This window comes from Pedobacter sp. GW456-11-11-14-TSB4, assembly GCF_059424425.1.
The window spans coordinates 288358-346028 of record NZ_JBWKZK010000004.1; the positions used below are offsets into that span (position 1 = coordinate 288358).

At 34.3% G+C, this 57671-nt stretch carries 48 protein-coding genes (2 of these 48 only partly in view); 19 read left to right on the top strand and 29 right to left on the bottom strand.

Annotated features, from left to right (window positions below):
- On the top strand, positions 1-1594 hold the 3' portion of the coding sequence (locus AC07XU_RS15140; protein ID WP_494944481.1) for a RagB/SusD family nutrient uptake outer membrane protein. The gene continues 119 nt to the left of window position 1, outside the view; the window shows 1594 of its 1713 coding nt (coding positions 120-1713); its start codon lies beyond the left edge, outside the window; it ends in the stop codon at positions 1592-1594.
- Positions 1595-1605: 11 nt separating this feature from the next.
- On the opposite strand, the gene AC07XU_RS15145 is transcribed toward AC07XU_RS15140, so the two are convergent.
- Positions 1606-2598: an ABC transporter ATP-binding protein gene (locus tag AC07XU_RS15145; protein ID WP_494944482.1), complete on the bottom strand. Its 993-nt coding sequence runs from the start codon at positions 2596-2598 to the stop codon at positions 1606-1608.
- Between the two features lie 113 nt (positions 2599-2711).
- Here AC07XU_RS15145 and AC07XU_RS15150 point away from each other — a divergent pair, with 113 nt between their 5' ends.
- Positions 2712-2984: a DUF6364 family protein gene (locus tag AC07XU_RS15150; RefSeq protein WP_494944483.1), complete on the top strand. Its 273-nt coding sequence runs from the start codon at positions 2712-2714 to the stop codon at positions 2982-2984.
- Positions 2977-3390 carry a PIN domain-containing protein gene (locus AC07XU_RS15155; protein ID WP_494944484.1) on the top strand — a complete coding sequence of 138 codons (414 nt, stop codon included), beginning with the start codon at positions 2977-2979 and terminating at the stop codon, positions 3388-3390. The genes AC07XU_RS15150 and AC07XU_RS15155 overlap by 8 nt, the downstream gene beginning before the upstream one ends.
- Positions 3391-3483: 93 nt before the next feature.
- Here AC07XU_RS15155 and AC07XU_RS15160 read toward each other — a convergent pair whose 3' ends face one another.
- The 15 genes from AC07XU_RS15160 to hemA all read right to left on the bottom strand — a co-directional run bounded on the left by AC07XU_RS15160 (position 3484) and on the right by hemA (position 17779).
- Positions 3484-4287, bottom strand: a complete 804-nt coding sequence (locus tag AC07XU_RS15160; protein ID WP_494944485.1) for an outer membrane beta-barrel protein — start codon at positions 4285-4287, stop codon at positions 3484-3486.
- A gap of 102 nt (positions 4288-4389) precedes the next feature.
- Positions 4390-5124: a hypothetical protein gene (locus AC07XU_RS15165; protein WP_494944486.1), complete on the bottom strand. Its 735-nt coding sequence runs from the start codon at positions 5122-5124 to the stop codon at positions 4390-4392.
- The gene (locus AC07XU_RS15170; protein ID WP_494944487.1) at positions 5114-5683 is read right to left on the bottom strand and encodes an RNA polymerase sigma factor; all 570 of its coding nucleotides are present in this window, start codon (positions 5681-5683) and stop codon (positions 5114-5116) included. Before AC07XU_RS15170 ends, AC07XU_RS15165 begins: the two co-directional genes overlap by 11 nt.
- A gap of 464 nt (positions 5684-6147) precedes the next feature.
- Positions 6148-7275, bottom strand: coding sequence for a lipid A deacylase (locus AC07XU_RS15175; RefSeq protein ID WP_494944488.1), 1128 nt, complete (start codon positions 7273-7275; stop codon positions 6148-6150).
- Positions 7276-7357: 82 nt separating this feature from the next.
- Positions 7358-7900 (bottom strand): CopD family protein, encoded by a 543-nt coding sequence (locus tag AC07XU_RS15180; RefSeq protein WP_494944489.1) that lies wholly within the window; start codon positions 7898-7900, stop codon positions 7358-7360.
- Positions 7900-8655, bottom strand: a complete 756-nt coding sequence (locus AC07XU_RS15185) for an ATPase (RefSeq protein WP_494944612.1) — start codon at positions 8653-8655, stop codon at positions 7900-7902. Before AC07XU_RS15185 ends, AC07XU_RS15180 begins: the two co-directional genes overlap by 1 nt.
- Positions 8646-8879 (bottom strand): hypothetical protein, encoded by a 234-nt coding sequence (locus tag AC07XU_RS15190; protein WP_494944490.1) that lies wholly within the window; start codon positions 8877-8879, stop codon positions 8646-8648. The genes AC07XU_RS15185 and AC07XU_RS15190 overlap by 10 nt, the downstream gene beginning before the upstream one ends.
- A gap of 42 nt (positions 8880-8921) precedes the next feature.
- Positions 8922-9947 (bottom strand): uroporphyrinogen decarboxylase, encoded by a 1026-nt coding sequence (gene hemE, locus AC07XU_RS15195; protein ID WP_494944491.1) that lies wholly within the window; start codon positions 9945-9947, stop codon positions 8922-8924.
- Positions 9937-10473: a hypothetical protein gene (locus AC07XU_RS15200; RefSeq protein ID WP_494944492.1), complete on the bottom strand. Its 537-nt coding sequence runs from the start codon at positions 10471-10473 to the stop codon at positions 9937-9939. The genes hemE and AC07XU_RS15200 overlap by 11 nt, the downstream gene beginning before the upstream one ends.
- The gene (locus AC07XU_RS15205; protein ID WP_136878070.1) at positions 10473-11180 is read right to left on the bottom strand and encodes a response regulator transcription factor; all 708 of its coding nucleotides are present in this window, start codon (positions 11178-11180) and stop codon (positions 10473-10475) included. The genes AC07XU_RS15200 and AC07XU_RS15205 overlap by 1 nt, the downstream gene beginning before the upstream one ends.
- A 1-nt stretch (position 11181) precedes the next feature.
- Positions 11182-12048 carry a sensor histidine kinase gene (locus AC07XU_RS15210; protein ID WP_494944493.1) on the bottom strand — a complete coding sequence of 289 codons (867 nt, stop codon included), beginning with the start codon at positions 12046-12048 and terminating at the stop codon, positions 11182-11184.
- 87 nt (positions 12049-12135) lie between these two features.
- The gene (gene hemL, locus AC07XU_RS15215) at positions 12136-13506 is read right to left on the bottom strand and encodes a glutamate-1-semialdehyde 2,1-aminomutase (RefSeq protein ID WP_494944494.1); all 1371 of its coding nucleotides are present in this window, start codon (positions 13504-13506) and stop codon (positions 12136-12138) included.
- Between the two features lie 99 nt (positions 13507-13605).
- Entirely contained in the window at positions 13606-14571 is a 966-nt protein-coding gene (gene hemB / locus AC07XU_RS15220) for a porphobilinogen synthase (protein WP_494944495.1), read from the bottom strand.
- Between the two features lie 235 nt (positions 14572-14806).
- A complete protein-coding gene (gene hemC / locus AC07XU_RS15225; RefSeq protein WP_494944496.1) occupies positions 14807-16378 on the bottom strand; it encodes a hydroxymethylbilane synthase in 1572 nt (523 codons plus the stop codon).
- A 174-nt stretch (positions 16379-16552) separates the two neighbouring features.
- The gene (hemA, locus tag AC07XU_RS15230; protein ID WP_494944497.1) at positions 16553-17779 is read right to left on the bottom strand and encodes a glutamyl-tRNA reductase; all 1227 of its coding nucleotides are present in this window, start codon (positions 17777-17779) and stop codon (positions 16553-16555) included.
- Positions 17780-17954: 175 nt separating this feature from the next.
- On the opposite strand from hemA, the gene AC07XU_RS15235 reads away from it, so the two are divergent.
- From AC07XU_RS15235 to AC07XU_RS15250, 4 genes are all read left to right on the top strand, one after another.
- Positions 17955-18779 (top strand): alpha/beta hydrolase family protein, encoded by an 825-nt coding sequence (locus AC07XU_RS15235; RefSeq protein WP_494944498.1) that lies wholly within the window; start codon positions 17955-17957, stop codon positions 18777-18779.
- A gap of 112 nt (positions 18780-18891) precedes the next feature.
- On the top strand, positions 18892-19434 hold the full coding sequence (locus AC07XU_RS15240) for a GNAT family N-acetyltransferase (protein ID WP_494944499.1): 543 nt from the start codon (positions 18892-18894) through the stop codon (positions 19432-19434).
- Between the two features lie 36 nt (positions 19435-19470).
- The gene (locus AC07XU_RS15245; protein ID WP_494944500.1) at positions 19471-19803 is read left to right on the top strand and encodes a cupin domain-containing protein; all 333 of its coding nucleotides are present in this window, start codon (positions 19471-19473) and stop codon (positions 19801-19803) included.
- Between the two features lie 96 nt (positions 19804-19899).
- Positions 19900-20319, top strand: a complete 420-nt coding sequence (locus AC07XU_RS15250) for a secondary thiamine-phosphate synthase enzyme YjbQ (protein WP_494944501.1) — start codon at positions 19900-19902, stop codon at positions 20317-20319.
- A gap of 172 nt (positions 20320-20491) precedes the next feature.
- On the opposite strand, the gene ispG is transcribed toward AC07XU_RS15250, so the two are convergent.
- The 5 genes from ispG to AC07XU_RS15275 form a co-directional block, all read right to left on the bottom strand.
- Positions 20492-22495 carry a (E)-4-hydroxy-3-methylbut-2-enyl-diphosphate synthase gene (gene ispG / locus AC07XU_RS15255; protein WP_494944502.1) on the bottom strand — a complete coding sequence of 668 codons (2004 nt, stop codon included), beginning with the start codon at positions 22493-22495 and terminating at the stop codon, positions 20492-20494.
- Between the two features lie 104 nt (positions 22496-22599).
- A complete protein-coding gene (locus AC07XU_RS15260; RefSeq protein ID WP_494944503.1) occupies positions 22600-23202 on the bottom strand; it encodes an RDD family protein in 603 nt (200 codons plus the stop codon).
- Positions 23203-23290: 88 nt separating this feature from the next.
- Positions 23291-24241: a toast rack family protein gene (locus AC07XU_RS15265; RefSeq protein ID WP_494944504.1), complete on the bottom strand. Its 951-nt coding sequence runs from the start codon at positions 24239-24241 to the stop codon at positions 23291-23293.
- Positions 24242-24275: 34 nt separating this feature from the next.
- Positions 24276-24923: a PspC domain-containing protein gene (locus AC07XU_RS15270; RefSeq protein WP_494944505.1), complete on the bottom strand. Its 648-nt coding sequence runs from the start codon at positions 24921-24923 to the stop codon at positions 24276-24278.
- 27 nt (positions 24924-24950) lie between these two features.
- Positions 24951-25640, bottom strand: a complete 690-nt coding sequence (locus AC07XU_RS15275) for an SDR family oxidoreductase (RefSeq protein ID WP_494944506.1) — start codon at positions 25638-25640, stop codon at positions 24951-24953.
- 143 nt (positions 25641-25783) lie between these two features.
- On the opposite strand from AC07XU_RS15275, the gene AC07XU_RS15280 reads away from it, so the two are divergent.
- The 5 genes from AC07XU_RS15280 (at position 25784) to AC07XU_RS15300 (ending at position 30862) form a co-directional block, all read left to right on the top strand.
- The gene (locus AC07XU_RS15280) at positions 25784-26518 is read left to right on the top strand and encodes an MlaE family ABC transporter permease (RefSeq protein ID WP_494944507.1); all 735 of its coding nucleotides are present in this window, start codon (positions 25784-25786) and stop codon (positions 26516-26518) included.
- Positions 26515-27267 carry an ABC transporter ATP-binding protein gene (locus tag AC07XU_RS15285; protein ID WP_494944508.1) on the top strand — a complete coding sequence of 251 codons (753 nt, stop codon included), beginning with the start codon at positions 26515-26517 and terminating at the stop codon, positions 27265-27267. Before AC07XU_RS15280 ends, AC07XU_RS15285 begins: the two co-directional genes overlap by 4 nt.
- Positions 27268-27358: 91 nt before the next feature.
- Positions 27359-28243, top strand: a complete 885-nt coding sequence (locus tag AC07XU_RS15290) for an RsmD family RNA methyltransferase (RefSeq protein WP_494944509.1) — start codon at positions 27359-27361, stop codon at positions 28241-28243.
- A 122-nt stretch (positions 28244-28365) separates the two neighbouring features.
- Positions 28366-29400, top strand: coding sequence for a hypothetical protein (locus tag AC07XU_RS15295; RefSeq protein ID WP_494944510.1), 1035 nt, complete (start codon positions 28366-28368; stop codon positions 29398-29400).
- Positions 29401-29482: 82 nt separating this feature from the next.
- On the top strand, positions 29483-30862 hold the full coding sequence (locus tag AC07XU_RS15300) for a thioredoxin family protein (RefSeq protein ID WP_494944511.1): 1380 nt from the start codon (positions 29483-29485) through the stop codon (positions 30860-30862).
- Between the two features lie 4 nt (positions 30863-30866).
- On the opposite strand, the gene AC07XU_RS15305 is transcribed toward AC07XU_RS15300, so the two are convergent.
- The 4 genes from AC07XU_RS15305 to AC07XU_RS15320 form a co-directional block, all read right to left on the bottom strand.
- On the bottom strand, positions 30867-31952 hold the full coding sequence (locus tag AC07XU_RS15305) for an acyl-CoA dehydrogenase family protein (protein WP_494944512.1): 1086 nt from the start codon (positions 31950-31952) through the stop codon (positions 30867-30869).
- Between the two features lie 99 nt (positions 31953-32051).
- A complete protein-coding gene (pnuC, locus tag AC07XU_RS15310) occupies positions 32052-32675 on the bottom strand; it encodes a nicotinamide riboside transporter PnuC (protein ID WP_494944513.1) in 624 nt (207 codons plus the stop codon).
- Positions 32676-33050: 375 nt separating this feature from the next.
- The gene (locus tag AC07XU_RS15315) at positions 33051-36014 is read right to left on the bottom strand and encodes a DNA gyrase/topoisomerase IV subunit A (protein ID WP_494944514.1); all 2964 of its coding nucleotides are present in this window, start codon (positions 36012-36014) and stop codon (positions 33051-33053) included.
- 443 nt (positions 36015-36457) lie between these two features.
- A complete protein-coding gene (locus AC07XU_RS15320; RefSeq protein WP_494944515.1) occupies positions 36458-36946 on the bottom strand; it encodes a cytidine deaminase in 489 nt (162 codons plus the stop codon).
- A gap of 154 nt (positions 36947-37100) precedes the next feature.
- Here AC07XU_RS15320 and AC07XU_RS15325 point away from each other — a divergent pair, with 154 nt between their 5' ends.
- From AC07XU_RS15325 to AC07XU_RS15335, 3 genes are read left to right on the top strand one after another with little or no spacing between them, the layout of a single operon-like run.
- Complete coding sequence (locus AC07XU_RS15325) at positions 37101-42089, top strand: translocation/assembly module TamB domain-containing protein (protein WP_494944516.1); 4989 nt, start codon at positions 37101-37103, stop codon at positions 42087-42089.
- Entirely contained in the window at positions 42073-44391 is a 2319-nt protein-coding gene (gene tamL, locus AC07XU_RS15330; RefSeq protein ID WP_494944517.1) for a translocation and assembly module lipoprotein TamL, read from the top strand. The genes AC07XU_RS15325 and tamL overlap by 17 nt, the downstream gene beginning before the upstream one ends.
- A 4-nt stretch (positions 44392-44395) precedes the next feature.
- Complete coding sequence (locus tag AC07XU_RS15335; protein WP_494944518.1) at positions 44396-45397, top strand: YihY/virulence factor BrkB family protein; 1002 nt, start codon at positions 44396-44398, stop codon at positions 45395-45397.
- Here the strand turns inward: AC07XU_RS15335 and AC07XU_RS15340 are convergent.
- Both AC07XU_RS15340 and AC07XU_RS15345 read right to left on the bottom strand, forming a co-directional pair.
- Complete coding sequence (locus tag AC07XU_RS15340; protein ID WP_494944519.1) at positions 45394-47547, bottom strand: ATP-binding protein; 2154 nt, start codon at positions 47545-47547, stop codon at positions 45394-45396. The two genes, AC07XU_RS15335 and AC07XU_RS15340, sit on opposite strands and share 4 nt — an antisense overlap.
- Before the next feature lie 119 nt (positions 47548-47666).
- Positions 47667-49556, bottom strand: a complete 1890-nt coding sequence (locus AC07XU_RS15345; RefSeq protein WP_494944520.1) for a DNA topoisomerase IV subunit B — start codon at positions 49554-49556, stop codon at positions 47667-47669.
- A gap of 266 nt (positions 49557-49822) precedes the next feature.
- Between AC07XU_RS15345 and AC07XU_RS15350 the strand changes: the two genes are divergently transcribed.
- The 4 genes from AC07XU_RS15350 (at position 49823) to AC07XU_RS15365 (ending at position 55419) form a co-directional block, all read left to right on the top strand.
- On the top strand, positions 49823-51175 hold the full coding sequence (locus tag AC07XU_RS15350; protein ID WP_494944521.1) for an APC family permease: 1353 nt from the start codon (positions 49823-49825) through the stop codon (positions 51173-51175).
- A gap of 3 nt (positions 51176-51178) precedes the next feature.
- Positions 51179-52339: a trans-sulfuration enzyme family protein gene (locus AC07XU_RS15355; protein WP_494944522.1), complete on the top strand. Its 1161-nt coding sequence runs from the start codon at positions 51179-51181 to the stop codon at positions 52337-52339.
- Complete coding sequence (locus AC07XU_RS15360) at positions 52340-53677, top strand: MFS transporter (RefSeq protein ID WP_494944523.1); 1338 nt, start codon at positions 52340-52342, stop codon at positions 53675-53677. It begins immediately after the preceding gene.
- A 383-nt stretch (positions 53678-54060) separates the two neighbouring features.
- Entirely contained in the window at positions 54061-55419 is a 1359-nt protein-coding gene (locus tag AC07XU_RS15365) for a DEAD/DEAH box helicase (RefSeq protein WP_494944524.1), read from the top strand.
- Between the two features lie 410 nt (positions 55420-55829).
- Here AC07XU_RS15365 and AC07XU_RS15370 read toward each other — a convergent pair whose 3' ends face one another.
- Both AC07XU_RS15370 and AC07XU_RS15375 read right to left on the bottom strand, forming a co-directional pair.
- Positions 55830-57068, bottom strand: coding sequence for a class I SAM-dependent methyltransferase (locus AC07XU_RS15370; RefSeq protein WP_494944525.1), 1239 nt, complete (start codon positions 57066-57068; stop codon positions 55830-55832).
- A gap of 3 nt (positions 57069-57071) precedes the next feature.
- Positions 57072-57671, bottom strand: the 3' portion of a protein-coding gene (locus AC07XU_RS15375; RefSeq protein ID WP_494944526.1) for a DUF1365 domain-containing protein. Its footprint extends 249 nt past the window's final position; 600 of the gene's 849 nt are visible here — the last part of the coding sequence; its start codon lies off the right edge, out of view — the gene reads right to left on this strand; it ends in the stop codon at positions 57072-57074.

The window sequence follows — 57671 nt, forward strand, 5'->3', positions numbered from 1 at the left end:
TGATGGTTTATTGAATGGTGTTTATGCACAACTTAAGGCATGGTCTGATCCAATGCATCGTTTAGGCGAATATGCAGGAGACAATATTATGATCAGAGGATCATCTACGGATGCGTTTTATGAGTTTATTTCCTTTGCTAGAACCCCAAACAACGGTAGATTATCTACATTTTGGGATAGTGGTTACAAGGCCATTGCTCAAGCTTCAAATATTATTAAGTTGATACCTCAAGGCAAAAATGCTGCATTGGATAGTAAACTTGGTGAGTGCTATTACGTACGCGGAATGATGTATTTTTATTTGGTTCGTGCTTATGGTCGGCCGTATTATCAAAGTCCAGAAACGAATTTAGGTGTGCCTATTGTTAACGGAACTCCGGATGATGTAATCAATGCAAATTTACCTGATAGAGCAACAGTTAAGGCCACTTATGATCAAGTTATCTCAGATTTAAAAAAGGCAGAAGAAATGATTACAGCAAACAAAGGTGCATCTTTTGCATCTAAAGAGGCTGCACAGGCTATGCTTTCGAGGGTTTATTTGTACATGAGTGGAACTTATGAAAATCCAAATCAAACTTTTGCTCAGCTAGCAGTAGATTATGCGAATAAAGTGATCACCGGATCTACAAAATTTAGTCTATTGCCAAGGGCCGATTTCATGAAATACAACACTTTTACGCCTGAAAATAACAAGGAAACAATTTTTGCGATTAAACGTGTGGCAACTGAGTTTTCTGGATTTGATCATTATTATGGCATTGGTGGTATGTATGCTAACATCGGCGGACAAGGTTGGGGAGAAATGTATGCAAGTGCAAAATACATCAGCCTATTAAATGAGACAGGTAGAAACGATTGGCGACCAGAGAAATACAAAATAGTAGATGCCAGAGCTGCTTTTATAGAACCTACCTATTCAAAAAATGCAGCTGGAGCTTACACCGAAGTATTTAGATTTATTAAAGATGATACTGGTAACGTGTTAAACTATGTTCAGGCAACAGTAACTAGAAATGGTAATACAATTACTTGTAAAGAAGGCACAGACACCTATACACTTACACCTGTTGATGTAGCTCAGGAAATTTATACCATCAACTACAAAAATGGCAAAACTTACACTGGTGTAATCGACAATTTTATTACTCTAAACCGTGTTTACCCTCAATTCTATATCACTAAGGCTTCACGAGAAGGAGAAAATTCTCATTTACATTCGCCAGTAATTAGCAGATTGGGAGAAGTATACTTAAATAGAGCCGAGGCTTATGCAAAATTACAGAGATATACAGAAGCACTTACCGATTTAAATACCATAAGAACCCGCTCTATCGTTAACGGAGGATATTCTTCCTTAAATGCTACAAATGCATCAGAATTAATTGATAAAGAAAGACAATTGGAATTGGCTTATCAAGCAGAACGTAGCTTTGATGTTTTCCGTAATGGTAAGCCTTTAAACAGATTATATCCTGGACCACACAATCAGAATACAAGTATTGCAGCGAATGATTTTAGAGTAGTTTTCTACATCCCGCAGAGTGCTATCAATTCATATCCTGGAAAACTAACGCAAAACCCTACCAATTAACAACAATTAGATTAAAACTCCAAAAAACGGCCAATGTTCGCTTGAACGTGGTCGTTTTTTTTATGCTCGCCACTGTTTAATTGCAATGCCCTAATTTTAACACCATTGCGTTCTAGCAAAAGTTCATCGTAAAAACCTTTAAAGTAAACATCCTCAACTTCAAATCTACGGCTGTTCCAAGTGCTTTTCAGTTCAACCCATTCTGGATAAAATACGATGTTATTTTTGTTGCTTTTGATCCCAATATTTTCAGCGTCTTTGGCATCAAGTACAACCGCATTACCTAAAATTTTAGCCGTGTAAATATCAGAAGGGTGTTTGTAAATCGCCGCCGGACTATCATTCTGCAAAAGTTTACCTTGCTTTAAAATCAACAGCTGGTCTGCCAAAAATAAACCATCCGTTGGATCATGAGAAACCAAAATAATAGTTAAACCAGTTTCTTTTGCCAATCGCTTAATATCGGCACGTAATTGGTTTTTTAATAATGAATCAACCTGACTAAATGGTTCGTCTAACAATAAAACTTTGGTATTGCTTATTAACGCTTTCGCAATAGCTACGCGTTGTTGCTCGCCTCCACTAAGCTCAATTATTTTTTTTTCCTTAAGCTTAGTGATGTGCAAACGATCCATCATCTCTAAAGTTTTTTCTTGCTTAGCTTTGATATCTGTGTTTGATAACATCGAGGCAATATTATCGTACACCTTGGCGTAAATATTCAGCGAGAAATCCTGCGTCACCATTTTCATTTCGGCATTGCCAGGTATCAATTGCTCATCTGGTCCTTTAACTTTTTTGCCATTCAGCAAAACTTCACCTTCATCGGCCTTAATTAAACCATAAATGCATTTCAACAAAGTTGACTTTCCACTCCCACTTTCGCCAATTATAGCTACAATATCGCCTTGTTTAATAGAAAAACTAATATTTGAAATACCTGAAACCTGAGTTTGTTGGTATTGTTTGGTTAAATTATTTACGGAGATGATTTGAGAATTCACATTGTAAAGATATATAAAAAGGTTGAAGGCTGAAGATAGAAGATTGATTGACAACTACACGTGTAAAATTAATAAAATTTGCACGTGTGATTTTTTATGATTAATTTTATATCATGAATACAAAACTCACCTTAACTATTGATAAAGCTGTAATAGAACAAGCAAAAGCTTATGCCAATAAGCAAGGCAGCAGTTTATCATCAATGATAGAAAATTATTTGAAACTGGTTACTAGAAACGAAGAAAAAATTGTAGCAAAAAAGGAATTAAGCCCAATTGTGAAATCATTAATTGGATCTCTTAAAATGCCAGTAGATTTTGATTACAAAGAAGAAGTGAAAAAAATGAGAGATGAAAAATACCAGAAATATATAGATAATGAATAATATCTTAATTGACTCTGATGTGATTTTGGACTCGCTTTTGGATAGGCAACCTTTTACCGCTGATTCTGCAGAAATTTTATCACTTTGTGAAAACAAACAAATAAATGGCTATGTAACTGGATTAATGATTGCAAACATTTACTATTTGTTAAGAAAAGAACACAGCGCTAGGCAAATACTAGAAACTATTAAACAATTACTTACTTTTTTAGATGTCTTAGTTATCGACAAAAGTATTATTCTTCAATCAATAGATTCAGAATTTGGAGATTTTGAAGATGCTTTACAAAATTATTCTGCGGAAAATTATGGCTTAATTGATACCATAATCACAAGAAACATTAAAGATTATAAAAAAAGTAACCTAAGCATATTAACTCCAAAAATGTTTCTTAAAACACTATAAACAAAAAATCCTGCAAATTTACATTTGCAGGATCAGGTTTTATTGGTGTGTTTGGTTTACTAGTTTAATTATTATTTGAAAACTGGAAACTGATTAATTTAACCCTAACGTTATACCGAATGCCATGTTTTTCAATCCTTTTTGTGGTGCACTGTCAAACATATCGCTTGCATAATATTTAGCAAAAATAGCAGCACTGCCGTAGCCTAATCTTACTGTTCCACCATATCTAAAAGGTGCAAAGTTGTAATCATCTTTAATTTTAACTTTTCCGTATTCATCGCTAATCTGTTTTACTTTACCATTAATTAAAAAAGCAATCTCTGGTCCGGCTACAAAATAAAATCTATTTCCTTTTCTATTCTCTTTGCTTCTTAACTCAAAGTTTAATGGTAAGTGTACGTAACTGCTAGAGAAACGGTTTTTGCTATATAAAACTTCTGGCGTTTCGGTGGTGTAAGTTAATACCGGACTATCCTTAGCAATGGTGATGTTTTTCTTCAAACGGATCAATGTCCAATCGAAACCACCGGCAACATAAATTTTAAAATTAGAGTTAAATCTATAACCAATCTGCAAAACATCGAATGAAACGTGACTAGTTTTACCTGCTTTATAATCTAAAAATTCGTTTGCTGGTGATAAAGAAAAACTACCATTATCAATTAATTTAGAAAAACCTAAATCAAAACGTGTAAAGGTAATTCCACCTACAAAACGACCTTTGCTTTCGTCTATTTTGCCTGTACTATCTCTTTTTTCGCCCATTGTAATACCAACTCCATAGTTAATATCAAATTTTTTGCGTTTAACACTATCTTGTTGTGCACTTGCGCTTAAAGCTGCCAGAAAAGTAAGTCCGCTTACTAAAACTGTGGTTAAAATTGAACGTTTCATTTGTTTGTGTTTGTTTGGTTTATATAATTTTGTTATTTTCTTAGTTCGATTCTTCGACTACGCTCAGGATGACGATATCTTTTTAATCCTAAAATCCTGCTCCTATTTATCTTTTTTGTTAAACTTTAAAAACCCTATGTTTATGCCTACAATAGATGAGTTATCATCATCATCGGTATTAAATCTCAGTAATTTTTTTTCTCTCTTATCAACTTTATCAACTACAAAGTTTACTAAATCACCAACATTTCTAATTCCCTTTCTCTCTACACCACTCTCAATAATTGCATTCTCGTTTAAATCTTCTTGAGGTAAAACCTGAGCATAAACAATTGGAGTTTCTACAGAGGTTTCTTTTATTGGCGCAATATCTATAGGTTTAACTTCTTGTTGTTTAATAGGTAGATGACCGTTTGCCAACATTGGTTGCATTTGTTCGTTATTATTTTTCAAAATTTCACTAACATCCTTATTATCAGCGTTATTAATTAAAGAAACTTTTCTAGAAGCAACGTTACTTTCATTAGCTACATAAGTTTTAGCAGGCGGATTTGCCGATGTATTTAATTCATTTTCAACTACAGGCTCAACATCAGTTGTAGTAAAATCCGCAATTGTAGCTGTACCCCGTAACTGAATTTTTTCTGTTTTTTGAAAAACCAACATCGCCGTAAAAACAACAGCAATACTTGCAGCCGCCATCCAATAAATTGGAAATGTGCGTTTACGTTTTGGTTCTAATTTTTGCTCAATATTAGCCCACAAATTTGTTGACGGTTCAAGTTCAGCATCGCTAAATTTATCCCTAAATAACTGATCAAATTCTTTATCCGGCATGTGTTGCATAACCAAAGCCCTCCATTTTAATAATTTCTTGTTGCAATATTGCTCTCGCCCTACTTAATTGCGATTTGCTAGCACCTTCAGATATCCCCAAAGTTTCTGCAATCTCTTTGTGCGAGTAACCTTCTATAATATACATGTTAAAAACCATACGGTAACCGTCTGCTAATTTTTGTATTACCTTCAATAAATCTTGCATACCTAAACTACTGTAATCATAATTTGCCGATGGCTGCTCATAAGCATCCTCAATTGGCACTACATTTAGCATTCGTAAATTCTTTCTGTAGCTTTCAATTGCAGTATTTACCATAATTCTACGTATCCATCCTTCAAAAGATCCATCTCCACGGTACTCTTTTACTTTTTGAAAAATTTTAACATAACCCATTTGTAATACATCTTCAGCTTCCATACGGTCTTTTGCGTAGCGCATACAAACCGCTAACATTTTCGATGCAGTTAGCTTATAAAGCATTTCCTGCATCTTCCTGTCGCCCGCCTTGCAGCCATCTAAGCAATCATTTATCGTATATGTTCTAGTCACCTTCATTGTCTGTTTGTATAGGGTAGATGAACCCTAGCGGTAAAAGGTTGCATGGAGTTGCAAATAAATTTATTTTTTTAGATTTCACAGATTTTAGGATGATTTAAAAGATGTAAAAATACAATATTAAGGCAGTTCGTTAAATAGCTTAATGCTTTTTCAATTCTTAATATTTAAAATCTTTTGAAAATGAGTGTCAGTTTTTCATAGCTGCTTTAGTCCCGCTTTTCACTTCAATCTTTTTTTGTAAACTTCAACCTCTGCGGGCAAGGGCTCAGTGTGACACAAAAAAAGATTTACGTTATAATCGGGTTTATTTAACAAAATGCTGTGTTTCATCGGCTGGTTTTTGACCTTACTAAACTTAAGATCATTCAAAATACAAAAGATTTATGCATTGTAAATTCGCTCCTCAAATTCACATCTTTTCAACTTCCCAACTCCCCTACTTTTCCGACTTCCCAACTCCCCTACTTCTTCTTAAAAATTCTAAAACTCTGTTTATAAGTTAAAAAAAGCGAATGGTTAAACTGTAAGTTTTTATCAGCTTGGTCTAAATCTACATGTGGCTCAAAGCGAACATCTAAATATAAATTTGTGATCAGTTGTTTTTGGTAAACATACCTCAAAGCCAATAAACTTCTGCTATTTTGCGTAAAACCACCATCTAACAAATTTTCAGAAACCGATTGATAAAGTGGCATTCCTTTGATTGTGATAAATTTATTGCCTTTCCAATAAGACGCAACTAAACTACCCCATTTAGTTTCCATACCGGCATTTAGCCATAAGCCAAAACCACCATTGTAAGCTCTAACTTTGCTAGGCGAAAAATCCTTATAAACCGCTATATAGTTATCTGTAAAAACTTCTTTTACGTAATATCCAACCTTTTTATGTAGTTTAAATCCGGTGGCACCGTTAAATAAAGTTGATAGCGGAATATCTTTCAAAACGTCAATTTGTCCTCCTTGGTGGTAAGCCAAAAACTGCGCAGGAATTGTCAATCTCCAATTTTCTGTTTTAATCAAATCAGTTTCTGTAATTAAACCACCAACAATTTCTTCTTTTGCTGCATCACCTCGGTAAATCATTTTTTGCCAAGCAATCCAACTGTCCAACCTAAACTTTTCCTTCTCTACCAATAACTGAGTTCCATACTCAATTGGAGTGGTAATTTTTCTCTCAAAATTATAAATCGGCTCAATATAATTGTGCTGTATATTTCCTTCTAAGCTTCCAAAAATTAAGGTTAAGTCTTTTTTGTGGTATTTTAAACTAAACAAAGGTTTAGCATCATAAATACCGTTATCCCCAAAATCTTTGCGTAAATAGGCGCCAGCAGTAATCGCTAAATTTGGATGAGCATAATATACCAATTGCGGTTCTAATTGTGTGCCGTATAAAGTATAACCGTCATGAAATTTGTTTGAGTATTCGTAATTTCTAACGTAGTTAAAATTGTAGAAATTAAAATGGAGTTCTTTTTCTAAACTATCTGCAGGACGAATGCGATTAAAAATTGCTTCGTTATTAAATTGGGCTTTGGCAGCAATTGATAGTAAAAAGAGGAAAGCTATAAGTAGATTTTTTTTCATTTGATAATTTTTAGATTTGCCAGTCTGAGCTTTGCATAAAACACTTTTGAACTAAGCACATGATGGTATCTCATCTTTTTTATTATGGCTTCTCCCTGTAGTACTTGTAAATTTTAACGGCAAACATAATAATTAGCGCAATACCCATTATGCCAACTAAACCGTAAATCCAATTTGCAGCATCTTTAAGTATCACTGCAAAAACAATGGCGATCATAAAAACGGTAGCTAATTCTCTGAATAATCTTAATTTAAAACTGTTCATCTTAAAAATGCCGTTTTTTAACTGCTTAACAACCTTCTGACAAATGAAATGATAAATCAGCAATGCTACAACGAAAGCCAGTTTCACATGCATCCAATCGGCTTGTAGCAAACCAGGGTTTAAATAAAGCATTGAAATGCCAGCAAAAAGAGAAATGAGCATAGCTGGTGTAGCTATAATTTTCCATAGCGTAGCTTCCATTTTAACAAATTGTGTTGTTAATATAGATTTTTCGGGTTCTGGCTTATCCTGAGCTTCAGTATGGTAAATAAAAAGGCTTAAAATATAGAATAAACCTGCCATCCAACTGATAACAAATACAATATGAATCGCTAAGAAGTACCTGTAATATTCGTACATTATTTAATCTTATCTAAAATATACTTGTCTACCCAATTTGGATAATTTAACTGTTCAAATTCTGCGAAGCCGTCTTTTATATTTCCTAAAAATTTATGCTTTATCCCAGAATTATCCCAAAGATACGTTTCATCAACTTTTTTAATCATATCCATTAGCAATTCCATTGTTAAAAAATATCTTTTTTCAACCTTTTCACCTTCAACTGCGTGTCCGCCCTTTTTAATTCTATCTTTTACTCGCTCCAAATTCATAATGGGAGTTTCAGTTCCAATGAAATATAGATAGACTTTATAATTATTTGATTTGGCTAGTTCTATGAGTTCTAGCTTTGATGGGTGTGAGAATACTGTCTCAAAAGAAAATGATTTTTTAGCTTTAATTAGTTGATGTCGTATAAAATCAGCAATAATTGCAAAATGGTATGAATTAAAGGCAGTATCGATTTCTGAATTTGCTTTAACAATTACATTTTCTATAATTTTTAAATCCCAGGTATCTTGATTGAAAGCAGCCTTCTTATAAAGCCCACTTGCTAAATAAAATTCACGAAATAATTCATCATTGCTAGAAAAATCAAAGTCAGATAAATTTATAAAATTATTCTTTTTGTATGCCTCTTCTAGATAATCAGCATTAACAAAAAGCTTGGTAGAAAAGTAAATTGATTTAATGGAATCAAATAAGGTTGTTTTACCTGATCCATTTGGCCCAGCAAATATCCTTAATTTAGGTTTTTTTGGCATTAAAACAATTTAATCCTTTTATTCTTTAATCGTTTTTTTTTGAATACACCATCGGCTATCTTAACGATTTTGCCATCATTAAAAGTTCTGTAAACCCCATCTTCTTTAACCTCTGTTCTTCCTATATTCAACGCATCCACAACACGAATTACATCATCCATTTTTTTATTAATGGCGTTTATAATTTTTTGCATTGGCAATTTATCTTCGTCTTCAAGAGATTTAACAGTCATAAAATTCTTTTTAACTAAAGCTAATATACGAAAATCGTTCTATTAATACCTAAACTCCTTTACCACCTCAATCGCATATTTTACATTATCAAAAGGAATATCTGGCATAATACCATGGCCTAAGTTAAAAATAAAGCCTTCGGTACCACGCATTCTTTCAAATAATTGATGAATATGTTTTTTGATTACGGGCTGATCTGCATACAAAATATGAGGATCTAAATTACCTTGAACAGCTATCCCGGCAGGTAAAGCATTTTTGATGTTTAATAAATCTGCATTCCAATCAACCGAAATCACATCTGGTTTAGCTTCTGCCATAATCGGTGCAAAAACAGAACTTCCTTTACAAAAAGAAATCACAGGAACATTTGTTCTATTTAAGCCTGCAATAATTTGTTGGTTATATTGGTGAGAAAATTCTTGATAATCATTCCAAGATAAAGCCAAAGCCCAGCTATCAAATAACTGAACGGCATTAACACCTGCTGCAATTTGTAGGTTTAAGTAATCTGTAGTAACCTTTGCAATTTTAGCCAATAAACGGTGAGCTAACTCAGGATGATTGTGCATTAACAACTTGGTTAACTTAAAATCTTTACTAGATCCACCTTCAACCAAATAACTCATTACCGTAAATGGTGCACCAGCAAAACCAATTAACGGAATGCTGCCATTTAAACGTTGCTGAATAACTTTTATCGCATCAGCAACATACTGCAATCTATCTACTACATCAACTTCTAATTGATCTATATCTGCAGCAGTACGAACCGGATTTGCAAATTTAGGACCAACACCTTGCGTAAAGCTTAAATCTCCACCCATTGCTTCGCCAGTTACCAAAATATCGCAAAATAAAATTGCAGCATCTATACCTAAAAGGTCAACAGGTAACATGGTAACATCTGCAGCAATCTCAGGATTTTTGCACATTTCTAAAAACGAGTATTTGTTTTTAATTTCCCAATATTGTGGCATAAAGCGACCAGCTTGGCGCATCATCCATACTGGTGGTCTTTCTGTTGATTTTGAATTTGCAGCGTCTAAAAATAAGTTATTGTTCATCGTTTACATCGGCTATTGCATTAGCCTCTTTCTCTATAATTTTAATAATTTCTGTAGCTCTTGAAGTTGTAGCTAGATTTTTTGCCTTTTCGGCATATGTTAAAGCTCTGTTTTTGTCTTTTTTTCTAAGTGCCAAATTTGCTAGATGTATTAATACAAATGCTGTATCATTTTTACCACCTAATGGATATCTACTTGCCAATTGAAAATGAAATTCTGCAACATCATAATCTTCTCTTTGCAAAGCAATGTTGGCTTTCATAAATTCATAATAGCCTCGCCTGTTTTTGGCCAAGCGTTCTGGATTTTCTACTTCTTCTAGAATTTTATCAGCACGTTCGTAGTCTGCATTTTTGAAATATTTAGAAGCTAACAGCACAGAACTGTGCTTAACATGGCTCCACCATACAAATGCAAATAAAAGAAAAGATACCGAAGCTAACTGGTATTGCGCAATATAAACACAAATTACTGTGCATAATACGGCAAGCCCAGCTAACGCATATCTACCCTTATTGCTATACATTAATGCGAACTATCTGTAAATTTATAACCCACCCCCCTAATTGAGTGAAAATACACTGGGTTTTTCTGATCTGGTTCGAAATATTTACGGAACGTTAAAATAAAATTATCAATTGTTCTGGTTGATGGATAAACATCATAATTCCAAACGGTTTCTAAAATCTGCTCACGAGAAACAGCTTCGTTTTTACGCTCAATTAATAATTTCAATAGCATTGTTTCCTTTTTAGTTAAAGGAACAACAGTACCATCATCTTGTTTCAATTCAAAAGAGTTGAAATAGATTGTTTTATCACCGATTTTGTAAGAATTTAATTCTTTTAAATCATCTGGTTTTAAACTGCGTTTTACTAAAATACCAACTCTAAGAATTAACTCTTCTAGGTTAAATGGTTTAACCAAGTAATCATCAGCTCCTTTTTTAAGACCCATAACTCGGTCTTCATTAGTGTTTTTTGCAGTTAAAAACAAAATTGGAACTTCTGTATTTTCTAAACGGATAGTTTCACACACTTGGAAACCATCCATTTCTGGCAACATCACGTCAAGAATAATAAGGTTGAAACGTTCTTCCTTAAAAACTTTTAATGCAGTTTTGCCGTCTTTAACAGCATGTACTTTATAGCCTTCTAACTCTAGGTTTAATTTGATCGCGTCTAGTAGATGATCCTCATCTTCTACCAATAGTATTCTTAATTTCTGTTGCATATCAGTTAAATGTTACTTCAAAAATTGCACCTTGCGGTGTATTATCTTTTACGCTTATATCAGCGTCGTGGTTTTGTAATACCTCTTTAACAATAAACAAGCCAAGTCCGGTACCTTTAGATTTTCGCACATTTTCATCTCCAACACGATAAAATTTGTCAAAAATCAGCATCTTTTCATCATCAGGAATGCCGGGACCTTTATCAGAAACCGTTAAAAGCGGTTTACCGCCATTTTGACATAGTTGAACTGCAACTTCGGCACAAGGACCAGAATATTTTACAGCATTTTCTACCAAGTTAGTTACTACAGATGACAATGCAAACTTATCGCCCATAATCATAATCCCGTCCTCAATATTTGCTTTTATATTTTGTTCGTACCCACATGAATGTACTTGCAAACGATCGGTTATTTTTGTTACTAAATCCGAAAAATCAAACTCCTCTTTCGGAAACGAATAGGTTCTACTTTCTATCTTGGTGGCCAATAACATGTTCTCTACTAAATCATCTAATCGTTCAATATCTTTAAGCGAATTTTTTAAAAGCTTAGCCTGTTGCTCTTTGTCTAAAGTTCGTTTTACTATGGTTTCTATAGAAAGTTTAATTGCTGCCAATGGCGATTTTAACTCATGAGTAACCGACAATAAAAAATTCTGTTGTTGCTCATGTAATTTATCTTCCTTTTTTATAGATGCGTGAATAAAATAAGCTCCAACACATAACAAAAATAAGAATACTGCACCCTCACCCATTACCATTGCCATACGTTGTGGTTGTAGTTGGATCATCACTGTTCCCCACCAAAACATCTCTAGCATGGCATAAAGTAAAAGGAAGTAGAATATTAGTATTGACTTTTTCATATTATTATTTCCCGTTTTTTCTAAGTACGACTGAGAAATCTAACTTACAGATTTCTCTCTTCACAATTGCTCACTCGAAATGATCCGTTACTTTTTACTAAAAACTAAATCCAAAGCATCAAAAATAGCTCTCTTAGCTTTTTCTAATTCTATTTTTGTGTGGGCAGCAGATACAAAACCTACTTCATAACCCGAAGGACCTAGATAAATTCCTCTATTTAATAATTCGCGGTGCATAATTTTAAATTTCTCCATACTATTCGGATCAATATCATCGGCCGTTTTAACATCCTTATCAGTAAAGGCAAACCAAAAAATAGAACCTACCGTAAATACTTTAAATTTATAATTTCTTGCTGTTGCAAAACGTTGTATGCTATCTACAAAATCCTTAGTTTTTTGGTTTAAGTCTTTATAAAAACCTGATTTTAAAAGTTCTGTTAAAGTAGCAATACCTGCAGCCATAGCTACCGGATTACCCGAAAGTGTTCCTGCTTGGTAAACACCGCCATCAGGCGATACATGCGCCATAATATCTGCAGAAGCACCATACATCCCTACTGGTAAACCGCCACCTATAATTTTGCCGTAAGTTACAATATCCGGCTTAATGCCGTAATGTGCCGCAGCACCTTCAAAACCGACCCTAAAACCTGTAATCACTTCATCAAAAATTAATAAAGCATTATTTTCTGTACAGGCTTTTCTTAAAAATTCAATATAAGTTTGGTCTTGTAAAATTAAACCGTTATTTGCCGGAATACCTTCTATAACTACTGCGGCAACTTGACCTTTAAATTGTTCGAAAGCTTTGGTAATTGCATCTGTGTCATTTAGCGGAATAACAATGGTTTCTTCGGCAAAGGATTTAGGCACACCCGCGGAAGATGTTTCTCCAAATGTTACCAACCCTGAACCAGCTTTTACCAAAAGCGAATCACTATGTCCATGGTAACAACCTTCAAATTTGATAATTTTATCTTTACCCGTATAACCACGAGCCAAGCGTATGGCCGACATCACAGCTTCTGTTCCTGAGCTCGTAAAACGGATTTTTTCTACAAAACGGTTGTTCTTAATAATCAGCTCTGCTAACTCATTTTCTAATGCAGTTGGTGCGCCAAAGCTCATGCCATTTTGCATTACTTCAATTACTTTTTCTCTAATTTTTGCGTTGTTATGCCCTAAAATTAGCGGACCCCAACTTGCGCAAAAATCTATAAATTGATTACCATCGGCATCCCAAATATAGCATCCATCCCCTTTTTGTATAAACAGTGGCGTTCCGTAAACAGATTTAAAAGCCCTCACCGGAGAGTTTACTCCACCCGGAAAATAGGTTTTAGATTTTGCGTACAACTCTGCCGATTTTTCTCTACTAATATCAGGTTTACTACCTGTATTTACCGGCATCTCTTCTTCGTTTCCTGAGAATATCTTTTTTAACTGTTCTAACATTTTTATTAAGGTAAAAGCTGAAGGACCAAAGCTGAAAGACCCAGACTAAGCGTTATAAAATGAGCTTTAGTCTTTTTGCTTTAAGCTTTCAGCTTAAAATTACATCCAATTATTCTCTACTATATCTCTAATATGGTAAGTGGTAATAATACTCGCTCCTGCTCTAGCAAAAGCATGCATTGTTTCCATCACTACTTTTTGTTCATCTATCCAGCCTTTTTGTGCAGCTGCTTTAATCATCGAGTACTCGCCAGATACATTGTAACAAGCAATTGGTAAATCGCTATTTTGTTTCAATTTGCTAATGATATCTAAATAAGCCAAGGCAGGCTTTACCATCAGCACATCTGCGCCTTCGCTTTCATCCAACAAGGCTTCTCTAACAGCTTCGGTTCCATTTCTAAAATCCATTTGGTAAGCTTTTCTATCGCCTTTGTTTGGCGCACAATCTGCTGCTTCTCTAAACGGACCATAATAGGCCGATGCGAATTTGGTTGCATGGCTCATAATCGCAGTATTTGCAAAACCATTTTGCTCTAAGCTACTTCTAATTGCCGCAACTCTGCCATCCATCATATCAGATGGCGCTAACATATCAGCACCTGCTGCTGCATGTGTTAAGGCCATTTTGGCAATCAAATCAACCGATAAATCATTTTGGATGTAATCATCTTTCATGATACCGCAATGCCCATGTGTAGTGTAAGAACAAACACATACATCCGTAACTACATATAAATCGTCGCCAAAGTTTTGTTTTAATTGTTTAACCGCAACTGGCACCAAAGAATGTGGATCGTAAGCAGATTTAGCATCAGCACTTTTCTCATCGCCCACACCAAAAAGCATAATTTTGTTTAGGCCTAATTTTAAACCTTTTTCTACATCTTTTAACAAAGTATCTGTAGAAAAATGGTTAATTCCAGGCATGGCATCAATGGCTTTCGTAACTCCGTTACCAGGCACTACAAAATAAGGATAAATAAACATATCCTTAGACAATCGCGTTTCGGCAATTAACTCTCTAACAACTGGATTTTTTCTTAACCTACGTGGTCTGAACATAAATTTACTGTTGACATTTATTACGCTACAAACGTATTTATTTTTACAAGGAGTATCATAACCTAAATCTCATTTTTTTGAAAAGCAAATGCAGTGGTTCTTTTGTTTGGATAGTCCTGCTATTCGTTACTCCCGATGAAAAATCGGGATTCACTGCTATCAGGTTTATTAAATAAAATTCTGTACTAAAAATCTAAAAACACCCCATCCGCCGCGGCGGGAGGCTGGGAGGGGATTAAATCCCAAAAACCGCTTCTGCTAAACCAATTTCATCTGGCGAATATGGCAGTGAATACTTAACTCCCATTTCATCAAATTTTTTGCCAGTAGAATTTCCAATGGCAATTACTTTTTGTTCTGGGTCTAATAAGTTTTCAGCAAAGTAAGCATCTACATTACTCGGACTAGTAAAGATTAAAACCTCAGCTGTAGTACCATCAATATCATCGGCAACAACAGTTTCATAGATCGGTAAATCTATAATCTTTGTATCAGCGCCTAAAGATTTTTGGATGGTTAAAAGCGAATCTTGTGCTCTTGGAAACATTACCGTTTCTCCTGCAACTAGTTTTGCAAACTCTTCTGCAACTTCAACAATATCTCCACTTTCGCCAACAAAATCGGCCAAATGACCAAACTTTCTAAGCGTAGCTTCAGAACCGCGACCAACAACTCCAAATTTTACTTTTTTGCTCAGACTAGGATTTAACTTAAAAAAATATTCTACTCCGTTTCTACTGCTAAAAAAGATCCAATCAATATTTTTTAAATAAAAAGGATCTAAAATATTCACGATCGGGAAAGTACGGATCAATGAACGCCCATCAATTTCAATATTGTGTTTAGTTAAAGCTTTTCTAAAGTAGCTATGTTCGCCAATTTCTCTAGAAATGAAAACTTTAGCTGGCATTTTTCTTTCTTTATCAAACTTCGCTACAATTTTTTCGGCTAAACCTTCTGTAGTTTCAGCTCTTATAAAAAGTCTATCCGGAAAGTCATTATCCGTTTCAGCTTTCGAGGTCCAAACTTCAAACAAGCCATCTTCCTTTTTGCAATAACAGCCCAAAGGCATATGGCAACCACCTTCGAAAAGGTTTAAAACTTTACGCTCAACAGCAATCTGTTCGGCCGTTTCGGTATCGTTAATTTGTTGTAAAGCAGTAAAAAGTTCATTGTCATTTTCACGAATTTGAATAGCCAAAGCACCTTGAGCTGGCGCCGGAACCAATTCTGTTGTATCTACAACTTCTACGTGAAACTCGCTTAAATCTATATTTAATCTATTTACACCAGCTTTCGCTAATAAAATAGCATCGTAATCTTCATTGCGTAACTTTTGTATACGTGTTGGCACGTTACCGCGTAAATCTTCAATATTCAAATCAGACCTTAAAGCCAACATTTGTGCCTTACGTCTATTTGACGATGTACCTACAATTGCACCGGTTTTTAGCGATAACTTCTGGGTTACATCTACCGTATCTTTTAAAACTAGTAATAATTCTGATGGGTCTTCACGTTCTGTAACCGCAGCAATAATTAATCCTGGCGGATTAGTTGTAGGCAAATCTTTATGTGAGTGAACAGCGATATCAATTGTACCACCTAAAAGTTCTTCTTCTAATTCTTTAGTGAAAAAACCCTTACCTTCTAATTTATCTAAACGAAGATTTAATATTTTATCGCCCTGCGTTTTAATAATTTTTAGCTCTGCCTCAATTCCGATGCTTGCTAATCTATCTTTAGTATGGTTTGCCTGCCATAAGGCTAAATCACTTCCACGGGTACCGATAATTACTTTCTTCACTTTTTTATAAGATTTTCTGCTAAATTAAGAATTTTGAATGATTGATTAGAATTGAAATGTTGGGTGGTTGAAATGTTGTAATGTTGTCTTATTATACCTAAGACCTCAAAGAAAAAACGAGAGTTATAAGGTTATTCTATTGCAAACAATCTCAAATCTCAATTCTCCTAACTATTAACTGTTTTTAACCAAAATTTCTTTTGCCATCACCATTGGAATTTTAATGTATTTCTTTTCCATGTAATCCATTACTTTTTCCAATACCGCCCTCGAATTATCATCAAGTGTATTGATTTCCTCGGCAAAAACAGCATTAATTGCTTTATGTTTAATGTCTTTTATTTTTTGAGGCACATCGCTCATCGCAATTTCAATTTTACGTTGGCGTAAAACAGCATCAAACTCACTAATATTTGCTTCGATAATTTGTTCTGCGTTAATCAATTCATCATAACGCTCTTGAATATTTTTACGAGCTATTTCTTTTAACGATTCAACCTCAATGTAATGTAATGGGAAATTTTTAACTACTTCTGGTGCAATATCGTTTGGAATGGCTAAATCAACAATTACCTTTTTACCAGTTTCGCCGTTAAGTAACTTATTGTAAATTTCTTCGGTAATAATTGGCTCAGTAGATCCTGTACAGGTTATAATTACGTCAAATCCTTTACTATAATTTTCTAATTCAGTTAAGGGATAAGCCGTACCATTTAAATCTTTTGCCAAACTTTCGGCATTTTCTACCGTTCTATTGAAAATAGAAAAGTTGGCATATTTGTGCTTTTTAAGATATTGAGCTATGTTTTTATTCGTTTCGCCAGCGCCAATAATTAACAAACGAGAATTGGCACATACATTTAGTTCACGCAATTTGCGATAAGCTAATGAAACGATAGATACAGGATTTTTTGAAATATTGGTATGTGTATAAACCTCCTTAGCAGTTTTAACTACCCGGTTCATGATCATTCTCATATAATCGCCGGTAAAACCAGCAACCCTGCATGCTTCATAAGCTTTACGAACTTGTGCTAAAATTTCTTTTTCGCCAACAACTAAACTCTCTAAAGAGCAAGATGTGCGCAATAAATGGTTAAAAGCTTGCGTTTTTTCGTAAACAGAAACATTTGCAATAAACTGCTCCATGTATTGTTCGGGCAAGCCCATATCCAAAACATGTAAAAAACGACTGATGAATTCTTTATCTAATGCTGCTGTTGAAGTAAAAATAAATTCTACGCGATTACAAGTACCAACATAAAATATCTCTCTAATATTTAGTTCTGATTGGATATTCCTCAACCTATCATCCAGCGTATGCTCACATATCACCAATTTACCTAAAGCTTTTAGGTCAATTTGCTTGTGTGTAAATGCAATAATCTTTAAATATTCCAAAATAGGGTTAGCCTGTTATTTTTAGCAAAACAAAAGTAAAAACGTTAAGTGGTAAATCTGTCATTGAGCTGTAATTTAGCCCTAATTTAGAAAGATTTTAAATTACCTGAATTTAGGTAAACCATCCCAAAATAAAATTTGTTATATTGGTATTAATGTAATTTAAATACAGATTATGATCCTTCAAAATACTTTTTCTATAATTGGTGCCGAGCAAAAAACCATAAATGGCGACATTACTTATGACGATAGAAATACAAATGCACCTTTGGTAATTTTTGTACATGGCTTTAAAGGTTTTAAAGATTGGGGTGCACACAACTTGGTTGCCAGGCATTTTGCGCAACAAGGCTTTCGATATTTAAAATTCAATTTATCGCATAGCGGAGTTGATCCGGAGAAGCTTACCGATATTACAGACATGAAAAGTTTTGCATCAAACACCATTAGTAAAGAAATGCTGGACGTAGATTTGGTGATTAATTATGCTATTGAAAATCTAAAAGTTGATTCTGTGTTTTTAATAGGCCATAGTCGTGGTGGTGGTTTGGCAATTTTGCAGGCAGCAAATAATCCGTATGTGAAGGGTTTAATTACTTGGAGCGCAATTTCTGCTTTTAATAGTTTATGGAAAAAAGAACAGGAAGACAGTTGGAGAAAAGATGGCAAAATTGAGGTGATCAATGCTAGAACTAAAGAAAAAATGCCTCTAAATTTAACTTTGCTAGAAGATTTTGAAGCTAACCAACAGCAGTTTGATATTTTAGCAAACGCAAAGCGAATAAATATTCCGTGGCTGATTGTGCAAGGGGATGATGATGTAAATGTACCTTTTGAACACGCACAAAAACTTAACGGAGCAAACCTAAACAGCAGATTGGTAAAGATAGCAGGCGCAAATCACGTATATGGCGCATCTCATCCTTACGAAAAGGAAACTTTGCCAGCGCAGCTTTTACAGGTTTGCGAAAAGAGCATGTTATTTTTGAAAGAGGTTTGATTAAGTTAGAAAATATTAATTTCGATTATATGGATTTTTAAAGTGTTAAAATGAAGTGTAATGTTTGGTCTTTGAGACACCAACCGATAGGCCTACTATTTATTTTTATGAAATGCGATTTTTGATAGAAACCGAAAGACTTATTTTAAGAAACTTAGATCATAATGATGTTAAGGGAATGTTTGAACTTATTTCAAATCTCGAGGTACAGCGCTTTGTTGGAAACCAACCGATAAAAAATTTAAATGAAGCGCAAGAAAACATCGAATTTATTCAAGCACAATATTTAAAAAATGGGGTTGGTCGTTTAGCTGTTATTGACAAACAAACGGCTGAATTTTTAGGCTGGGGAGGCTTAAAATTAATAACAGAGGAGATGAATGGACACAATAACTTTTATGAATTAGGTTATCGACTTTTACCAAAGTATTGGGGTAAAGGCTTTGCAACAGAAGTTGCCTATGCAAGTATTAAATATGGTTTTGAAGAATTAAAACTAGATACTATTTATGCAATAGCCGACGTTGGAAACCATGCATCAAGAAACGTTTTAGAAAAGGTAGGATTTAAATTTATTGAAATTTTTGATTATGAAAGTACACCTCATTGTTGGTTTATATTGGTGAAAAAAGATTATTCGTTTAGCTCTGAATAACTAATTAATTTATCTTTACATTCTATTTTACACAACATGAACGAAGATATTTTCCGAGAATTTGCTGATATTGAAGTGAAAGAAATGAGCCCGGGTTTTTTCTCTAAGTTGATACATACAGATCAGAATACAATCAATTTTATTGATATTAAAGCTGGTAGCGACTCGCCTATTCATAGTCACCCACACCACCAATGTGCTTTTGTGTTAAAAGGCCAGTTTGAAATGACCGTTGGTGAAGAAACTCAAATTTTAGATACAGGTAAATTTGTTTTAATACCAGGCAATGTACCGCATGGCGGAAGAGCTGTTACCGATTGTACATTGCTGGATATTTTTAGTCCGGGAAGAGAAGATTTTAAGTATTAACCACAATTTTGTCATCCAGAACGAAGTGAAGGATCTCTATAATGTATTTTTAAAGAGATGCTTCAACTAAGCTTAGCATGACAATAGAAAATAGAGATGATTCAAAAAACAATAAGCTTAAGAGCCAGAAGTAGAGGTTTTCATTTAATTACTGATGAAATTTTGCAGTATATTCCAGAAATTAAGGAATTTAAAATTGGCATGATGCAAGTTTTCATCCAGCATACATCAGCATCGCTAACTATTAATGAAAATGCCGATCCAACTGTTCGTAAAGATTTTGAGATGTGGTTTAATAAAGCGGTAAAAGAAAATGATCCAGATTATCAGCATGATTATGAAGGCTCAGATGATATGCCTGCTCATATTAAATCAGCTTTGCTGGATACTTCTGTTTTAATACCCATTAGAAATGGTAGACCTGCTTTAGGCACTTGGCAAGGGATTTATTTATGCGAACACAGAAATTATGGTGGCAACAGAAATGTGGTGATTACCGCTTGGGGGAACTCGTAATTTTCTATAGAGTAAGACTGAGTTAAAAACACGAACTAGCGAAGGAGTATAAAACTACATCATGCTGAATTTTTCAGTTGTGTTTATTGATTTTTGCCTTCAAGAGAGCTTCGCTGTTTATTTCAGCATCTGTTCGTTTTAAGCTGACCCTGAAATAAATTCAGGGTGACGATCACACTATCTCAACCCAATTACCATCACCTTTAATAATTTCTATAAGCTCGTTAATTGCATTGGCAGTATTTACATTTTTCTTAACCACTTCTTGTCCGCGGTACAATGTAATTCGATCTACTCCTGCACCAACATACCCATAATCAGCATCAGCCATTTCACCCGGACCATTTACAATACAGCCCATAATCCCAATCTTAATTCCTTTTAAATGAGAAGTTCTGGCTCTAATGGCTTGTGTGGTTTCCTGCAAATCGAACAATGTTCGTCCGCAACTCGGACAAGAAATGTATTCTGTTTTCGAAATACGGGTACGTGTAGCTTGTAAAATACCGAACGATGTAGAATTAATTACTGATAAAGGAATTTCAGGAGCATTGATCCAAACACCATCGCCAAATCCATCAATTAGTAAACCTCCAAAATCAGTAGAGCTGTATAATTGAAAATCATCAACCGTTAGGTCGTTAAAAGTTCGCTCTACAATCACCGGAATTTTCACATCAGCAGCCAACAACTTAACAAAAGCATTTCTTAAGGTTTGCATTGCATTTTCCTCATTGGTAGTTAAAACCAAAATCACATTGTGCAAGTTGATAATCTGATCAACCTCCAGTTCTTCGGCCATAACTTTTACAAAGTTTAGCTTATCGTCTTTTTGCTGAGCATTTGTAAAATCGGCTAAACTATATATTGGATGACAATTTTGCTTATCTGCCAGCTTTAACCAAGTTGGATAATTATAAAGCTGTTTCAATCCGCCCGGAAATGAGAAAGAAGGCAACTGATCACCTAAATAAACCATATCACAAGCTTGATCTGTTAAATTATACTTATCCAGCAATGCTGAATAATTAAAACCAACAGCATTTAAAGTGGCAGGATCTTTTAAATTTTCTTTTTCAATGTTGATGATTACTCGAGGTACTTGATGTGCACCCAAGTTTTCTAATTCATTTGTAACTCTACGTTTATATTGGAATGGGTTGTAAGCTTGTCCTTCGACAGGCTCAGGATGACAAGCTGTTGGAAGATTGGAAGGTTGGAAGGTTAAAGCGCCATCACTTCGGACTTCGGACTTCGGACTTCCAGACTTTTCAAAACGATTAGCTAATGCTCTTGCAACTGGTGCTTCAAATTCTGGATCTTCAGTTAATGAGACGCGAATGGTGTCTCCTAAACCATCTGCCAATAAAGTTCCAATCCCAACAGCAGATTTGATACGGCCATCTTCACCGTCACCAGCTTCGGTTACGCCTAAATGCAAAGGATAATTCATCCCTTCTTTCACCATTGTTTCTACCAATAAACGATAGGCCTGAACCATTACTTGCGTATTACTTGCTTTCATAGAAATACACAAATTGTAAAACTTCAAATCTTCGCACATGCGGATAAACTCCATTGCAGACTCGACCATTCCGCGAGGTGTATCACCATAATGGCTCATAATACGATCTGACAGAGAACCGTGGTTGGTGCCTATCCGCATTGCGGTACCATATTCTTTACAGATTTTTACTAGAGGCGTAAACTTTTTATAAATTCTTTCAAGCTCTGCTTGATAAGTGTCTTGCGTATATGCTAAATTTTCGAATTTCTTCTTATCCGCATAATTGCCTGGGTTAACACGAACTTTCTCGACAATACGAGCTGCTGATTCTGCTGCGTTTGGTGTAAAATGAATATCAGCAATTAGTGGAACATCATATCCGCGTAAGCGAAGCTCTTTTTTAATGTTGGCTAAATTTTCTGCTTCTTTTATGCTTGGTGCTGTGATACGAACATATTCGCAGCCTGATTCTACCATCCTGATGGTTTGCTCAACAGTACCAATGGTATCCATGGTATCAGTAGTTGTCATACTCTGAATACGGATCGGATTTGAACCTCCCATTGGTGTGTTGCCAATAGTTACTTCTCTTGTTAAAAACCGCGAATATTGCGTTAGGCTATTACAATAACCACCTTCTAATTGGATAGGATTATTCATTTCTTGCATGGTGAGCAAAGATATAGGAAATGTTTAATTGTTATATTGATGGATTGTTAAATTGTTGCAAAGTTGTTATGCTTTCTTTAACAACAGAGTTGATGATTTATACGCTAAAGCAATCTCTGTTTTACGATTAATGTTCCGGCAATAACATCATGCAAGCATTGTTGTTTTTTATTCATGAAACAATACAAGTAACCAATACCAATGGTAATGTTAGAAAAGATTTTGGAGAAGTTTCTCATTGTAGAAGTAAACAGGGTTAGTTTATTGCCATACATGTCGCCAACTTTAATATCTACTAATCGCTTACCCCAAGTTGCCTGACTTACCGAAGCTTCGGCAATTGAAGCATAGATATATTTGGTTAACGGAACAACTCCCAGAAAAACTACAAAAATCGCGGTTTTAAATGTTTGCGTATCTATAAATATGTAGGCAACCAACATCAAAATCACATAAAACAATATCACGAAAAAATAATCTAGTGCCATGGCTAAAAATCGCTGATCAAAAGAAGCGTAATATTGAGGAGCTGCCTGTTGAGCAACAAAGCCCATAAACTCTCTTACTTCTTTCATCTGATGGGCTTCTTTATAATCATCCATGCCCGGCTTACGCAAAAATGTATCTGGCCTGATGTGTAATTTCTTCAAATCTTCGAGACTAAATGGACCTTCGGGCTTACCATTTATTACAACTGTATATTCCATTGCTTTGTGGATGATTACATTAGGACAAAAAAAAGATGCATATTAGCAACATACTAATATACATCTTTTTAAGAATAGCTATAAACGATTAATATCGATCTACCTCAAAACTGCTAATGCCACCTTCAAAGTTGATGAATACTTTGTTAGATGCTGATTGATAGTTTGGCGTTTCGTATAAACCTTCGCTTATTTTAGTAAAACCGGTAAAATCTTTAGATGACAAGCCTGTTTTAGTTTTAATTCGGCAACCAGAACCTTCAGGAATTTCGATTTTAACATCTGCCACTCCAGTTTTAACATTTACGTCGGTAATTGGTAGCAATGCGCCAATCTTAATATTTAGCTCAGCTGCTCCTCCATCAAAATTTAGGGTTCTAACCTTATAATTTGCTAAATCAAATTTCAATTCTCCAGCTCCCATTTTTAAGTTCATATCGTAAATGGGTTTTGTATTTAAATGAACATCAACACTAGTGCCGTTGCCAAACGAATAACTTTTTTTATTGTTTTGCATTTTAAAAGTTAACGTATTTACACTATCTGATGTGGTTTTAGTTAACGAAAATTCACCATTTCTTTTTCTTACTTCAGCAAAAAACAAACTATCAGTTTCACCTTTTAAATCAAAAGATGTACCACCGCCCGATAAATTTAAAATTGTTTTTTTTGCAGAATCTGCTCCATTATAAGGCTCAACAAAACTCAGTTTCTCAGCATCAGTATCATTGTCTTCGTCGTCATCAATATCTATATTGTGCCTAACATTATTGTTCCACCAAAATTTATTAGTTGGCTCTTGTTGCCCTTTTACAAACAGTACAGATAAAGCGATTACTAAAATAGCTAATGATATGATGTTACCAGTTTGTGAATTATTCTTGTTGAAAAGCATGTTAACACCAAGAATGATTAAGATTATTGGCCAAAAACTCCAAACGTTTCTCCAGTAAAAATTAATTATATCAAAATTATCTAATAATAGTACGCCACCAATAAATAAAAGTAGCACACCCCAAATTATTCTATCAAATTTCATTTCCGTATCTTTAAAATTAACGATTTTGGTTTATTTAAGCGTTTGGCAAAGGCTGATCATTATCATCTTTTAAAACTACAGCATCCTCAACAAGCTTTTCTGTTTGTGTTTTTTGAGCCTCTTCCGTGGTTTTTTTAAAATTATCCCACTCTGTTTTTCGCTGATTTCTAAAAATTAAGCTGATACCAATTGCCACTAGTGCTAAAGGCCAAAGTTTATATATCTTCCAGATGTTTAACCAATGAGGCAAAATATCTAATTGTCTGAGCAAAAAGTAAAACCCTAATACCAATAAGATTAATCCGCCAATGGTTCTGCCCGTATCATTAGACTGTGGTTTTTGAAAGCTGTTCATGTCATTAAATGTGTTAAAATCAGTATTTGGAGTATTCCATTTGGTTTCTGCAGTATTTTTTGGCGCATCAAATGGGCCATTAAAAGCTGATTTATGCTTTTCAAACTGCTCATTAAATTTCTTCATTTTAGCTACTGGATCATTGTTAACTGGTACTACAATCCACATTACGATATAAACTATAATCCCTCCACCTGCTAAAAACAATGTTGACAACACAAAAAGCAATCTAACTATTGTAATATCAACCTGCATATACTCTGCTAAACCAGATGACACACCTGCTACTACCTTATCGTGCTCATTTCTAAACAATCTCTTTTCCATAACGATCTCCTCTCCTATTGGTAAAAACTAAAAATTTAAAGGCGTTAAGATAATTTCATCAACGTTTGCTCCGCTACTTAAATTTAAAATAGCATGTAAGGCATTGGCAACATCTTCTGGTTGTACAAATTTAGCTGGGTTAATTGTTGTTCCATCCCATGATGCTGTTAATGTACTACCTGGCAAAATTGCCGTAACTTTAACGTTGTACTGAGCTAATTCTTTACGCAATACATTATTAAGACTTAGCATCGCTGTTTTTGTTACACTGTAACTGCCAGCATTTCCAATAACAGCTTTGCTAGCAATTGAGCAGATGTTAAATAGGTGCCCAGATGATTGATTTCGCATTATTTTACCAAATTCTTTTGCCAAATAATAAGCTGAATTTAAGTTGAGGTTTTGCTGAAACTCAAAGCTTTCGTCATTTTCATCGAGCAAACTTCCTGGCAAAAAAACACCAGCATTGTTTACAACAACATCAATTTTATTGAAGCTAGATTTTACAAATTCTATGAAAGATAACACTTCAGCTTTGCGAGAAAAATCTGAAACTTTTACGAAAACTTTTACGTTAAATAATTCCAATTCTTGTTGTAACGTTATCAAATCGGCCTCGGTTCTGGCACATAAAGCTAAATTGTATCCACTTTGTGCTAATTTTAAGGCAGTTGCTTTACCAATACCTTTTGTTGCTCCAGTAATTATAGCATTCATAAATCTTAGAAATGTTTATATAAAGCAAAAAAAGCGTATTTAAACGGGTAAACAATAATATTTTTTAATAAACACACAAAGCCAGAACTTTTTTTGTTGTTTCTTTGTATAATATTGTAATTACACTAGCTAATTTTTATTAAATGAACTTTACCAATTTTGGCAAGTACATACTGTTGTTAAAAGCAGTATTTAGAAGACCCGAGAAAACTAAAATATATGTAAAAGCTATTTTTCAGCAAATGGATTTTATTGGTGTTGGTTCTTTGGGTTTAATAAGTATCATCTCTACGTTTATTGGAGCGGTAATGACTTTACAAATCGCCTTTCAATTGGTAAGCGATTTAATTCCAAAAACAATTATCGGTTCTGTAAATCGCGACTCGAGTATTTTAGAACTAAGTCCAACAATTAGTGCAATTGTTTTGGCAGGTAAAATTGGCTCGGCTATATCATCAGAAATAGGCACAATGAGAGTAACTGAACAGATTGATGCCTTAGAAATTATGGGCATTAATGCCCCAGGCTATTTAATTTTGCCTAAAATATTGGCCGGCATTACTATGGTTCCTGTTTTGGTAATAATATCTATGGTATTAAGTATTACTGGCGGATATTTTGGCGGCACGCTTTCTGGAGCTGTAACTGCAGCAGAATATATACAAGGTATTACTACCGATTTTAACCCCTATACCATTACAGTTGCATTAACAAAAGCATTTGTTTTTGGATTTATCATCACATCTGTACCTGCATACGAAGGTTTTTATGTTAAAGGTGGTGCTTTAGAAGTTGCCCAAGCTAGTACACGTGCAGTTGTTGTAAGTTGTATAAGTATTTTAGCTTGTGATTATCTGGTAACCCAATTATTATTATGATCGAGATTAAAGACATCCACAAATCGTTTGGCGATAATGAAGTTTTAAAAGGAATTTCAGGCACTTTTAAAGAAGGGATTACCAATTTAATTATTGGAGGTTCGGGTTCTGGAAAAACAACTTTGTTGAAATGTATGATTGGCTTACATCAGCCAGAACAAGGAAGTGTTTTGTATGATGATAGAGAGTTTACCCAACTAAATTTCGAAGAAAGGATTGAAATTAGAAAAGAAATAGGCATGCTTTTTCAAGGATCTGCACTATTTGATTCGATGACTGTGGAAGAAAACATCATGTTTCCTTTAAATATGTTCACGGAACAAAGTAGAAGTGAAAAATTAGACCGAGCCAATTTCTGTTTAGAACGTGTTAATTTAGATGGTAAAAATAAGCTCTATCCTGCCGAACTTTCTGGAGGGATGAAAAAGCGTGTAGGTATTGCCAGAGCAATTGCCATGAATCCAAAATATCTATTTTGCGATGAGCCAAATTCTGGATTAGACCCTAAAACTTCTATTGTAATTGACGAATTAATTAAAGAATTAACCGAAGAATATAATACCACCACTGTTGTTGTAACGCATGATATGAACTCGGTTATGGGTATTGGAGACTACATTATCTTTTTGCACGAGGGAAAAAAATTCTGGGAAGGTTCTAACAAAGAAATCTCGAAAACTGATATTGCAGAACTGAATGATTTTGTATTTGCCAGTCGCTTTATGAAAGCTGCAAAAGGGAAACTTTAATCCTCCTTTGTTACTAAACCGACAATGTGTTCTATAGAATAGAGATATTTTGAATAACTTTGACGTTTAGAATAATTACATAAAATTCAATATGATAAGCCTTTTAACACCAACTCACTGGAAAGACTACGAACTATTAGATTGCGGCGATTTTGAAAAATTAGAGCGCTTTGGCAATTTGGTATTGTCTAGGCCAGAACCACAAGCGGTTTGGAAAAAGGTTTTATCTCCACAAGAGTGGAAGAAAAGAACACATATTAATTTTAAAGGGCGCTCTGCAACAAGTGGCGAGTGGTTAAAAGCCGATAAAAGTGTACCAGATCGTTGGAATGTAAATTATAAAAATGACGACATTAGCATTAATTTACGCTTAGGCTTAACTTCCTTTAAACATGTTGGTGTTTTTCCGGAGCAAGCAGTTAACTGGGACTATATTTCATCATCTATTAAAAAATTTAAAACTCCTAGTCCGAAAGTACTTAATCTTTTTGCTTACACTGGTGCCGCATCACTAGTTGCAAAAGCAGCGGGAGCTGATACAACTCACGTTGATTCGATAAAGCAGGTTGTAAATTGGGCCAACGAAAATCAAGAATTATCAAATTTAAAAGATGTGCGATGGGTGGTAGAGGATGCTTTAAAGTTTGTAAAACGTGAGCTAAAACGCGGCAAAAAGTACAATGGAATTATCTTAGATCCGCCTGCATTTGGCCACGGTCCTAATGGAGAAAAATGGAAATTAGAAGACCATATTCAAGAAATGATGCAAGATGTTGTTCAATTGTTAGATGATGAAGAGCACTTTTTGATTCTGAATACCTATTCGTTAGGTTTTTCATCTGTTATTGTAGAAAACTTGATCAAAACTTCCTATCCGCAAGTAAAAAACCTAGAAACTGGAGAATTATATTTGCAAGCTACATCTGGTGTAAAATTACCGTTAGGTGTTTTCGGTAAATTCAATAAATTTAAATAGTAAGGTATAAATTTAAATGCTTATCAACAATTAGTTGAGGTGTGGATAATTTTAACAATCCAGTATTGTTAAAAAATGTACTTTTACGATATTAGAATATCAATTTTTAATTACAAAAACCCATGAAAATAACAAAAAATGTTGTTGGCTTATTTATAGCTTTTGCAAGTATTACAGCTTTTAACCAATGCACTTCTGATGCAAAAAAGCCAGGTGAAAAAACAGCTAAAACTGATACAACTAAAGTTGAAGAAGAAAATTTACGTGCACCAGTAGATACCGCCAAATACAATGAGATTATAAACAAATTAGCCAATGGCGATACAACAGGCAAGTGGCCAGTTAAAAATCAGCCTTATCCTTTAGATGGTGCAATTTTACCTTTTAAACGTATTGTGGTTTATTACGGAAACTTACACTCTAAAAAAATGGGAGCTTTGGGCGAGTATGCACCAAAAGAAATGTGGTCTCGTTTAAACAAAGAAATTAGACATTGGGAAAAAGTAGATCCCGCTACACCAGTACAAGCTGGCTTACATTATATTGCAGCTGTAGCTAGTGGTACACCTGGTAAAGATGGAAAATACATAAACCGAATGGGCAATAAACAGATTGATTCTGTTTTAAAAATTGCTGCAATGAGACCAAACACCATTGTATTTTTAGATTTACAAGTTGCATTGAGTAATATTAAAGCAGAATTACCCCACATCGAAAAATACTTAATTATGCCTAATGTGCATTTAGGAATAGATCCAGAATTTTCTATGAAAGATGGCTCTCTTCCTGGTAAGAAAATTGGCACTTATGATGCTGCTGATTTAAATTATGTAACTGGATATTTAGCAGACCTTGTTAAAAAACATAATTTAACGCCTAAAGTTTTTGTTGTGCATCGTTTTACAAAAAAGATGGTTACGAACTATAAGAGCATTAAATTAAGACCAGAAGTACAAGTAGTAATGCACATGGATGGATGGGGAGAACCAGATTTGAAATTGGGCACTTACCGTCACTTTATTTATGGCGAACCAGTACAGTTTACTGGCTTTAAAATTTTCTATAAAAATGATTTAAAGAAAGAACCAAAACGTTTAATGACACCCGAAGAATTAATGAAGCTAAAACCAATCCCTAGTTATATTCAGTATCAGTAAAACTTACATAAATAGATTAGATCCCTCTTCAAATTTGAATGGGGATTTTTTTTTAGCTACATTGATACAAATTTACAATGTAATGAAACTAGTTTTTTGTGCTTTAATCCTATTCATCACTCCATTTTTAGCTGTCGCACAAGAAATTAGCAGTGCTAAAAATTACCAAAAAGCACTTGAACTTTCCAGACTCAATAAGAAGCCAATATTGTTAGTAATCGAAAACAACACTGATGCAATTCTAGAAAAAAAAGCAAAATCTACTTTGCGCACTGAAGAGTTATTAAAATTGATGAAAGACAATTTTGTAGTTTATGAAACTTCAACAGATAATCCATCTACCCAACATCTGATCTTAAAATATAAAATTAATATAACTCCTACATTCCTTTTCTTACACGCTAACGAAGACGTTTTTTATAAAGAATTTGGCTACTCACCTGTTGCCGAAAAATACGTTATTATGTTAGAAAAGGTTCTTGAAAAAAAAGATGAAAAATCGATTTCAGAACTTGAATCATTATATATTTCTGACCCAAAGAATAGTAATGCTTTAAGGAAGCTTATTGATACACGCAAGGCTATAGGCATTACAGATAATGCTGAATTAATTGAAAAATATGTTGAAATATTACCTGTTAACCAATTAAACACTTACGAAACTGTATTATTTATTTTAGAAGCTGGGCCCTATGCTGATAGCAAAGCTTTTAAAGTAGCATTTTCGAATAAACAACATATTTATTCTGTTTACAAACAAAGTTCAGGAGGAAAATTTGCAAATGTAAGATCAACCATTTCCAATAATTCTATGAATAGTGCTATCAAAACAAAAAATATAAAACGTGCTATAGCATTATCAGATTATTTAAAAGACTTAGCTGGAAATTATGGGCATATAAATTATAACTCTACAATGCTAAGATATTATAAAGGTGTAGGTGATACAGCTAATTTTCTTAAAAACGCAGTGCCATTTTACGATACAAATTACATGATACTTAGCGCAGATACAATTAACAAACTTGAAAATAGATATCGTAAATCTGAAATATTAAAAACTTTACCCTATCCAACTCCAACAATAATAAAAACCATTAAAGACAGTATGGTAGTAGCCGCGATGGGCACAAAAGAAAGGAAAATTTCTATTCTATCTATTCCAGTAAACAGCACAAATGTTTATTCTAACATATTAAATAGCGCAGCTTGGGATTTTTATGAGACCGGAACACAAAACATCAATTATTTGCTAAAGGCACTAACTTGGAGTACTAGGTCAATTGAATTGAGCAATAACAGTAGTTACTATGACACTCTAGCTCATATTCTTTATCAACTTAAATATTTCGAACAAGCAATTAAAACAGAACAAATCGCAATTGACCTTGCTGTAAATGAAGGAAAGTCTATTGCTAACTACCAAAAAAATCTGAGATTGATGAAAAATAAAGAATTGTAACTTTCTATTTTTCAAAAGTTAAGAGTGCATGTTGACTAGCTGTATGTATATCTCGCCAAACTCTATTAATTTCGCTGTCTTTTTTTGCAGCTTCTAACCCGCAATAAGGATAAAGTGTATCGGTAATTCTTCTACAAGTATGCGCTAACTTTCTGCTTAGTAAACTAACTTCAGCTAACAATTCATTTTCAATTTTTTCATTTTTCATTAAACTTTGCCAGGAGTTGTCAAATACTCTATAAAAGCTATTCTTAACTTGATCATAATCGAGTTTACTATGATCCAATTCTTTTTCAAAAAATGTAATTTGTTCAGAATTATATCTTTTTAATCCCGTTCTTCCATAAAATGAAAACTCTACCAATTCTAAAAAATGCTTAGCCATGCCTGCACTATTTACCGCTAAGGTAGTTTCTGCCAGTTGTAAAAACGGATAGTCAAATCCGGGGATATCAACCTTAATTTCTTTATTTATACTAAATGTTCTATTCGCAGGAACTTGCAAATCTTGCGTTTTAAAAGCGTGACTACCTGTTGCCACCAATCCGAAATAAGACCATCCTGGCAAAATTTCAACCTCTTCTTTGAGTAAAATGAAAGATTTAATTACCTCCTCTCCTCCAGCTGATAATATCGCCGATCCATCTGCATTAATCAATTTACAATTTGCTGTAAAAATGGTTGCATGTAAAGCTCCGCTAGCATATTTCCAATGTCCATTTACTAAATAACCATTTTCATTTTTAATGGCTGTACCACCAACTGCACCACTACCAGCAAAACAAGCTGCTCTATTTGCAAATATTTCTTGCGCCAGTGCCGGATCTAAAAAACCTGCAAACCAGCCAGCGCCACTGCATAATGTAACTGTCCAGCCTAAACCACCATCTATATAAGCTAAGTTTTCGAGTAAGTGTAAGATCTCTGGTAAAGTTTTGCCCGGTCCATTGTAAACTTTAGGCACATACAATTTAAACCATTCTTGCTGGTAAGCAATTTCCAAAACATCTGGATGTAAAGTACCTAATGCCTCTGATTGAGCTGCTAAGTTTCGAACTGTTTGTTGCCAAGTAGGTGTTTGTGGTTGCATAGTTTTGTTGAATTGTTGAATTGTTTTAAGTTGTAAAGTTGCAAGGTTTGCGAAATGCGAATTGTAAACTGTTGATGGCGAATTGCAAACTGCAAACTGCTAATTGACAACTGCAAACTGTTTCTGGTAAATTTTTTTCCAATCGAAGTAGCCGAAAATAGCTACGATGAATAAGAACAGTGTGAGCAAAGAGAAGAGCACCAAATCTTTATGCCACAACAGTGGGATGGCAACAATATTCGATACGTTTAGAAAAATCCAATTCTCTATTTTACGTCGAGCTAACAGCCACATTCCTGCCCAAGCAGTTGATGATACAAGAGCATCTAAAATCGGCACATCAGAATTGGTGAAATTTACTAATGCATAATACAAGATAAAATATCCGCCAATGGCAATTGCAAAAGCAATTTTATATTCTTGTTTGCTCATCCAACTAACCGGTAAAACTTCATTTTTCGCTTTTCTTTTAGACCAAATAATCCAGCCATAAAAACTCATTACCAAGTAATACATGCTCAATAAACTTTCAGCATATAAACGAGCATTCAGTTTTAAATACAATGAAAGTAGAATGCCTATTATCCCGGCAGGATAAAGCAAAATGTTATTGCGCTTAGCCAAAAGCACTTCGGTAACGCCAAAACTGACTGCAAACCATTCTAAATAAGAAGTTGCTTTAATTTGCTCTACAAACAAACGTAGATATTCCTGAATTTCCATTCTCGATACATTTTGCCATTTGGCGATAAAAAATGATAGAAAACTGCTTTCAGGGCGAAACAGTAGTTTGGCTGTTAACCTCTTCCCTACGTCGGTATTATCCGCATCAGGTGCGTTATAAGGATTTACGATTTTAGATTTACGATTTTAGATTAGCGCTATGCTAAGCTTAAAACTTTACCATTTACCGGCCTCCCTTAAACTGGGTATAATCTCAGCCTGCAAAACTTTGAGCAATTTTACAAGCACCCCTTTGAGTAAGGCAAATATAGATTTAAATTGGTAAAACCAAAGTATTATTTAAAACATAGGCACATACAACTTAAATCTATGTGCCTATTCTGTGTATTTATTTGAAGAAATTAAAGTCCTAATTTAAAAAAATCCTAACTGTCCTTTGTCGTCAATTTTAATATCATCAGGGTTGGTAATCTCTAAATCTATTTTTTTAACAGGTTTAGCTGCTTCTTCTGTTTTATCAATAAGTTTATCTTGCTTAACAGTTACTTTTGTCTCTGTCATTTTTTCTTCTGGCTTTGGTTCAGTTTTAATAGGTTCCGACTTAAATATTGGTTTCTTAACTTTCGGAAGCTCAATCTTCTCTTCTACCTTTTCATTCTCCTCTTTAACTGATTTTCCGATTTCTAGCATTTCAATTTCTACAACTGGAGCTGCTTCAACTTCAATAATCTTGTCCTCAGTCTCTATTCCTTCTTCATCACCATCAATTTCCGTGGCCGAATGATCTACGTTACCATCAACAGCAATTGGTTCAACATCATCAACTACAATTGGCTCAACGAGTTCAATGCCAATTTCTGGCTCTGCATCAATTAATGCAACTTGTTTTATATCATGTTGCGATAATCGGTTACCATTAGCCTTTAAGCCTTTAACATCGATTAAACCCGCTAAATCTACAACCAATGTTTCAGGAGTTTTTGATTTTCCTTTTTCTATATCAATTTGCACTTGAGCATCGGCTTTGCCCGTAATAAAAATCATTTTAGAACCTGGCTCATCGCTAATAATACTTACTTCCTTTCCGGCAGGCTGCAATTCAAATACAAATCGTTTTACGAAATAATTTTTGGCTTTGGTATCATAATGTACCAAACCATAAACATGCTCAGGATCAAATTTTTGCATCAAAACAATACCCGGATCGAAGTGGTTACTCAAATCAAATGAAGTTAGTTCATACCAACCAGCAGCATTTACTTGCAAAATTCTATCATCGCCATCAAACTCCCCTAAATATTTACCTCTTCCATCAACATTTAAACGCTTAAGCAATTCATCATACCAAATCTTTAATCCCGATAAGGTAGAAACCCCTTTGCTTTTAAACAGCACTTTTTTAATAGGATATTTTGATACGATATTGCCCTGCGAGGCACGCCCTTTTATGGCAGTTTCAGCAAAATCTAAATCAAATTGCAATTTCTTTAATTTAGAGTGTGGCCTTAACTGTATGGTTACAACCTCTGCTTCTCCGTTAGGATTTGCAGTAAAATATAACGATTTAGAACCTTTAGACCCCTTTGTCAAATCGTATTCCTTATCGCGAGTAACCCCTAAAACGGCAAAACGTTTTACATAATTCGTTCCACTGGCACCATCCCTATAAATCATATTGTAAATGGTACGTTCATCGCCTTTTTTAAACACTTGGGCATGTATAATCCCCTTGCCCACAAAAGTTTTATCGGCAACTTTGGTTACAATAAACTTTCCATCTTCTCTAAAAACGATAATTTCATCTATATCAGAACAATCGGCAACAAATTCATCTTTTTTTAAACCTGTGCCAACAAAACCATCTTCTCTGTTTACATAAAGTTTAACATTTGCTAAAGCAACTTTACTAGCCTCAACTTTATCAAATAATCTAATTTCTGTTTTACGTTCTCTACCCTTTCCGTATTTGTCTTTAAGTTTTTGAAACCAAGCAATTGCATAATCGGTTAAGTGGCGTAAATGCCCTTTTACCACTTTAATTTCATCCTCCAAAGCTTTCATTTGCTCATCGGCCTTTTTCACATCAAAACGAGTAATGCTACTCATCGGCTTATCAATCAGCTTTTTAAAATCTTCTGGTAAAATTTCTCTATATAATGATGGTTTAAAAGGATCAAATAATACATTTAAAACCCTAACCACACTTTCAAAATCTGCTGCATTTTCATATTCAGGGTTTTTGTACATCCCTTCCTGAATAAAAATCTTAAGCAACGAACTAAAGAAAATTTTCTCTTGTAATTCGTGCAAGCGGATTTCCAGCTCACGTTTCAACAGAAACTTAGTGTGCTTAGTATTTTGCTCTAAAATATCATTAACCGATAAAAAATGAGGTTTATCATCTTTGATGATACAGGTATTCGGCGAAATTGAAACCTCGCAGGCTGTAAAAGCGTACAATGCATCTATCGTTACATCTGGCGAAATACCAGGCGCCAACTGAATTACAATTTCTACATTAGCAGCGGTATTATCTTCAATTTTTTTGATTTTGATCTTGCCCTTATCATTGGCGGCCAAAATACTATCAATAACAGAACCTGTGGTGGTGCTATATGGAACTTCGGTAATTACCAAAGTCTTTTTATCTTTCTCGGTAATTTTTGCCCTAACTCTAATTCTACCACCACGCATTCCTTCGTTGTAGTTAGAAAAATCGGCCATTCCGCCAGTAAAAAAGTCGGGCAAAATGTTACTTCTGTTGCCTCTTAAAATTTCTATCGAAGCGTCCAGCAGTTCCACAAAATTATGCGGCATAACTTTGGTCGCCAAACCTACGGCAATACCTTCTGCGCCTTGTGCCAATAATAATGGAAACTTAACCGGCAAGGTTACAGGTTCGCTGTTTCTACCATCGTAACTTAGTTGCCAAATGGTAGTGTCGGCATTAAAAACAACATCGTTAGCAAATTTCGATAGCCTGGCTTCTATATATCTTGGTGCTGCAGCGCTATCTCCAGTAATCGGATCGCCCCAGTTACCTTGGCAATCAATCAATAAATCTTTCTGACCAATTTGCACCATTGCATCGCCAATAGAGGCATCGCCATGCGGATGGTACTTCATCGTATTCCCAATTACGTTGGCCGCTTTGTTAAAACGCCCATCATCCATTTCTTTAAGCGAATGCATAATTCGGCGTTGCACAGGTTTTAAACCATCGTGTATGTGCGGCACCGCCCTATCCAGAATTACATAAGAAGCATAATCGAGAAACCAGTTTTCATAAAGTCCGTTAATGGGTATAACCGAATGTTTATTTTCCGGATTATCCGGCAAGGCATCTTCGTTTAAATTTTGGTCTAATTCTTCACTCATTCGCTATAAAAGTATTTGGGATGCGTAAATATAAGGCTTGCAAATAGAATTAACGAAGGAAGTTTTTAACAAGCTGTGAAATAGATTTACGATGTCGGATTTTAGATTTTAGAATGAGTTAAAATCAATAATTAAGAAATTTTGAAAAGCAAAAACAGGAGTTCTTAGTAGCGTTCGTCCCGCTGTACGCTTTACTTGCCTCGTTCCTCAGCTGCGTGTTCGCTGCCATCGGGTTTATTTAATAAAATGTTGTGCAATTATTTGGGGTTGCATTGTGCATATGTTTAAACCACCTAAGAAACCCAAGGACATTAAAAGAGCTGTAAGTTGCACCGTGGTCTGAGGTAAAAATTCAGAGATCATCAATTAATCAGATTTCTCCAAATTCGGAAAGCACAAAGATTATCTAAGGTTAATTTAAGTTTCTTAGGTGGTTCAAAAAATTAAATACCCAACCTATCCTCCACAAAAGCAAAAGGTATTAAGCACTTAACACTTTTCACTTTTAAAATCTGTCCACCTATGCAATAAAAAAACACTTCAATAGGTGAATTTTGCCTTTTTTCTACTTCTATCATTACTTGCAAACAAGCACCACAAGAAGTAACCGGATTAACGATTTTAAATAATTCTGTTTGAGCAGTTATTGCCATTTTTTTGATTACAGCATTTGGTTTATTAGCACCAATACCAAAAAGTGCAACTCGCTCTGCGCACAAACCAGATGGATAAGCTACATTTTCTTGATTACTTCCTAAAACAATTTCGCCATCTGCCAATAAAATTGCCGTACCAACTTTAAATTTTGAATAGGGAGAATGCGAAGTTGCCATTGCATCAACGGCTTTTAAGCATAATTGCTGATCTACTGCTTCAAGTTGATTAATGCTGTTAAAAGTCTCATAACTTATCGTAAAATTTTGTACTTCCATATTCCTTAATCCCAAAATATTTTGCGGGCTATAAACCTAAGCTATTTTTTCTTCATATTCTAAAGAACTTTTTTATTTAACCGTTGTTTATTTTTTATACTAATGGCATAGTATTAGCAATAAAAATAAATTTACCATCAAAAATTCATCTCAATTGAATAAATATTTACGTAAAGGTCTTAAAATTTTGTTGTGGATAATAGCAAGCATTATCCTTCTTGTTGTATTGGTGGCAGTATCACTGAATATTCCAGCAGTTCAAAATTTTGTAAAAGATAAAGCCATAACCTACCTTAAAAACAAAACTAACACCGAAGTTAGCTTAGAAAGTATAAAGATTGCTTTGCCTAAAGATGTTGTTTTAAATAAATTTTACATCGAAGATAAACAAGGCGACACCTTACTTTATGCCGAAAAATTGCAGGTAGATATTAGTTTATTTAAACTTTTAAAAAACACCGTCGAGATTAATAACATTGAGCTAAAAACAATACGGGCAAATGTAAAACGAATTAATCCGGATACTACTTTTAACTTTTCTTTTTTGGTTGATGCCTTTATGAGCGAAGAGAAAAAAGATCCAGAAGTAGATACAACATCAGCCCCACTTAAATTTAGAATTGATAAAGTTTTGTTCGAAGATATTGGCATTACTTACAGAGATGATGTTGCAGGCAATGATGTTAAACTTTATTTAGGAGAATTTAAAACTAAAATAAAAAATTTCGATTTAGCCAACCAAAACTATGTTATCAAATCACTTAGTTTAAAAAACACCTCATTAAATTACCTGCAGCAAAAACCATTAACTGAACTGGTACAACAGATTACTAAAAGTGTTGATGACACCGAAAAAACTACAGGCAAGCTGCCAAACATCGAAATTCAGGATTTTGAATTTAGCAATGTTAAAGTTAACTACGATGACAGATTAAGTACCACCAAAGCTATTGCCAATATTAATGAGTTGGGTTTAGTAAACTTAAAAGTAGATTTAACAAATGGCAAATACGATGCTGATGAAGCAAGATTAAACAAATCGAATATTTTATTTGCATTTAAACCTGCACCAGCAAATACTTTACCTAAAACCCAAGATACCGTTACCGAAAAATCATCGCCATTGGCACTATTTTTAAAGAAAGTTGATTTTAACGATAATGCTGTTCAATTCGATAATTTGAGAGCAAAACCAGCAAAAGGTTTAGATTTTAACCATCTAAAAATCACCGATTTGGATTTTGGGGCAAGTGATTTAACCTTTGCAAATGGCGGTATATTGGTAAAAGTAAACAACGGCTCTTTTAAAGATAAAAGTGGTTTTGCTTTAAATGAATTAAAAGGCGATGCAACCTATACGGATAAGCAGATTAAGCTAGCCAACTTTGTTTTAAGAACTCCAAATACAAGTATAGAAAATACCACAGAGCTAAACTTTACATCATTAGACGATTTAACAAAAAATCCTGAGCGTGTTAAACTAAGCTTAAACTTTAAAAACACAGTTATTGGTTTACGAGATGCTGTATTTTTTAGTGATGCAATTCCGGCTAATTATAGAAACGAGAAGATTACATTAAATGCCAATGTAAATGGTTTCATGAATAACCTAAATATCGCTCAGCTAAAAATTAATGGTTTAAAAAACACACAAATAGACATTAGCGGAATTGCTAAAGGTTTGCCAGATGTAAATAAAGCCTATTTAGATTTAAATATTAAAAGGTTTAGTTTAACTAAGGCTGATTTGTTGGTTATTGTACCCAAAAGCTCGCTGCCTCCATCAATAGAATTACCAAACGCCATAAATGCTAGAGGTAATTTTAAAGGTTCAATGACGGATTTTAACACCAACCTTAATATCCAAACTGATATGGGTAATGCCGTAATTGTTGCAGGCATGAAAGGTCCCAAAGGGAGAGAAAGTTATAAAGCTAATGTGAGCTTAAATAATTTTAATGTAGGCAGATTATTGAAACAACAAGCTACTATCGGTCGAGTAACTGTTAAAGCTGATGTGGCTGGAACAGGATTAGATCCAAAGAAAATCAATGCCAAATTTAATGCAAACGTAATTAGTGCGGTTTACAATAAATATAATTACCGTAACTTAAAAATGAGCGGCACCTATGCTAATCAATTGGTTAAAATTAAAGGTAACATGCCCGATAGCAATGCCAATTTCGATTTAGATGCACAAATTAATTTGGCAGGAAAATACCCAGCAATAAAAGCTAATGTGGGTTTAAAACAAATCGATTTACAAAAATTAAATTTTAGTCCGACTGAATTTAAAGTTGCCGGAAATATTAGAGCAAATATTACTACTGCAGATGTAGATTATTTAAATGGAGATGTTTATGCTACAGGTTTGCAACTCGTAAAAGATGGAAAGAGATTTAATGTAGATACAGTTCAGGTTAATGCAGTTTCTAATGAAACATCAAACAGTTTAAGTTTAAAATCTGAGCTTTTAAGCGCTAAAATTGATGGTAAATATCAATTGAGTAAAATTGGAAATGCGGTAATTAATCAGATCAATAAGTATTATCAATTTGGGGAGGTTGTTCAAATCCCTGATCAGCGTTTTAGGTTTGCAGTAAATCTTTACAATCCTAAATTTTTACAAGATTTTGTTCCCGAACTTAAAACTTTTCTGCCTTCAAGAATGAGCGGACTAATAGACACCGAGAAGGATAGTTTAATTATGAATGCATCGTTTCCGAAAGTAGTTTATGGAGATTTTAATGTAGACAGCCTCCGCCTTGCGGTAAATAACAACAACCAAAAATTGAATTATGGTTTAACGATCAACAGTATCCAAAGTCCTTCTGTTGTATTATTTAACACTGAAATTTCTGGAGCTGCTGCAAATAACAAGCTAGATTTAAACGTCTTTTTAAGAGACAGACAAAGAAGAGATAAATATGTAATTGCAGGTATTTTCCAGTCGATTAATAAAGATTTCAGGTTTAACCTCGACCCAAATAAACTTTTGTTAGACTACGAAAAATGGACCGTAGCTCCAGAAAACTATATTCAATTCGGTCAATCAGGCATTTTAGCAAATCAATTTAATTTAAGTCAAGGAACTCAATTATTAAGTATCAATAGCATAAACAATACACCAAATTCTCCACTGCGTGTTGAGTTTAAAAACTTTGAAATTGAAACCTTAACCAAATTCGCTGATGCTGATACTGCTTTAGTTGGCGGAACAATAAATGGTTTAGTTGATGTTAAAGATTTAGCATCTACCCCGAAATTTGAGGCAAACTTAAACATCAACAAATTACGTTACCAAAAAGATGAACTTGGCGAATTAAGTCTTTTGGTAAACAACAATACTAACAACGCTTTTGAAGTTGATGTGAGACTAAAAGGTGTACATGAATTAAGAGCTAGTGGTTTTTACTATACTGCACCGCAAAGTGCTTTAGATTTGGCCATTAATATTGATAAAATTGATTTAACTCAAATTGAAAGTGTGAGTATGGGCCAAATACGACAAGGTAAGGGAACCATTACTGGGCAGTTTACTGTTAAAGGCGAACCAACTGCTCCGAAAGTATTAGGCGCTTTAAAATTTAATGATGCTGCGTTTAATGTTGCCTACATCAATTCGTACTTTACGATGCCAACTCAAGAAATTACTTTTAACAATCAGGGTATAAGATTTGATGATTTTACCTTGATTGATTCTTTAGGCAAGAAAGCCATAATTGATGGTAATATCTTTACAACTGATTTTAAAAATATAAGATTTGGTTTAGACATTAGCACTGATAATTTTAGGGCGATAAACTCTACCGCAGCTGATAATGATATGATTTATGGAACTGTTTATCTAACCAGTAACATTAAAGTTCGTGGAGATTTAAACCAGCCAGATGTGAATATGAATGTTAGGGTTGATAAGGGAACAAAATTCTTTTATGCTTTGCCAACTTCAGATCCATCAGTAATTGAGCAAGATGGTATTGTACAATTTATTGATAAAGATGCTCCTCCTTTTAATGGCGAAAAACCCTTAACAACTGATAGCGTGAGCAAATCGCCACTTACTGGTATTAATTTAGTTGCTGCAATAACTACAGATCCAGAGGCAGAATTAAATGTGGTTGTTGATCCTCAAAATGGAGATCAATTGAATATTAGAGGTGAAGCTAATTTAAATGCAACGATAGACCCAAGTGGTAAAATAAGCATGACTGGCCGTTACGAAGTTGTAGATGGTTCATATAGTTTAACGGTTGCTCCTTTAGGTAAAAGACCATTTAAAATTGTTGCTGGTAGTACTATTATTTGGACGGGAGAACCAACAGCAGCCACAGTAAATTTAACTGCACTATATGAAGTATTGGCTGCTCCTATTGATTTATTAAACGAGCCAGAAAACGTACAAGCTAAAACTAAAATGCCTTTTCAGGTTTACCTTTACATGAAAGATGAGTTGTTAAAACCAAGCATTTCATTTAAAATAGAATTGCCAGAAAACGAACGTACATCAGCAATTGGAAGTTTAGCCCAAACTCGTTTAAACATTATTAATAGAGATGAAAGTGAGTTAAACAAACAAGTTTTTGCCTTGCTAGCGCTTAATAGATTTATAGCTAACAATCCTTTCCAGAGTTTAGCTGGCGGTGGCGGTGGTGTTTCTACCTTAGCCCGCTCTAGCGTAAGTAAATTGTTAACTGAGCAGTTAAATAATTTAGCATCAGATTTAATACAAGGTGTAGATTTGAATTTCGGCGTCAACTCTTCAGAAGATTATTCAACTGGATCTTTAGAGCAAAAAACGGATTTAGAAGTTGGTTTATCTAAAAAATTATTGAATGATAGATTAACAATTACCGTTGGTAGTTCATTCGGTTTAGAAGGACCTAGAACCCAAGGAGAAAATAATTCGAATATTGCTGGTAATGTAAACATTGATTATGCCTTATCAAATGATGGAAGGTATAGATTAAGATTTTACAGACGCGACCAAAACGAAGGAATTGTTGATGGACAGATTATAGAAACTGGAGTTGGATTTACATTAGTGGTAGATTACAATAAGTTTAGAGAGATATTTCAAAAAAGAGCAAAACGATTAAGAAACCAAACAGAACAAAAACCAAAAGATGAAACAACTAATTAAACCTACTTTTATATTCTTAGCTTTTTTGGTTTTAGCTGGTTGTAGCACTACTAAAAGATTAAAACCAGGTCAATATTTATATACTGGTGCCGATGTAATCATTAATCCTGATTCAAGCAAAAAAATTGATAATGAAAAGGAGATTAAAACATCCTTAGAGAATAAAACTCGTCCGAGGCCAAATAAATCGTTATTAGGCATAAAATGGAAGTTATTGATCCACAATTTAGCGCCAGATACCGTAAAACCTAAAGGAATTGGTAATTGGTTAAAAAATAAAATTGGCGAAAAACCTGTTTTATTAAGTGAGGTAAAGCTTCAATATAATAATGATGTATTAGAAAGTTATTTACTAAGTCAGGGTTATTTACAAGCTGATGTAACTGGAGATACGATAATAAATGGTAAAAAAGGAAAAGCTGTTTATACCGCAAATACAGGGATTAGATATAAAATTAACAGCATAACTTTTCCTCCAGATACTGGTACTTTAACAAAAATCATCAACACAAATAAAGATAAAACCTTATTAAAAGTTGGTAATTTTTACGATTTAGATACTTACAAAAATGAAAGAGTAAGGATTGATAATGATTTAAAAGAAAGCGGATACTTTTATTTTAGTCCTGATCATTTGATATTACAAGTTGACAGTACAATTGGTAAAAATTTGGTTGATATAAATGTAGCGGTAAAAAATACAACGCCAGATGCAAGTCTTAAGCCTTACAATATTAAAAACATCAATATTTATCCTAATTACAATTTGAGGAGAGATAGTGCGTTAAGAAAATTAACTCCTGTTGAATATAATGATTTTAGTATTTACGATGATAGAAATACCTTCAAACCAAAATTGTTCGATAGGTTAATTTTCTTTAAAAAAGGAGAAAATTATAACAGAACAGACCATAATCAATCATTAAATAGAATGGTTAATTTAGGCGCATTTAGAGATGTTAGGGCTGAGTTTTTGCCAATTGATAGCTTTAAAAACAACCAGCTTAATCTAAATATTTTTCTAACTCCGTTAAAGAAAAATTCATTAAGTTTTTCTGTAACTGGAACAAACAAATCGAACAATTTTGTAGGTTCTGAAGTAAAAGTTACTCAAACCACCAGAAACTTATTTAGAGGTGCAGAACAGTTAGATGTAAGTGCAAGTGGTGGTTTTGAAACGCAATATAGCGGTTTGGCAAGAGGTTTAAATTCATACTCGCTAACCTTGCAAGCCAAATTAACATTCCCGCAATTTATTGTGCCTTATTATAAACCAAAATCTACCAATGCCTTTATTCCTAAAACAGTAGCCTCACTTTCTTATCAACTGCTAAATAGAGGATCTCAATATTCTTTAAATGCTTTTAAAGCAGAATTTGGCTACAATTGGAAAGAAAATGCTCGTAAAGAACATACTTTTAACCCAATCTCTGTAAGTTATGTACAAGCTGGATTCCCTTCCACAACTGTTAGAGATAGTTTATTTGAGGCTAATCCAGTATTGAGAAGTTTATTAGAAAATCAATTCATTATTGGAAGTAATTATAATTTCACCTTCTCAAACCAAATGGAAACATATAGGAGAAATAATTATTACTTTAACGGTGGAGTAGAAACTTCTGGTAATTTATGGGGACTTTTTGTATCAAAAAATGATTTAGGAGAACGAAAATTATTTAATACTTCTCTGAACCGATTTGTTAGATTTGAGGCAGATTTTAGGGACTATTATAAGATCAACAGAAACGTAACATGGGCAAGTAGACTAAACTTAGGCTATGGTTTGGCTTATGGTAATACTACTACATTACCTTTTGTTCGTCAGTTTTTTGCTGGTGGAAGTAATGACATAAGAGCATTTAGAGCAAGAACTTTAGGACCTGGAACCTATAAAGTACCTGATGACCAAACTTTCTCTGATCAAGGTGGTGATATAAAAATGATGCTTAACACTGAGTTAAGATTTAAAATTGTTAGTGTTTTACATGGTGCCGTTTTTGTTGATGCAGGTAATATTTGGTTAAGGAAAGAAGATACAGGAACGCCTGGAACAACAGATACTGGACGACCAGGTTCTGGTTTTAAACTTAATAGGGCTTTTAATGAGTTGGCTGTTGGTACAGGTGCTGGTTTAAGGGTTGATGCTCAAATTTTTGTGATTAGATTAGATGGTGCATTTCCAATAAGAAAACCATTTTTACCTGATGGACAGCGTTGGGTTTTAAATGATATTGATTTTGGAAGTAAAACTTGGAGAAGAGAAAATTTCATTTTAAACATAGGAATTGGTTACCCGTTTTAATAGTATGAGTTTAATTAAAAAGATTAGAAGTTTTTTTATTGTATTATATCACTTATTTGTTGCAGCTGGAAAAGGCTTTGTTGAAGACAGAGTAATGAAGTTAAGTGCTGCCTTAGCCTATTATACCATATTTTCTTTAACACCATTAATTATTATCGTTATATCTGCCGTAAGTATTTTTTTGGGTGATAACATGGATCCGAATACCAAGCTATTCGGTGAGATTAGCGAAATGATTGGCGTTGACGCTGCAAATCAATTAAAAGGATTTGTAGATAATGCTAATCTTTCAGGTAAAAGCACTTTTGGTTTAATCATTGGTATTATTACTTTATTGGTAGGTTCATCAGCTATTTTTATTGAAATACAAGATAGTATTAACTTAATTTGGAAAGTAAAGGCGGTACCTAAAAAAGGATGGCTGAAGTTAATAACCAACCGTCTATTATCATTTTCGTTAATTGCCTCATTAGGTTTCTTGCTATTGGTTTCACTCGTTATTAATAGTGTTGTTGTGGGTATTGGGAGCAAATTAGAAATTTATGCTTCAAGAGTTGGAATTGAAGAAGTTTCTGGTTTCTTTATGCTGATTTTAACTAATGCCTTAACATTGGCGGTTGTAACCATAATTTTTGCCGTGATCTTTAAAGTTTTACCCGATGTTGATTTAGAATGGAAACCTGCACTTATTGGCGCATTGTTTACTGCATTAATGTTTAGTTTAGGTAAATATGCAATTGGCATTTACATAGAAAAAGGAAATCCAGGATCAGCTTTCGGAGCCGCTAGTTCTATCATCGTGATTTTAGTTTGGATTTATTACACTTCAGTTATTTTATATTTTGGAGCTGAGTTTACTCAAGCTTATGCCGAAAAATATACTGATGGCATTTCTCCAAGCAAATACGCAGTCCACTTAAAAACTATCGTTATAGAGAAAAAAGTAGATGTGTTACCTCCTCAACATCCCGAGGATACGGTTAATAACCCGGAAGAGAAAGTTTAATTTTTCTTTAAATAGGCTGCAATTTTTTCCATTAAATCTCTTTCAGAAAATGGTTTCAACACTAAATCATCGATACCAGATTCGATATACTTCTTCCTGTCTTCTTCTAAAACATTTGCCGTAATGCCTAAAACAGGAATACTGGCTTTCAATTTATCAGGATTTTGTCTGATGTTTCTCGTCAATTCAACTCCTCCCATTTCTGGCATTTGTATATCTGTTAAAACCAAATCGTAGGTGTTGAGCTTAAATAATTCAAGTGCTTCTTTGCCATCGTAAACGGCATCACTGTGTATTTTATATTTTTTTAGTACCGTTTGGGCCAAAAGGATGTTCATTTTGTTATCGTCAGCCAATAAAATGCGCTTATTCTCTACCCCTACAACTTCTACATTACTAATAATTTCATTGTTTAAAGCCTTATTTGTAAGGCATACTTCATAAGGGATTTGGAAACTAAAAATTGATCCTTTTCCAAGTTCACTTGTTACACCTATTTCACCACCCTGAAACTCTACTATTCTTTTACAAATCGCTAATCCCAGGCCAGTTCCTTTTTGTTTAATTTTAGTAGATGAATAATAAACCTGTGCAAATTCATCAAATATCATGTTGAGATCTTCATTACCAATACCAATCCCGGTATCAATAATCTGAACTTTTAAGAACCCTTGCTTTTTTGAAGTGTAATTAACATCCGCTTTCAGCGTAACAGAACCTTTATCGGTAAATTTAATCGCATTGCTAAGCAAATTCATTATCACTTGCTTTAAACGGAGCGAATCTCCAGAAAAACAGAAATTTCTTTTAAATGATATTTCACTTTTCAGGATTATACCTTTATTGGTTGCTTGTATTTTTATACTGTTACAAACTTCTGTTATGGCATCAAAAGGAACAAAAGAAATCTTATCAAAACTTACTTTACCGGTTTCATACTTAGAAAAATCCAAAATATCGTTTACAACATCAAGCAACATTACAGAAGAACTTCTTATTGCACTTACTTGTTCTATTTGTTGCGAGTTTAATTGCCCCTGACTTAACTGTTCAGAAAAACCAATAACAGAATTCAAAGGTGTTCTAATTTCATGACTCATATTGGCTAAAAATCTACTCTTAGAACTAGCATACTGAGAAGCTTTTAAGCTGTGGTTGATTAATTCGCTTTCATTTTGAAAAATTTTCCATAAATTATAAAGTATAGACAAAACTAAGATTACCAAAAGAACCAAGCTAAGCACAAAAATCTTATCTATACTATTAACTGTTTTATCGATGTTATTTTTTAGCTCTGTTTTATTTTCATAAGCAAATTGAATCTCTTTAGCTTTGTAACTTTGCAATAACGAAACAATTTCATCGATAATTTTACTGTTGAGCTGTAAGATCGCAATTTCATTTTTTTTAAGCATGGTATTCGCCGCATATAAATTGCGGAAATAATTATTCATGTTTTTTAACTGAAGCTTATTGAAGTTTCGACTTTGTAGTGAAGTATCTAATTTAACTTCTGTTTTTACATAACTTTTAACGGTATCAATAGCTTTATTTTTGTCCTTTTTCTTGAATAAATCTCCAACTCGCTGTAAAAATTTTTTGTCTTCTGTTTTTTTGGCGGTATTAATGGTATCTATAGTTACCATTGTTTTCAACTGCTTATAAGTTAGTTCTTTACCCTCATTAATCTTATATCTCGATTCTGAAGTGTCTATTCCTGTTGATACCTGTATTAAACTATCAGTTAATTGCCTGAGCTTTAAATAAAGCTGCGTTCTTATTCGCTTTTGAACAACTAAACCGCTTAAATTTTTTGGATCAGATTGATGTTCTTCATCTGCCGCATTTTTTATATTGTTTAAGATGTTCGATACGAAGTTAATGTCTGCAGCAAATTTTTTAATGTATTCTTTTTTGCCAGTAACAGCATACAATCTCGAATTATTATCAGCTTTATAAAGCATTACAACACAAGTATCTACTAGTGAATAATCCTCCTTTAATTCAGAAAGCTGCTTTATATTGATAGTAAGGTCATTTACCTTGCTGTATTTAATGTAGAAAAAAATAGCACAGATAAATAATGTTAATATTAAAAACACTAAAAGACCGTAGCGAGTTGAGGCGTTTTTTTTAGAAGAAAATGGCATATTAATCTGTTATAAAAATGTGTCACTCCTAAATTTTTTTAGGGTAAAAAATTAATAACAAATAGGGATATACAATAATACGTTAAAAGAATTTTGTTTTAAGAAATTTTTTTATTTTTTTAAGCAACTTCTAAATCATTTGTATTTGCTGCATTGCGCTCTTCATCTCCTTCTCTAATTTCATCTTTTTCGATGCGTAGGTTTCTAATAATGTGTTGTTGGCGTTCTGGTGTGTTTTTACCCATGTAATATTCCAATAACTTTTTAATAGTCTGCTCTTTTAAAATAACGGGGTCTAACCTAATATCTTTCCCAATAAACAAACCAAACTCATCTGGCGATATTTCTCCCAAACCTTTAAAGCGGGTAATTTCTGGTTTGCCACCTAATTTTTCAATCGCATCTCTTCGCTCTTCTTCGCTATAGCAATAAATGGTTTCTTTTTTATTTCTTACCCTAAATAATGGCGTTTGCAAAATGTAAACATGACCGGCTTTTACCAAATCAGGAAAAAATTGCAAAAAGAAAGTCATCATTAACAAACGGATGTGCATCCCATCAACATCGGCATCTGTGGCAATAACGATATTGTTATAGTGAAGGCCTTCTAAACCATCTTCAATATTTAAAGCATGTTGTAAAAGGTTAAATTCTTCATTTTCGTATACCACCTTTTTGGTTAACTCATAGCAGTTTAAAGGCTTACCTTTTAAACTAAATACCGCTTGGCAGTCAACATCTCTAGACTTTGTGATAGATCCTGAAGCAGAATCTCCTTCCGTTATAAAAAGTGTAGTATCATATCTTTTCTCGTGGTTAGAGTTAAAGTGAACTTTGCAGTCTCTTAATTTCTTATTGTGTAACGATGCTTTTTTTGCTCTATCGTTAGCCAACTTTTTAATACCAGCAATATCCTTTCTTTCTCTTTCAGATTGGATAATACGTTTCAAAAGTGCATCAGCAACATCGGCATGTTTGTGCAAATAATCATCCAATTCCTTTTTTATAAAATCATTTACAAAACCTCTAACCGACTGCCCTTCAGGGGCAATTTTTTCTGAACCGAGTTTAGTTTTGGTTTGAGATTCAAAAACTGGTTCTTGTACACGTATGGCTACAGCAGCAATAATTGAGGCTCTTACATCATTTGCATCAAATTCCTTTTTGTAAAATTCACGTACCGTTTTAACAACAGCTTCTCTAAAAGCAGCTTGGTGAGTTCCTCCTTGTGTGGTATACTGTCCATTTACAAATGAGTGGTAATCTTCACCATATTGCTGCCCGTGGGTCATGGCAACTTCTATATCATGTCCTTTTAAATGTATTATCGGGTAGCGAATTTCTTCTGGTTTATTTTGCTTAGAAAGTAGATCATATAAGCCTCTTTCAGAAAAATATTTCTGATTATTAAAATTGATAGTTAATCCAGTATTTAAAAATACATAGTTCCAAATCATGCTTTCTACAAAATCTGGTATGTAATGGTAGTTTCTAAATATAGTTTCGTCTGGATAAAAAGTTATAGCGGTACCGTTACGTTGCGTAGTATCTATTTCTGGATGCTCTAACGTAATTAAACCTTTGCTAAATTCTACCTTTTTCGTTTTGCCATCGCGATAGCTTTGTACCACAAAACTTGTTGATAATGCATTTACTGCCTTGGTACCTACCCCATTCATCCCTACAGATTTTTGAAAGGCATTGCTGTCATACTTTCCGCCGGTATTCATCTTACTCACGCAATCAATTACTTTACCCAAAGGGATTCCACGACCATAATCTCTAATATTTACCTTTTGATCGCTTAAAGTTATGTCAATAGTTTTTCCGGCACCCATCATAAACTCATCAATAGAGTTATCCATGATTTCTTTTAGAAGTACATAAATACCATCATCTTGCGCAGAACCATCGCCAAGCTTACCAATATACATACCTGGTCGGCGGCGAATGTGCTCCTGCCAATCCAGTGATTTGATACTATCTTCGTTATAAATCGGTTCTGCCATAATTATAGAGTTATTAATTGGTCGTCATTTCGATCCCGATTATTTCTTCGGGAGAGAAATCTCTTAGTTAATGCAATAAACAAACAGATTTCTCGGTCGTTCCTCTGTCGAAATGACGAGAAACAACTCAGCAATACAAATTTAACTTAATCTTACTGCATATCAATTACAAAGTTTCCACAATTAAACATTTAAAATCAAGATTGAAACTGTGAATTGAAAACTGAAAACTATTTTTTGTACCTTCCAAAATCAATTTAAATACAATGCCAGAAAAAAAACAACTCTCTCTTTTTGATCTTGCCATGATTGTGGTAAGCTTGGTTATCGGAATGGGAATTTTCAGAACTCCTGTTAACGTAGCAAGTAAAGCGCAAATCCCTGAACTTTTCTTTTTAGCTTGGATTGTTGGTGGTTTTGTAGCGCTTTGTGGCGCATTAACTTATGCCGAAATAGGTTCTCGGTATCCAGTTACTGGCGGATACTACAAAATCTTTTCTGTATGTTATCACCCATCAATTGCGTTTGCAATTAATTGTATTATCGTTGTTTCCAATGCTGCATCGGTTGCTGGGGTTTCATTAATTGGAGCCGAATATTTAAGTAAAGTTATATTAAGTGCCGACATGCAAGGAGGTGAATACCGTATCGCGATAGCTGCAGTTAGCATAATGATATTTTATCTGATTAACCTATTGGGATTAAAAACCAGTTCGAAAACTCAAAATGTGCTTACCGTAATTAAAATTGTGATGGTGCTTACTCTAATTTGCGCTGTGTTTTTTGGTGAGCAAACCTCAAGCATCACTCCTATTTTTAATGCTACTTCTGGCTTACCTGCTACTTGGAGCGATTATGGAAAAGCACTCGGACTTTGTTTAATTGCAGTTTCTTTCAGTTTTGGAGGTTACCAACAAACCATTAATTTTGGTGGAGAAACCAAAAATGCCAAAAAAATAATACCTCGTTCTATCATTATTGGTTTAGGCATAATCATTACTTTGTACATGGCAATTAACTATGCTTATGTTAAAGTAATTGGCTTTGAACAGTTAAAAACAGCCGAAAGCATTGCCGCCATTTTAGCGGGCAAAATTTTTGGTCCCGCAGGTTTCACCGTACTATCTGTATTAATTTTCTTTTCTGTTTTAGGCTATGTAAATGTTAACTTATTGAGCAATCCAAGAGCAATGTATGCCATGGGAGAAGAGAAAGCCTTACCAAGTATCTTCACCAAAAAAACAAAGAAAAACGATGTAATGATTGTAAGTCTAACTGTGTTTACCATCATCTCTATCCTCACTTTATTTTATGCACAAACTTTTGATAAGATATTAAACTACACCATTTTTTTAGATAGTATTGGCATGGCTTTTTCTGCTGCAGCTATTTTCTTTTTGCGCAAAACAACTGCTCATTTAGATAAAAGCACTATCTATACGATGAAGCTTTATCCTATTATGCCAATAATTTTTATTGCTGCCTATCTTTTTGTAACGGTAAGTATTTATAGTGATGATCCTACTGCAGCAACAAATGGCCTAATCATCTTTTTAGGATTTGTAGTTATCTATTTCATTACCAGGTTTTTCAACAATAGAAAGGCAAAAATTAACTAATTAATGGACTTATCATATATTTTAAATGAATTAGGCGAAGAAAGAGAAAACTATTTTAACGCTATTGCACCTCCAATTATACAAACTAGCAACTTTAAGTTTAATACAGTTGAAGATTTTCGGAAGGCACTGGCCGATGAATACCAAGGCAACTTATACTCTAGAGGATTTAACCCCACAATTGATATTTTAAGAAAAAAATTAGCGGCTCTTGATGGTGCAGAGGATGCCCTTGTTTTTGGAAGCGGCATCGCAGCGGTGAGCATTCCGGTTTTGGCCTTACTAAAAAGTGGCGATGAGGTAATTTGCGTAGAAAATCCATATAGTTGGACCATCAAATTATTCATTGATTTTTTACCGAAATTTGGTATTAAAACCACTTTCGTGGATGGAACTGCGCTTGAGCAGTTTGAAAATGCAATTACCAACCAAACTAGGTTGATTTATCTGGAATCGCCTAATACATTTAGCTTTGATGTGCAAAATTTAGCAGCCATTGCGCAAATAGCAAAATCAAAAGGTATTTTAACTATGATTGATAATAGTTATTGCTCGCCTATTTACCAACAACCAATTGCTTATGGTATTGATTTAGTGGCGCAATCGGCAACAAAATACTTAGCCGGCCATAGCGATGTTGTTGCAGGTGTGGTTACGGGGAAAAAAGAATTGCTCCAACAGATTTTCAACAAAGAATACATGAATATAGGTGCATCATTGGCACCACAAAATGCTTGGCTTTTGCTACGAGGCTTAAGGACTTTACCCATCAGGTTAGAAAAAATTAGTCAAACAGCAGATCAGGTTATTGCCTATTTAAATTCTCACCCAAAAGTTGAACGAGTTTTACATCCTTTTAGCCAAAACAATAAAGATTTGGCACTTGCTAAAAAGCAAATGAAAAAATGTGGTGGCTTGTTTAGCATTGTTTTAAAAGATGCAGATTTACCTAAAATTGAAACTTTTTGCAACAGTTTAAAGCATATTTTAATGGCGGTTTCTTGGGGTGGTTATGAAAGTTTAATCATTCCGGCATGTGCAGGCATTAGCAAAGCTGATTTCGACCACACAAATAACAGACATGTGTTGATAAGAATTTATATAGGATTGGAAGAAGCTGAGTATCTTATCGCCGATTTAGAACAAGCACTCTCAAAAATATAAATGCCACTAAAAATACTATCCTTTAAAAAACAATTGGCTTATTGCGCCGGAATGATGGGTTGGAGTATTATGTCCAACATTATTATTGTTATGCTCCCTTATTTTTACCTGCCTCCTAGCAGTGCAGGTTTATCGCCATTAATTCCTCAATTATTGGTTTTTGGAGCTTTTAATATCCTCTCTTTAATTTTGGCATCTGGCCGATTATTTGATGCTGCGTACGATCCATTTATTGCCTCGGTAAGTGATAGCAGCACTAACCCTAAAGGAAGGCGTTTCCCTATCATGAAATGGGCAATTATACCTGCTGTATTATTCTGCAGCTTAGTTTTTTATCCTATTGTAAAAGGCGAAAGCATAAACAATGCTTGGTGGTTAACTTTTGTATTGGCTGGTTTTTTCGTTTCAGTAACCACATATATTATTCCCTATAATGCTTTGTTGGCAGAACTTACACACACCCCCGAAGAAAAGGTAAAACTATCCACTTTTCAGCAGGTAGGCTTTGTTTTAGGGATGATTTTAGGTGCCTTATCTAACAACTTTGCAGATATAATTCAGTCAGTTTTTCACGTTACCGAGCGTTTTCATGCGTTGCAATACACCATTTGGGCGTTAAGTATTTTTTCTGGCTTAGTGATGTTTTTGCCAATTATCTTTATTAAAGAGAGAGATTATGTAGAAAGTAAACCAACACATATTCCGCTTTTGCCAGCCATTAAAAGTACTTTTAGAAATGCCAATTTTAAATATTACCTGATTTCAGATTTTACCTATTACACTGCTTTAAGCTTAATGAGTAGCGGCTTGCTCTATTATGTAACCGTTTTACTAGAACTCCCAGACTCTGATGGAGGTAAATTTATGGGAACGATGGTTTTGCTTTCACTTCTCTTTTATCCGTTTATAAATATTGGGGCCAAAAAATTTGGCAAAAAAACCTTGGTGCTTTTTGCCTTTGGTATTTTAAGTTTGATATTCGTAACCATATTCTTTTTAGGGAAACTGCCCTTCTCGCCTACCAATCAGATGTTTATATTGGTCGCTTTTGCATCGTTTCCTTTAGCTGCTTTAGGTATTTTACCTAACGCTATTTTAGCTGATATTGCCCAAAAAGATACTTTGGAAACAGGCGAAAACCACGAAGGAATGTTTTTTGCCGTTAAATACCTTTTTGTAAAACTCGGACAAACTTTAGGAATAGCCATTTTTGCCATGTTAACCGTATATGGAAAAGATCCTGGAAATGATGAGGGGCTACGCTTAAATGGTGTAGTTGGCTTTGCACTTTGTATTTTGGCTTTGTTGTTTTTTACTAGGTTTAAGGAGAGAAAGTAGCAAGATTTGAGTATCAAGTATCAAGATTGGGAGTAGAAATTTCTATCTAACATTTTCCATAAACTTCTTGCTTCGTTATATAAACCTGACTTAGCGAAAATACCCCGATTTTTCTTCGGGGATTGTAGCGAGGGCAGGGCTGCAATTGCCGAAAAGCACTAACATCGGTTTCCAATTCTCAGTTAGCAGTTTTCAAATACAACAATTCAGCAATCAAACAATAAAGCAATTCCTCTTCCTTTTACCTTTTCCATTTTCCATTATTATAATGTACCTTTGCAGCGAAGCAGAATTTCTTTATCATTTAAAGCAAACTCGCAAGTTAGTCCTTCCAGCAATGATTGTTCTAGCTTCTTCGACATTTTACATTTAAAAATTATACTTTGTTATTTTCAGAATTAAACCTCATAGCCCCTATTTTAAAGGCGCTTGAAACCGAAGGTTATACACAACCTACACCTATACAGGAGCAATCTATACCTTCTATTTTACTCAAACGCGATTTGTTAGGTTGCGCTCAAACTGGTACAGGTAAAACTGCAGCATTCGCTATACCGATGTTGCAATTATTAGATAAACCACACTCAAATGCTAAAGGTCCTAAACCAATTAGAGCCTTAATTTTAACGCCAACAAGAGAATTAGCGATACAAATTGAAGAAAGTTTTAAGGCTTATGGCCGTAACTTAGCTTTAAAACACTTGGTAATTTTTGGTGGTGTTGGACAAAAAGCACAAACTGATGCCTTGCATAGAGGTGTTGATATTTTGGTGGCAACGCCTGGCCGTTTATTAGATTTAATGAACCAAGGTTTTGTGAACTTACGCGATATCGAAATTTTTGTATTGGATGAAGCCGATCGTATGTTAGACATGGGTTTTATCCACGATGTGAAAAAAGTAATTGCTAAGTTACCTGCAAAAAGACAAACATTGTTTTTCTCGGCTACGATGCCAACCGAAATTCAGAAATTATCTAGTACGATTTTAACTAATCCTGTAAAAGTTGAAGTTACACCAATTTCTTCTACAGCAGAAAAAATACAACAAGCAGTTTATTTTGTAGAGAAACAAGATAAGCGTGGTTTATTGGCGCATTTGTTAAAAGATAAAGCGATTGAAACCGTTTTGGTGTTTACACGTACAAAACATGGCGCTGATAAAGTTGTTAAAGATTTGCTAAAAATTAACATTAAGGCCGAAGCTATACACGGAAATAAATCGCAAAATGCCCGTCAGAGAGCGTTAACCAACTTTAAAGCTCGTACAACTCGAGTTTTAGTAGCAACTGATATTGCTGCTCGCGGTATTGATGTTGATGAATTGGCACACGTAATTAATTATGAGTTGCCAAACATCCCTGAAACTTATGTACATAGAATTGGCAGAACTGGTAGAGCTGGTTTAAGCGGTATTGCTTACTCGTTTTGCGATGGTGAGGAGAAAGAATTTTTGGATGATATTGAAAAATTGATTGGCTTAAAACTTCCGGTTAATGAAGATCATCCGTTTGCGATGAGCTGGCAAAGTTTACTTTCTGCTGCGGCTGCGGCAAAAAGTGGTGGTAAGAAAAAAGGCAATCAACGCGAACCTCGTGAGCGTGAACCAAACTTAAGTGGTGCTAAAAAGAAACCTCAAGGTGGTGGTGCTAGAAAACCCAACCATACTGGCAGCACAGCAAGTGCAAACGCTGGTGGTGGTAACAGAAGGTTTAGCGGTGGTGGCAATAGAAGAAGGGATTAAACCCTAAATCCCTCCGATGTAAAATCGGAGCAGACTCTAAAGGGGACTTGATTTACATATTTTGTTCGCAACTTCTAAGCGACCTTGTCATTCTGGGCCTGAGAGGAATCTCACTTGAGAATTCTGCGTAGAGATTCTTCTCCGCCGCGGCGGATCTGAATGACAAAACTTGATATAAAAAATGGTTCGTAGTAATGCGGACCATTTTTATTTATCTCAATTCGTCTTTCCCATGCAGGTGGGAATCGTAATGCAGTCTAAAGGAGCGAAGAATTATTAAATGATAGTAAAGCGAATTAAGATGCCCAGTCAAGCTGAGCATGACGAACTTTCCAAGATATTGCGTCATTTGATTTAGTCGAGATTGCAAATCCAGACTAACGAAAAATCAACTGAAAACTGGCAACTGATTACCGCTCCGTATTATTCGGCCTCGTGTAAACCATTTGCATTACATTGATATTTCTCATTTCGAATGCAGCTTCGCAATAGTTTAAATAGTAATTCCATTTGCGAATAAATCGTTCATCAAAACCTAAAGCCTTCACTTCATTTAGCTTGTGATTAAATTCGATAAACCAGAGTTTTAAAGTTCGGGCGTAATCTAAACCTAAATCTTTTAAATCTACCAAAGTTAAATCACTTGTATTGTTGATGGCTTTGTTAATTGCTGCAACCGATGGCAATAAAGAACCAGGGAAAATATGTTTTTGGATCCAATCTACTCCTCTCCGTAAACTCTCGTATCTACTATCTGGACTGGTAATTACCTGAAAAGCCAAAATCCCGTTAGGTTTTAAAACCTCGGCACATTTAGCAAAATAGGTTTCTAAATAATTATGGCCAACGGCTTCTAACATCTCTACCGAAACAATTTTGTCAAATTGTCCTTCGATGTTTCTATAATCTTTAATGATGATTTCTATTTGACTTGATAAGCCAGCAGCAGCAACTCGTACTTGTCCAAGTTTTTGTTGCTCTTTAGAAATGGTTACCGTTGTTACTTTACAGCCATAATTTTTAGCCATAAAAATGGCATTTGCACCCCAACCACTACCAATTTCTAATACATGATCTGATGCTTTTAATTGCATTTGTTCGCAAAGGCGACGATATTTTTCATCCTGAGCTTGCGCCAATGTTAACTCTGGAGTTTTAAAATAAGCCGCAGAATAAGTCATTGATGGATCTAAAAACGTAGCAAAAAAATCATTATTTAAATCGTAATGCTCAGCAATATTTTTTTGAGAACCAGTAATACTATTTGAGCGATTATTATGATAAACGCGGTTAAACCATTTGAAAATATTCAATCCCAGCGATTTTACCTTACTCCCAGAAACAGAGGGTGCATTTTCAATATTTAGGATAATCCATTTGATAAGGTTGGTAATGTTATCTGTTTCCCACAGCCCATCTACGTAAGCCTCTCCAAAACCAATATCGCCATACAAAACAACACATTTAAAAAACTCTGCATCGTTAATAACCAAGTTGGCACTAAAATTTGCGTTCGACTTACCAATTTGAATATTTTCGCCATCAGGTAAAGTAAGGTTTAAAAAACCTTTGTCCATTTTACTTAGCGCATTGATAACCGCATTTTCGTAAAAGCCTGATTTCGATTTTGTAATGGAGAGAGATGACATTAGTTATTTTAAATTGGTTTTGTAAGGTTTATATACGTCTTTTTGTAGATGTTGGTTTGCAGCTTTCGGATGATAATTGACCTTCTTTATCCATAACTTAAATGCTTGCCAATGGATAAGCCACATGATACGCAAAGGTATCATTGGTATAGCAAAGAAACAACGTAACATGTAACTATTAGTTAGTGGTCTTTGCTCACCATTTAATGTACTTATAAAAAATCGATTTCCTTCTTTGTTATAATCGTCAATTTGAACAGTCAATTTTTTTGATGGAACAGTAAGGTGAAAATCAAAAAAATCATCTAAATCTATAAAGGGCGATACATAAAAATGTTTTTGCACCCTTTGCTTAAAGGCTGTTCCTTGTAACTCATCCTTACCAAAAAAGAACATTTTCATTTCATGGTAGGTATTGCTAATTTCGGCAATTGCGCAAAGCGGATTTTTATCCTCATCAAAACAAAAGTAAAAAGAAACCGGATTAAAGTTATAACCTAAAACCGCTAAATTGGTTAGCAGCATTATTTTACCATTTCCTATTTCCACATTGTGGGATTTTAAATAAACTGTGATTTGTTGTTTTGTTGAGGTTTGAGATGT

Coding starts and splice junctions, on each gene's coding strand:
- AC07XU_RS15150 (WP_494944483.1), top strand. CDS start 2,712: ATGAATACAAAACTCACCTTAACTATTGATAAAGCTGTAATAGAACAA.
- AC07XU_RS15155 (WP_494944484.1), top strand. CDS start 2,977: ATGAATAATATCTTAATTGACTCTGATGTGATTTTGGACTCGCTTTTG.
- AC07XU_RS15160 (WP_494944485.1), bottom strand. CDS start 4,287: ATGAAACGTTCAATTTTAACCACAGTTTTAGTAAGCGGACTTACTTTT.
- AC07XU_RS15165 (WP_494944486.1), bottom strand. CDS start 5,124: ATGCCGGATAAAGAATTTGATCAGTTATTTAGGGATAAATTTAGCGAT.
- AC07XU_RS15170 (WP_494944487.1), bottom strand. CDS start 5,683: ATGAAGGTGACTAGAACATATACGATAAATGATTGCTTAGATGGCTGC.
- AC07XU_RS15175 (WP_494944488.1), bottom strand. CDS start 7,275: ATGAAAAAAAATCTACTTATAGCTTTCCTCTTTTTACTATCAATTGCT.
- AC07XU_RS15180 (WP_494944489.1), bottom strand. CDS start 7,900: ATGTACGAATATTACAGGTACTTCTTAGCGATTCATATTGTATTTGTT.
- AC07XU_RS15190 (WP_494944490.1), bottom strand. CDS start 8,879: ATGACTGTTAAATCTCTTGAAGACGAAGATAAATTGCCAATGCAAAAA.
- hemE (WP_494944491.1), bottom strand. CDS start 9,947: ATGAACAATAACTTATTTTTAGACGCTGCAAATTCAAAATCAACAGAA.
- AC07XU_RS15200 (WP_494944492.1), bottom strand. CDS start 10,473: ATGTATAGCAATAAGGGTAGATATGCGTTAGCTGGGCTTGCCGTATTA.
- AC07XU_RS15205 (WP_136878070.1), bottom strand. CDS start 11,180: ATGCAACAGAAATTAAGAATACTATTGGTAGAAGATGAGGATCATCTA.
- AC07XU_RS15210 (WP_494944493.1), bottom strand. CDS start 12,048: ATGAAAAAGTCAATACTAATATTCTACTTCCTTTTACTTTATGCCATG.
- hemL (WP_494944494.1), bottom strand. CDS start 13,506: ATGTTAGAACAGTTAAAAAAGATATTCTCAGGAAACGAAGAAGAGATG.
- hemB (WP_494944495.1), bottom strand. CDS start 14,571: ATGTTCAGACCACGTAGGTTAAGAAAAAATCCAGTTGTTAGAGAGTTA.
- AC07XU_RS15235 (WP_494944498.1), top strand. CDS start 17,955: ATGATCCTTCAAAATACTTTTTCTATAATTGGTGCCGAGCAAAAAACC.
- AC07XU_RS15240 (WP_494944499.1), top strand. CDS start 18,892: ATGCGATTTTTGATAGAAACCGAAAGACTTATTTTAAGAAACTTAGAT.
- AC07XU_RS15245 (WP_494944500.1), top strand. CDS start 19,471: ATGAACGAAGATATTTTCCGAGAATTTGCTGATATTGAAGTGAAAGAA.
- AC07XU_RS15250 (WP_494944501.1), top strand. CDS start 19,900: ATGATTCAAAAAACAATAAGCTTAAGAGCCAGAAGTAGAGGTTTTCAT.
- ispG (WP_494944502.1), bottom strand. CDS start 22,495: ATGCAAGAAATGAATAATCCTATCCAATTAGAAGGTGGTTATTGTAAT.
- AC07XU_RS15260 (WP_494944503.1), bottom strand. CDS start 23,202: ATGGAATATACAGTTGTAATAAATGGTAAGCCCGAAGGTCCATTTAGT.
- AC07XU_RS15265 (WP_494944504.1), bottom strand. CDS start 24,241: ATGAAATTTGATAGAATAATTTGGGGTGTGCTACTTTTATTTATTGGT.
- AC07XU_RS15270 (WP_494944505.1), bottom strand. CDS start 24,923: ATGGAAAAGAGATTGTTTAGAAATGAGCACGATAAGGTAGTAGCAGGT.
- AC07XU_RS15275 (WP_494944506.1), bottom strand. CDS start 25,640: ATGAATGCTATAATTACTGGAGCAACAAAAGGTATTGGTAAAGCAACT.
- AC07XU_RS15280 (WP_494944507.1), top strand. CDS start 25,784: ATGAACTTTACCAATTTTGGCAAGTACATACTGTTGTTAAAAGCAGTA.
- AC07XU_RS15285 (WP_494944508.1), top strand. CDS start 26,515: ATGATCGAGATTAAAGACATCCACAAATCGTTTGGCGATAATGAAGTT.
- AC07XU_RS15290 (WP_494944509.1), top strand. CDS start 27,359: ATGATAAGCCTTTTAACACCAACTCACTGGAAAGACTACGAACTATTA.
- AC07XU_RS15295 (WP_494944510.1), top strand. CDS start 28,366: ATGAAAATAACAAAAAATGTTGTTGGCTTATTTATAGCTTTTGCAAGT.
- AC07XU_RS15300 (WP_494944511.1), top strand. CDS start 29,483: ATGAAACTAGTTTTTTGTGCTTTAATCCTATTCATCACTCCATTTTTA.
- AC07XU_RS15305 (WP_494944512.1), bottom strand. CDS start 31,952: ATGCAACCACAAACACCTACTTGGCAACAAACAGTTCGAAACTTAGCA.
- pnuC (WP_494944513.1), bottom strand. CDS start 32,675: ATGGAAATTCAGGAATATCTACGTTTGTTTGTAGAGCAAATTAAAGCA.
- AC07XU_RS15315 (WP_494944514.1), bottom strand. CDS start 36,014: ATGAGTGAAGAATTAGACCAAAATTTAAACGAAGATGCCTTGCCGGAT.
- AC07XU_RS15320 (WP_494944515.1), bottom strand. CDS start 36,946: ATGGAAGTACAAAATTTTACGATAAGTTATGAGACTTTTAACAGCATT.
- tamL (WP_494944517.1), top strand. CDS start 42,073: ATGAAACAACTAATTAAACCTACTTTTATATTCTTAGCTTTTTTGGTT.
- AC07XU_RS15335 (WP_494944518.1), top strand. CDS start 44,396: ATGAGTTTAATTAAAAAGATTAGAAGTTTTTTTATTGTATTATATCAC.
- AC07XU_RS15340 (WP_494944519.1), bottom strand. CDS start 47,547: ATGCCATTTTCTTCTAAAAAAAACGCCTCAACTCGCTACGGTCTTTTA.
- AC07XU_RS15345 (WP_494944520.1), bottom strand. CDS start 49,556: ATGGCAGAACCGATTTATAACGAAGATAGTATCAAATCACTGGATTGG.
- AC07XU_RS15350 (WP_494944521.1), top strand. CDS start 49,823: ATGCCAGAAAAAAAACAACTCTCTCTTTTTGATCTTGCCATGATTGTG.
- AC07XU_RS15355 (WP_494944522.1), top strand. CDS start 51,179: ATGGACTTATCATATATTTTAAATGAATTAGGCGAAGAAAGAGAAAAC.
- AC07XU_RS15360 (WP_494944523.1), top strand. CDS start 52,340: ATGCCACTAAAAATACTATCCTTTAAAAAACAATTGGCTTATTGCGCC.
- AC07XU_RS15370 (WP_494944525.1), bottom strand. CDS start 57,068: ATGTCATCTCTCTCCATTACAAAATCGAAATCAGGCTTTTACGAAAAT.